Here is a 55,460-nt window from a genome sequence, read left to right as displayed (position 1 = left end):
GTTGAGCGGGAGATTGCTGGACTGAGCGAGCACCTTCTCGCGGATTTCCTGAGCCATCTTGGGGTCGCCCTTGAGGTACTCGGCGGCCTTTTCTTTGCCCTGCCCCAGACGAACTTCGCCATAGGACAACCAGGAACCCGACTTCTGAATCACCTCGGCAGCCACCGCCACCGTGACCAGATCGGCCAGGGGGTCAATCCCCTTACCATAGTAAAGCTCAATCTCGGCTTCACGGAAGGGCGGGGCTACTTTGTTCTTGGTTACCTTAACCCGCACCCGGTTGCCCACCGCGTCGTTGCCAACCTTGATGGGCTGGCCCTGGCGGCGCACGTCGAGGCGCACCGAGGCGTAGAACTTCAAGGCCCGGCCCCCCGGCGTGGTCTCGGGGTTGCCGTACATCACCCCCACCTTCTCGCGGATCTGGTTGATGAAGATAGCGGCGGTGTTGCTCTTGGAGAGGGCGGCGGTGAGCTTGCGCATGGCCTGGCTCATCATGCGCGCCTGCAGGCCCACGAAAGCATCGCCCATCTGGCCTTCGATCTCGGCCTGGGGGGTGAGGGCCGCCACCGAGTCGACCACGATCACGTCCACCGCGCCCGAACGGGTCAGGAGTTCGACGATCTCGAGGGCCTGCTCGCCGGTGTCGGGCTGAGACACCAGCAGGTTTTCCACGTCCACCCCCAGGCTGCGGGCGTAGTTCGGATCGAGGGCGTGCTCGGCGTCCACGAAGGCGGCTACCCCGCCAGCCCGCTGGGCCTGGGCCACGATGGAAAGCGAGAGCGTAGTCTTGCCGCCCGACTCAGGGCCGTAGATCTCGGTGATGCGCCCGCGGGGAATGCCTCCCACTCCCAGCGCCAGGTCGAGGGCCAGGCTGCCGGTGGAGATCACGTCGATGTGCTGGCGGCTGGTCTCGCCCAGGCGCATCACCGCACCCTTGCCAAACTGCTTCTCGATGGCCTTGAGCGCGTTGTCCAGCGCTTTTTGTTTCTCCTTGTCCATGGTCATGCCTCACGTCCTTTCAGTTCAAACTCGCGTAACACGTGGTAGAGTGAGCCCTTTGGGGAGAGTTCGGATCGCACCAGGCTGATCTTGCGCACCTCAAAGGCCTGGTCCAGCACCACCGGGCCGACCCTGGGAGCAGGGCCTTTGCGGCGGGCCAGGGTAATGTGGGCCTTGAAGGGCTTCGCGTCATCCAGGTCGGGCAGGGCTGCCCGCAATCTCACGGCCAGGGGCTCGAGGCCCGCCCCCTCGGCCTTGACGAACCACACTCGAGGGGTGCCATCGGGGGGAAAGTAGCCGGTCCCGCCGATGCGCAGGGTGAAGGGTGCCACCTGCCGGGCCACCGCTTCCCCCGCCTTCGTCACCTCGTCCAGGCGCTCTGTGGCCACCTCGCCCAAAAACATCAGGGTCAGGTGCAGTTGCTCGGGGGGGGTAGGCTTCCAGTTCCTGTAGCCCTTGAGCTTGCGCTGGGCCTCCTCGAGCAGGGGTCGCAGGTTCCGTGGGACGAAGATGGCGTAGAACAGCCGCAGGGTCTCGGGCCTGGGAGCTACGTCCTGGGATTGGTGGGAAGTCTTCACCGCTGCACCTCGCCCCCGATGGGCCGCTCGACGCTCGGCAGTTCCTGGGCCAGCATAAACAGCGCGGCATTGGCCGCCCGCTGGCGCACCACCTCGCGCGAAGGAGCAGGCAGGCGGTAGGAGCGGGCCGTGGAGCCCCCAGGTCCGGCCAGGCCCACGAAAACCGTTCCGGGGGGGTGACCCTCGAGCTCATCCGGGCCAGCCACCCCTGTAGTGGCCAGGGCATAGGTGGCTCCCAGGGTATTTCGGACTGCCTCTGCCATAGCGATGGCGCACTCCTGAGAAACCGTGCCCCGCTCGACTATTTCCCTGGGTACTCCGTAGCGCACCTTGGCCTCCGGGCTGTACGATACCACGCCGCCCAGGTAAACCCGCGAAGCGCCGGGAACCTCGGTCACCAGCGAGCCCAGCAGGCCCCCGGTGAGCGACTCGATGGTAACGAGGGTAGCGCCCCTTGCCTCGAGCGCCCTCAGCAGCACCTGGGCCAGGGTGTCGTCGTCCTCGCCCCACACCGCGCGGCCCAGCCTGGGGCGGATGGCCTGAGCCAGCCGCTCGACCTCGGCGGGTTCTCCCCGGATGACCACCTCGACCCCGTGGGACTTGGCGTAGGTGCCCACCTCGGCTCGGCCCTTTCGCGCGAACAGCTCGCCCAACCCCTCCGTGATGGCCGACTCTCCTAGGCCAAAGGTCTTGAAGATCTTCCGAGTGTAGGCCCGCGAGGGCAAGCCTAGCTGGGGCAGAACCTGCTGCCACATGGGCCGCCACTCGGCGGGTGGGCCCGGTAGGGCGATGAGGTCGAGTTCTCCCTTGCGCACCCACCAGCCCGGCGCGGTGCCGCGCGGGTTGGGTAACCAGGTGGCCGAGGGGATCTTCATGGCCTGCTTGCGGTTGGCCTCGGGCATCTTCCAGCCGCGCTGGGCGAAGAGGTCCTCGAGCCAGCGCAACACCTCGGGGTCGAGCTCCATTGGCTCGCCGAGGGCGGCGGCGATGGCCTCGCGGGTCACGTCGTCGGGGGTGGGGCCCAGCCCACCGGAAAGCACGATCAGGCGGGCGCGGGTCAGGGCCGAGCCGATTTCGGCGCTGAGGACTTCTGGGTCGTCGGCCACCCGCAGGGTGCGTCGCACTTCCACGGCGTAGGGTTGCAAGCTACGGGCGATCTCGGCGGTGTTGGTGTCCACCGTCTCGCCGTACAGAAGTTCGCTCCCCACCCCGATGATTTCTGTTAACAACATAATCAACTCCCGTCAGTATAACTAATACTTAACCGGCTGTCCAGAGCCCAGCCCGATCATACCGCGGTGGGTTCACGAACACGGTGGCTGCGCGCTTTGTCGCAGAAATCAGGCAGCGGGTGAAGCCGATGCGCCCACCTGGGCTCATCAGGTCACGGCCCGCTGGAGGGCCAGAGCGCCAGGACGCTCCATTCCTCGCGCGTGAGTTCAACGCCCTCGGGAAACATCTCGCTCATGTGACGGCGCAGCCGGGGAGCGTGCTCGGCGAGGTAGCGGTCGAGGGCGGCGCGGTCGTGGGCTTCATAGCGGACCCTGTAGCGTCCAGGGGCCGATCGGCTGAAGCTCGCCCCCGCGAAGGAGCCCGTCTTTAGCAAGTCGGGGATATGCCGCTCGCACATGTAGCGCTCGTAAGCCTCACACAAGTCCGCCCGCACCGTCGCCGTGATCTCGTAAGTCACCATCCCAATCCTCCGCTTCGCTCATCTCAGGGGCAGCTCGAGCGCCCGCACCGAAGCCTCGCCCACCCACAGCTCCTCCCCGGCCTGAACTTCCTTGCGCAACAGCGCCAGGGCCAGCGGCCCATCCTGGGGGGAAACGGCCACCGTGCCCACCTTGCCCACCACCTTCTCGCCACGCCGCACCTCGGCTCCCGCCTCGAGCCCCTCCCCTCGCAGGGCCATCAGGCGGTAACGGGTATTGCCCCGCGCCTCGAGGCGGGCCATGATCTCCTGGCCCAAGTAGCAGCCCTTCTTGTAGGAAACCCGCTCCTCCAGGCCCACCTCCTGCGGCAACTCGCCCAGGGCCTCGAGGTAGCCCGCTACCCCCCGCTCGATGCGCCAGAGGTCGTAGGCCCCAGAACCCACCTCGACCCCACCGGCGCTCAACACCCTCTCGCGCAGCGCCTGGAGGCCCTCCAGCGGCACGATGAGCTCGAGGCCGTGGGCGTGGCGGGCCAGCAGTGCCCCCTCCCGCTCGACAAAGCCCCCCATCTGGGGCGCTCCCAGGATTTCAGCAGCCCGCGGACCGATCAGCTCGAGCCACGCGTAACCCGATAGCTCGGCGACCTCGACCTGATCGAAGATGATGTAGCGCAAGAAACGCTGGCGCAGCTCAGCAGGCCGGTCGGTCGCCAGCCACAGGCTCTCGGGACGGTGAAAGACGCTGCCTGAGAACTCGATCTGGCCGCGACTGTTGAGGAAGAGGGTCTGAAGCCATCCGCCTTGGGCCAGGCCCTTGATGTGCGAGGTGCACTGGTTGTGGAGGAAGTCCGTGCGGTCGGCCCCGCGCAGCTCGAGCAGGCCCCCGTCGTGCCGGATTAGGCCCGCCCCCTGACGCAACGCCTCCAGCTCAGCCCAGGGGGGTGCCGTGACGACGCTTTTCATCCCCTCGAGTCTAGGGATGCGAAGCCGGCGGCGGCGTAAGCTTTCGCTCAATCCCGGCCTACAGCGCGGGCTCGAGCACCCGCACCCGGATGGTGCTCTCCTCAGCGGGCTCCTGCGGTTTTGCCGCCAGGGCGACACCCCCCGGACACAGCGCCAGTAGGGGCTTGGGGTCCAGGCCCAGCGCGAGGGCGTAGTTGCGCAGGTATCCTCGCGTCAGCGCCGGCTCAGGAAGCCGCTCCCAGGCTTCGGCCTCGAGCGCCTCTACCATGGCAGGGCGCAACTTCAGTCGACGTGCCACGTCCCCGATCTCCAGGCCCTTCGCGCTGCGGGCCTCCCGCAACTGCCGTCCAAACCCACCCATACCTACCTCCTCGAAGCTCGAGCTTAAGGCTCCTCGGTCATACCCTCGCCACCTGGCGTGCGTTGACCATCGTGACCCGCAGATGGCCCCGAGGCTGTGGGGAATAACCCGAAACCCCGAAGATTGAAGTCGGGTTAAGGGCCGTGAGCAAAAAGCGTAGGATAATTCCATGACCCCCATCTCGACTTTTTCCCTCGTAGCCCGCGACCCTCAGACCGGCGACCTCGCGGTGGCCGTGGCCAGCAAGTTCCTGGCGGTCGGAGCGGTGGTGCCCTGGCTCGAGGCGGGCGTGGGCGCGGTGGCTACCCAGTCCTACGCCAATCCCAAGTTCGGTCCCCAGGGGCTGGCACTGATGAAAGCCGGAGCCGGGATGGAGGAAATCCTGGCGACCTTCCGCAGGAGCGACCCCGGCTTGCATACGAGGCAGTTCGGGATAGTCAGCGCTCAGGGCGAGAGCCTCTCCTTCACGGGCAACGAGTGCCACGGCTGGGCCGGGGGCAAGTCGGGCGAGAACTTCGCGGCCCAGGGCAATATCCTCAGCGGTCCCGAGGTGATCGACGCGCTGGTGGATACTTTCTTGAGCTCCAGCCTGCCCTTTCCCGAGCGCCTGTGCGCCGCGCTGCTGGCCGCCGACCGAGCCGGGGGCGACCGGCGCGGGCGGCAGTCGGCCTCGCTGATGGTGGTGGGAGTCGGCAAGGGCTACGGCGGGATGGATCGCTGGATCGACCTGCGCGTAGACGACCACCCCGACCCCTGCCTCGAGCTCTCCCGCTTGCTGCAGATCCACCGGCTGCTCTTCGATAAGAGCGGGAAGGCCGAGCCCCTCAGCTCCCAGGACATCGCCTGGATTCAGCGAACCCTCACCCGGCTGGGCCACTACGCGGGCGAGGCGACGGGGAACTGGGACGAAGCCACGGAAAAAGCCTTCCGGGCGCTGGTGGGCATCGAGAACCTCGAGGAGCGCTATGGCGGCGGGCCCTACTTCGACCCGCTGGCGCTGCGCTACCTTAGGGGCAAGCTGGGAGAATAGGGCCTTTTAACGGAAGTAGATACCCAGTTGCAGCCCCAGGATGAGCCCTCCGCCCCCCGTACTGGGGAAATAGGCATAGCCTAGCTGGGGCTCGAGGTAGAGGGCGATCTGAGGTTGGGGCAGCAAAAACTCCACCCCTCCCAGCACCCTGGGGACTAGGCCCAACAGCGAGGCCACGTCGGTGAAATAGTAGGCTAAAAACATCCCCCCGCCGTAGTAGAAGAAGGAGGATTTGTCCTCACTGAGGGGGATGCGGCTGATGTAGTCGGCCCCCAGCCCCAGGCCATTGACGTTTACCGTGGTCACCCCGTCGCTCAGGGTAAGAGAGGCATAGTCCAGGCTGAAACGCCAGGGCTGGATGGCATACTCCAAGCCCAGTCCCAGAACGCCAACGCCGATATTGGGGTGAATTCCAAAGTAGCTTTTCTGAGCCCATCCGATCCCGTTGAGCAACAGCAATAGCACGAGAATGCCCTTCTTCATCCGTGAATCCTCCCCTCGAGCCTGCTCTGAACGGTATTGTGATGCCCAGGATAGCACAGCAATCGCCCGATAGCTCCTCGAACTCGCGTTGAGCGTTCAACGTTTGGCAAGCCACTTTTAAGTCTGCCGCAGCACGGCGACCCCCTGTTCCTTGGCCTTGTACATGCGGCTGTCGGCCAGTTGGAGCAAGGTATCGTGGTCGGTGGCCTCCTCAGGGAAGGTCGCCACGCCGATGTTGAGGCCCATGCGCAGCCCCTCCAAGCAGATGGTTTCCACCAGGCTGGCGTAGCGCTGGGCTGCCGTGACGCCTCCCAGCAAATCGGCGTGGGGTAGGATCGCGGCGAACTCATCGCCGCCCCAACGAAACAGGCTGTCGCCCTTGCGCTGCTCGAGCAGCAGGGCCTGGGCCACGCGCACGAGTGCCTCGTCGCCCCGGGCATGGCCCAGGCGGTCGTTGACCTGTTTGAAGCCGCGCAAGTCCATCACCAACAGCGACAGCGGGTAGCTATGGCGCCGGGCTCGCTCGAGCTCCTCGCCCAGGCGGCGATCGAAGGCCCGGCGGTTGGGCAGCCCGGTGAGGGCATCGGTGAGCGCGGCCTCCTCGAGCAGGTTGCGGTTTTTGACCTCGTGCAGAATGGCGGCCACGGGGGTGCTGAAGAAGCGGGCCACCTCCTTCGAATAGGTATCGAAGGCCGCCGGGTCGTGAAAGTTGTCGAGGTTGAGCAGAGCCAGCACCTCCCCCTGGTAGAGGATGGGCATAGCCAGGTTAGCCTGCAGACGGTCTATGGCCGCGACCCGCTCGAGGGTGTCGTCGGGAGCGGTCCTGCGGCTGACCTCAGCGATGGAGAGCTGAGCGGTGCTGAGGATGCGCGGCTCCCCCCGTTGCCAGCCCGAGCGGTCCCCGCCATACCAGACCAGGTGATCCGCCTCGGTGAAGTGCAGCCTGGCCAGGGCCGCCAGGTCGAAGCCCACCACGGCCTGAAAGTAGAAATTCTCCCCCTTGCGCACCAGAAGGCTGCCTTTTTCAGCACCCGGCACCAACCGTACCGCCGCCTCCAGCACCTGCTGGTAGACCTGAGCGGGCGGGGCTTCGACGGTATCGCGTGCCAGGCACAGCAGACCCTCCAGGCGCTCGCGGGTCAGCGCGGCCTCCAGAGCCAGGCCGATGGTGCGGCAGGCTGCCTGGAGCAGCTCACGCTCGGCCTTGCGCCAGGCTCGAGGCTGTGGATCGCCCAGGTAGAGCATCGCCCTCTGCCTTTCACCGCCCGGCAGCGGAATGGGGTGGACCACCAGACCCTCCAGGCCCTCCAGCAGCGCTTCCAGAGGTGCTCCCTGGTAGGTCGAAGTGCTCTCGATGAACACCGGCTGGCCATCGCGATAGACCTGCCAGACGAGGCCCCAGCCAAAAGGAATGCTGCTCTGGCTGTCGCTGCCATCTGAGCCCTGGCGGGCCATCAGCAGCATTTGTGCGCCTTGCTGCATCAGGATGCCGCCGTGGTGCAGGTTGAGGGTGGGGGCCAGGATCTCCAGCGCGCGCTCGAGGATGACCTGAGGGGAGCTGATGGTCGCCAGCGAGATGGCCAGGTGGTTGAGCAGCTCGGTTTCCAGGCGTTCAGCCAGCCGCGAGAGCTGGGTGCTGACCGCGCGGGCGAAGCGCTCGAAGCCCTGGCGCTCCTCCTCGAGGAAGGGCTGGGTGCGCTCGAGGTTGAGCACCGCCACCACCTGATCCCCCTCCCGCAGGGGCAGAGCCAGCTCGCTGCCCCTGGAGGTGGGGGTGGGTGGAATGTAGTCCGGATCCTTGCTCACATCCCTGACGTACTGGGTTTGGCCGGTAGCATAGGCTCGCCCAACCACCCCGGTGGCCGCGATGGCGTCGGGCAGGTGGGAAGCACCCGAGGAAGCCACCTTGCGAAAGCCCTCTCCACTGGGAACCCAGATCGAGGCATGACCCTCCCCCTGGCGATGTAACAGCTCGGGCAGGGCGGCAAGCACCGCTTCGCGGGTGGTGAGTCGGCCCAGGTCCTCCAGCGCCCCCACCAGCAGGGCGAGCTGGCGGTTGGTCTGGAGTTGTCGCCGCAGCACGCTGTCCAGCCGCAGCCTTGCACGATCGCTCAGAAAGACGCTGACCAACAAGACCATGGCCAGCCAGGGCAGGTAGGATGCCCCGACCACGATGGCCGCGAGCCCCAGGACAAGCCCACCGGCGAGCAGACCTCCCGGCAGGCCGTACAGCGAAGCCAGCGCCCCCACGCCTGCGATCAGCCAAGGTACCTCGTAGCGCTCACTCGGGCGCAGCCAGTGTGTCAGGAGCCAGGCCAGCGCCGACGCCAGCGCGATGACCCAGACCGTGAGCACCCTGCCCTGCATTGGAGCAAGTATACGGTCTTTAGGGCAGATTTTTCACGAAATATTAACTTTGCTTGGCAATATCGCACCTGCTCACCTATGCCGGAGGCCAATCTCGCGAACATATAGCACATAATGTTCTGTATCCAGAATACAGACAAGCCTCGATCAGGCCTGGCTCGGCAGGCCTCAGCACACCCCGTCGTAGCGGGTATTCGTGGGAGGCGCTCTAGTCGTAAGCCTGGGCCCAGAGGCTGAGCAACTCGACGACCTCGAGCGAATTGCCCAGCCGGTAGGGAGCTAGACTCTCCCCGCCGCCCACCTTGACCGCCGTGCCGCCCAGTCTCAGCACGGCGGCGAAAGCTTCCTCGTCGGTGCGGTCGTCGCCGATGAACACCGGGTGGTGGGAGGGGTGCTCGAGGGCCAGTTGCTCCACTGCCCAGCCCTTGCCGTAGCCGATGGGCCGGTATTCGCACACCTTCTTGCCCGGCATGGCCTCCCAGCCCGCGGGCAGCGGCACCGCGGCCAGCAGCTGGGCGGCTTTGAGCTGCTGGGATTCCGGGGTGTCGCGGTAGTGCACCGCCAGGGTCCAGCCCTTGTCCTCCAGCCACAGCCCCTCGACCTGGGGCAGCCTCGAGACGATGAGCCGAATGGCCTCGCGGTCGCGGGGCGGCTCAGGTCGCCCTGGCCACTCCAGCCCGTGCAGGCCGATCACCCGCAGTCTGGGGAGCTCGAGGAAGTCCACGACTTCCCGCGCCCGGCGTCCGGTGAGGACGACAATCTGGCGTTCCGGATGCTCCTGCAGCGCCCGGAGGGCCTCCCGTGCGCCGCGCTGGGGAAAGGCCTGGCTGGGGTGGATGGCCATTGGGGCCAGGGTGCCATCGTAGTCACAGATGACGAGCAGGGGCCTGTGGGCCAGCAGAGCCAGTTCCTCCGGGATCATCGATTCTCCTCCAGGGCGTGCAGGAAAGCTTTGGCCCACGTCGTCAGGTCGAAGCGGCGCAGCCGGGCCTTGAGGCACTCCAGGCGCTGCCGCCGCTCGGCCAGGGGCATAGACAGGGCCTGGCCGATGGCCCGCACCAGCCCGTCGTGGTCGTAGGGGTTGACCAGCAAGGCTTCGTGCATCTCGGCGGCGGCCCCGGCGAACTCGGAGAGGATAAGCACACCCTGCTCCGAGACGGCGGCGAACTCCTTGGCCACCAGGTTCAGGCCGTCGCGCAGGGGCGTCACCAGCATCACGTCGGCGGCCAGGTAGTAGGCCACGAGCTCGAGGCGATCGAGGCCACGGGTGATGTAGTGCACCGGGGTCCAGCCCGCCTGGCCGTAGGTGCCGTTGATGCGGCCCACCAAGCGCTCGATCTGCTCGCGCAACTGCCGGTAAGCGTCCACCTGCTCACGGCTGGGCACGGCGATCTGCACCAGGGTGACCCGACCCTGGGCCTCGGGGTAGCGGCCCAAATACTCCCCGAAGGCCTCCAGGCGCTCGAGGATGCCCTTGGTGTAGTCCAGTCGGTCCACGCCCAGCAAAAAGGGGGTGCCCACCTGCTGGCGCAATTCCCCGGCAGCCCGGCGCACCTCGGGCGTTTGGGAGAGCTCGACGAAGGTCTGAGCCTCGATCCCGATGGGGAGAGCCTCAACCTGGACTTCGCGCTGGGATATCCGTACCACGCGGCCATCGTTGTCGTAGCCCAGTACGATGCGGCAGCAGGAGCGGAAGTGGCGGGCGTACTCGAGGACGTGCACCCCCACTACGTTCGCGCCCAGGATGCCCTCGAGGATCTCCCGGTCCCAAGGCAGGGTGCGAAAGACTTCACTGGAAGGCCAGGGGATGTGCCAGAAGAAGCCGATCCTGGCCTCGGGCAGCGCCTCGCGCACCAGGGAGGGCACCAGGCAGAGCTGGTAGTCGTGAACCCAGATCAGGTCGCCAGGCCGGTAAGCCCGCACCACCGCCTCAGCGAAGCGCCTGTTGACCCGCTGGTAGGCCCTCCAGTAGCGCCCCAGGTAGCGCACGCGGTTGAGGAAGTAGTGGCTCAAAGGCCACAGCGCCCGGTTGGAGAAGCCGTAGTAGTAGTCCTGGAGTTCGCTCTCCCGCAGATGGAGGCGCTCGAGGCGGTAGCGCTCCTCCCCCGGCGGCAATTCCACGCTGCGGATCTCGCGCTCCCCGTCGCCCCAGGCGATCCAGGTACCCCCCCGCTCACGCAGCACCGGGTCGAGCGCCGCCGTGAGCCCACCCACCGCCGCCTTCCAGTGCAGCTCCCCGTCCCCCTCGCGCACCGGGCTGTAGGGTTCGCGGTTGGAGACCACGATCAGGCCCACGCGAGCTTCTCACCTTCCAGCACGCTCTGGTAGACCTCGAGGTAGCGCGGCAGGATGCGCTCGGGCCTGAAGTGCTGCACCGCCCGCTCGCGCGCCGCCCGGCCCATATCGGCCTTGTGCTGGGGGTCGGCGAGGAGGCCCAGCACCGCCTCGGCCATGGCCTCGGTGTGGCCCACCGGGAGGAGGTGGCCGCTCTCACCTTCCACCACCACCTCGGGCAGCCCACCAGCCTGGCTGGCCACTACCGGCACCCCGCAGCTCATGGCCTCCAGCGCCACCAACCCGAAGGACTCCTCCTCCGAGGGCAGCAAGAACACGTCGGCCACGGCCATGAATTTCTCGATGGATGGGGTGAATTCGATGAACTGCACCCGGCCCGCCAGCTCGAGCTCCAGCGCCAGTTCCTGGCATTCCTGCCGCAGGGGGCCGTTGCCGATCATCAGCAATCGGGCGGGGCGCCGGCTGGCGACGGTGGCGAAGATGCGAATAACGTCCTGGGGGCGCTTGACCGGGCGGAAGTTGGAGACGTGCAGTAGGATGGCCTCTTCGGGCTGAGCGTACTTGAGGCGGCTCGCCGGGTCGGGATCGGGCTTGAAGCGCTCGGTGTCCACCCAGTTGTAGATCACGTGGATGGGCCTCTCGATGCCCAGGTTGCGGCGGGTGTCCTGCTCCAGCGATCGCGAGACTGCTGTCACCGCGTCCGACTCCTGCACTGCGTGTTTGGTGGTGTAGGCGAAGGCGGGCTCGAGGCCCAGCAGCGTCACGTCTGTGCCGTGCAGGGTGGTCACCACCTTGATGGGCAGGCCCATCTCGCGGGCCATCAGGGCGCTGGTGGCGTGGGGGATGGCGTAGTGGGCGTGGACAATCTCGATGCCGTGGCGCTCGACCACCTGGGCTAGGGCGTTGGAGGCGGTGAGGATGGTCATGGACTCCTTGAACAGCGGGTAGTCGGCCCCGGTGATCTGGTGGAAGTGCAGGGTGCCCTGGCCCGACTTGCGGCCTGAGCGAGCCAGCCAGCCTAGCACGCTCTCGCGGCTCTTCTTAAGCCACTGGCCCCAGCCCTTGGGGTTCTCACCCAGGTCGCGTACCTGGGCAGGCGCGTGGTCTCCTGCGATGGCCAAGCGATCGTCGGTGAGGCGGAAGGGACGTTCGGTGGCGACGATGTGGACCTGGTGCCCCAGGCCTGCCAGCGCGATCGCCAGCTCGGTAGCCACTACACCCGAGCCTCCGGCACTGGTGTGACACAAAATGGCAATCTTGCGTCGGCTTTCCATAGCTCCCTCGCTCCGCCGCAATGATGCCAGATCCAAGGGTCATTGCCCTGAAACCAGCCTGAAGGATCCCTGAGCGCAGGCTGAGGGAAGGGCTGAGGATTTGGCTGCTGGCGGGAAGTCGTGGCAATAAGGGGGAGGTGATCTTTCTCAAGCCGCAAAACCAGAAGGTGCTGGCCTACGTGCTGAGCTACCGAGGACAGGAGGTGCTGGTGGTCAACAACCTCTCACGCTTCGCCCAGCCGGTGGAACTCAATCTGGCGCGCTGGGCGGGCAAGATCCCGGTGGAGATGATCGGCAACACCCCCTTTCCCCCCATCAGTGAACTCCCCTAACTTCATCACCCTCGGGCCACACTCCTTCTTCTGGTTCCGCCTGGATAGCCCGTCATAGTAGGTGCACTCCAGACGTAATAGCCAGCCAACCGTGGAATTTTCTTCCCTGGGATGCGGGGCTGTAGTTGGCTCGAGGGCCGGGCACAGCACGCTGCACCCCTGGCGTTTTGTATTTGGCTATGAGCTATTGACCATCGACTATCGATATCTCTCAGTGTTCAGTGTGAAGCTGATCGCTCGAGTCCCCCGCCACCGAAGGTTGCTTGCCAGTGGCCCAGGTCAGGGCACCCATACCGATTAGCGCGGCCACTACCGAGGCTGAGAGCACCCCGATCTTAGCCTGGTTCAGCAGCGACGCCGAGCCCTCGAAGGCCAGCGTCGCCACGAAGAGCGACATGGTGAAGCCGATGGCGCCCAGGAAGCCCGCACCCAGGATCATGGACCAGGTCACACCCTCGGGCAGGGCGGCGATTCCCAGGCGCACTGCTAACCAGGAGACCCCGAAAACCCCCAGCGGCTTGCCCAGCAACAGCCCCAGCGAAGCCCCCAAGGCCACCTCGCCGAAGCCGGCTCCGGTGAGGCTCACTCCTGCGTTGAAGAAGGCGAACACCGGCATGATGAAGTAGGCCGACCAGGGGTGCAGCGTGCGCTCGAGCCGGTGCAGCGGGCTCTGGGCGTTGCGCAGGGTGTCCTCGAGGTAGTCCATCTCGGCCTCGAGGTTCTCTGGGTCCTTGCGGGCAGCCTCGTCGAGGGTGCTCTGGAGGTCGGGCAACCCCACCGCCCGGCGCAGGGGAACCGCCATCGCCAGCAGTACCGCCGCCACCGTGGGGCTCACCCCCGACTCGAGCATGAAGTACCACATGAACGCCCCCACCAACAAATAGGCAAAGAGGTTGCTCACCCTGGCCCGTCCCATCAACAAAGCCACGCCGAAAAAGCCCAGCGAAACCAGTAGCGCAGCAAAGTCGAGGCCTTTTGTGTAGAAGAAGGCAATCACCAGCACTGCCCCCAGGTCGTCGACGATGGCGAAGGCGGTGAGGAAAACCTTGAGCCCCAGCGGCACCCGCTTGCCCAAGAGCGACAGTACACCGATGGCGAAGGCAATGTCGGTAGCCATGGGCACCCCCCAGCCCCTCAGGCCATCGCCCTCCGCATTGACGAAGACATAAATCGCCGCCGGCACCAGCATCCCGCCAATGGCTGCCAGGATGGTCAGTAACGAGCGACGGGGGTCGGAGAGCTCACCCTGCACGATCTCGCGCTTGATCTCAAGGCCCACCAGCAGGAAGAAGAAGGCCATCAGCAGGTCCTTGACCCAGCTCGAAAGAGGTTTTTCCAGCCCCCCCTCGCCAAAGTTGAGGCTGATGGGCAGCTCTTTGAGGCCGAAGTACCAACTCGAGGCCGCCGAGTTGGCGAGGGCGAACGCGGCCAGCGCAGCCGCGAACAGAATGAAGCCGCCGCGGGCCTCGCTGTTCCAGAACTCGATAAAGGGTCTGACAATCGCGCGCATAGTCCCTCCCATACCAAAAACGGAGACCATTTGACAGTCTCCACCCTTACGGCTGCCGGAGGCCGCACTCCTGCTGACGAGCAGCGAAATTTGCCTGGAGTATACCAGCCCCCGGCTCAAGTGGGTGGCCGAGCGGGCTGGGGTCGGGGTTGAAGCGGCAGACGCACCACGACGGTAGTTCCTTTGCCCACCAGGCTGTCCACCTCGACCTCGCCCCTGTGCCGCTCGACGATCCAGCGGGCAATCGATAGCCCTAGGCCGCTTCCCCCTTTGTTGCGGCTGCGGGCCGGGTCGGCACGGTAAAAGCGCTCGAAGATGTAAGGCAGGTCTTTGGCGGGAATGCCGATGCCGGTATCGCTCACCGTGAGGCGGGCCCGGTCCTGCTGCGCTTGCAGGGCCAGCCGCACCACTCCCCCTTCGGGGGTGTACTGAATGGCGTTGTCCAGCAGGATCAGCACCAGTTGCTTGAGGTGGTCCCTCTCGCCCAGCACCCACGCCTCCTCCAGGGCCTGGGCCTCGAGCCGCTGGCCTTTGAGCAGGTAGCAGGCTTCGGTCAGGGCCTCCTGCGCCACGGCCTTGAAGTCCACGAGCGCCTCCCGCAAGGGCAGACCCGCGTCACTGCGGGCCAGGGTCAGCAGGTCGTTGACCAGCCGCGACAGCCGCACCGCCTCGTGCTCAGCCATCTGCAGGGTTTTCTCCCGCTCAGCAGCGGGCATGTGGGGGTAGCGCCGCAGGAGCTCGAGGTTGCCCTGAATGGCCGCCAGCGGGGCCCGCAGCTCGTGCGAGGCATCGGCCACGAAGCGCTTTTGGGCACTGTCGGCCTCCTGGAGGCTACAGAGCATCTGGTTGAAGGTCTCGGCCAGGCGGGACAGCTCGTCGCCTCCAGCGCGGCTTTCGACCCGGCGCGAGAGGTCGCGCGAGCGGGCAATCTGCTGGGCGGCGCGGTTAAGTTGGTCGATGGGCCGCAGCCCGATGGCAGCCAGAGCCAGGCTCAGCCCCAGTACCCCCAACACCGATAACACGATCAGGGCCACCAGCAGCAGGCCCAGCCAGCGCACCGAGCGGTCCAGGCTGCCCAGGGGGGTCAGCGCCTCGAGGTAGCCCAGCACCTCCCCCTCACGCTCCAGGCTCTGCACCAGCGTGCGCCAGCGCATATCCTCCCCCTCGATCAGACCGAAGGCCGCACCCGCGGGTGTCACGCTGGGTTCTTCCCACCAAGGCAGCACGTCCCACAGGTGCCGTGGAGCTGGGGGTTGGGCCAGCGCGCGGATGGGATCGGTGAGCGGCAGGGGGGGCACCTGGCGTGAGGTTCGCTTGAGCTGGCCGTCGGGGCCGTAGAGCCGGAAGGCGACCTCGAGTTCGGAGAGGTCAGCCTCGAGCACGTAGGAGTTGCCCGCCACGCGCCAGCCCGCAGCCACGTGGTTGGCCGAAAGCAGCAGGACCTGGTCGAGCAGGCGGTACTGCCCGCGCACGTAGGCTACCCAGCCCAACAGCGCCACCAGCGCCACGATGAGGGCAGTGGTGCCGCCATACCACAGGGCCAGGCGCAGGCGGATGGACACGGCTCAACCTCCCCGCACCGCCCTACCCCTCGGCAGGCGGAGCGCGCAAGACATACCCGACTCCCCGAATGGTCTGTATCAGGCGCGGCTCACCACCAGCCTCGAGCTTCTGCCGGAGTTGCTTGATGTACACCTCGACCACGTTGGGATCGCCAAAGAAGTCCTCCCCCCAGATGCGGTCGAGGATGCTGCTTTTGGAGAACACCCGCTCGGGGTTCTCCGCCAAGAGTTGCAGCAAGCGGTACTCCAGCCCTGTGAGCTGGATCTCCCTGGATCCGCGGAAAGCGGTGTGGGCCAGGGGTTCCATTCTCAAATCGGCATAGGAGATCACTTCGGGCTGCCCCTCGTAGCCGCGCATCCGCGCGCGGATGCGCGCCAGCAGGATCTCGAAGCGCACCGGCTTGAGCACGTAATCGTCGGCTCCGGCCTCGAGGCTCGTGACCTGGTCGTCGGGGGCATCCTTTCCGGTGAGCATGATCACCGGGAGCTTTTCGTTGGCCGACTTCAGCCGCCGCAGGACCTCGAGGCCCGAGAGTTCGGGCAGCATCCAGTCCAGCACTACCAGATCGGGCATCCGCTCTCGCGCCATCCTCAGGCCCTCCTCCCCAGTAGTCGCAGTGTCCACAGCGTAGCCCTCGTAGGAGAGCCCGACCTTGAGGAAATGGGTGATGCCCTCATCGTCGTCGATGATGAGAATGCGTTTCAGGACGATCACCTCCCCACTTTCGATGATACACGCAGCCTCACTCAGCCCATCCTCAGCCTGGACTCAGCCGCCTTTTAGCCTCAGGACAGAGCCCATTCAGGAAAGCCGTCTAGACTGCCTGCGGGAAGGAGGTGGCCTGCCAATGGACTACAAACGCATCCTCATCCCCGTCTACATCGGAAAAAACAGCCAGGAAGTCGCGAGGAGGGGCCTGGAAATCGCACGGCACCTCCGGGTCAGAACCTGCTTCTTGTTCGTCAAGGACAGCACCCTGCAGCATTACCTCAGTCTCACGTCCTATCCTTCCGCCCGCCCAGCCCACCTGGAGGAAGAAGTCACCCGAGCTATGGACACTATCGGCCAGCGCACCCTCGAGAACGACCTTGCCCTAGCCCGTCAGATGGGGGTAGAAGCCAATGGCATCCTGTTGGAGGGCAAAGCCCTGCAAGCCATCCTGGCCGAGGTACGCCCCGGCGATCTGATCGTGGTGGGCCGCCGCGCTCGCGGCAGCCTGGATCACCCCAGCCTGGGCTCGCTCGCCCAGGGGCTGTTGGAGCAAGCCCCCGTTCCGGTGCTCACCGTGCGCCTGGGCAGGGCCATGGCGGAAGCCTAGCCTGAGCAGGCCGCAAGCCTGGTCAAGTAACCTCAATTTATCCTCCCCTGAGATACTTAGCTCGGCATTTGTCGGGTGGCAAACAGTAATCTCGCTACCCTCCAATAAGCAGGCATCCACACGTGGGCTTTGGGGCCTCAACCCAGCACGTCCAGTTGAGTCTGCCTGGCGGTGGTAATCTCGATGCCCCCGGTGGTGCTGTAGACGTTGATCTCGCTGCGCACGCCGTAATCGGCGAAGTAGACCCCCGGTTCGATGGTGAAGCCCAATCCGGGCAGCACCACCCGCTCATCGAGGGTCTCGAAGTCGTCGAAGTGGGCGGCCTCTCCGTGGACGGCCTGGATGCCCAGGCTGTGCCCAGTGCGGTGCTTGAGGTTGGCCTCGAAGCCCGCGTCGATGAGCACCTGGCGCACCACCTGGTCCACCTCGTTGCCCCGCACCATCTGTCCGGCCCCCAGGCGGCTCTGCAGCAACTCCACCCCGGCATCGCGCGCGGCCAACACCGCCTTGAAAGCCCGCAGGAAGTCTGGGCTTGGCGAACCGTAGAAGGCCATCCAGGTGATGTCGGCAAAGGGGTTATCCCCCGGCACCTTGCACCACAGGTCCATCAGGATGGCGTCGCCGGGCTCGAGGAGCTTGGAGCGGGTGGCCGAGGGCACGTAGTGGGGGTCTCCTGCGCCCGGCCCGAAGCCCACGATGGGCGGGTGATCGGGGTCCATGCCCTGTTCTTCGATGAAGCGCTGCATGTACTGCTGTAGCCGGTATTCGTCGAGGGGCTCCCGGCGGGCAATGTGCTGGCTTATCAAGGCCAGGGCCGCGTCCTTGCACCGGGTGAGCACCTCGGCGGCCTTGCGGTGGTTGGCCAGTTGCTCAGGGGTCCAGGTCAGGAAAAGCTGCAGCACGTCGCCTGAGCTCACCACCTCCACCCCCAGCGAGCGGATGAGCTCGAGGGTCCCGCCGTCCACCCTGGAGACATAGGGGATATTGCCGTTGGGGGAGTACTCCATGGCCACCCTCCGGGCTCCCGCGAGCAGCTTGCGCAGTTCCTGGGGCAGGGTCTGCCGGCTGTTGTATTTGTGCAGCGCGTAACCCACCCGCGGGAAGGAGCCGAACTCGATGTCGTGTACCAGCACCTGGGGCTCGCCTCGAGCCGGTATCCACAAGAACCAGCGCCGGGTGAGGAGGTTGCCCCCGTGGTCAAACACCCTGGCGGCGAAGGGGTTGGTGCCCCGGAAGTCGTACACCAGCCAGCCGTCAATCCCGGCCTCGCGCAGGAATTCCTGAACCTCGGGGAGTTTCTGTCGGATCATATGTTTCAATCCTCTACGAGGCTTTCAGTTCCTGCAACCTGGCGCTCCTAGAGGGGGCCCGGGTCGAGGGGGCAGTTTCAATCCTCTACGAGGCTTTCAGTTCCTGCAACCATAGGGAGTAAGCTCTATGAGGCGCGCAAGGTCATGTTTCAATCCTCTACGAGGCTTTCAGTTCCTGCAACCAGGCACTCGGTGCGCGTGGCGGGGGTCACGTTGCGTTTCAATCCTCTACGAGGCTTTCAGTTCCTGCAACCCGAGCCGGAGCAGGAGGGGCAGGGCCGGGGGGTGCTGTTTCAATCCTCTACGAGGCTTTCAGTTCCTGCAACCCGTCCCGACTCCAAGCCCCAGGCCCAGCCCACCCCGTTTCAATCCTCTACGAGGCTTTCAGTTCCTGCAACGCTGTCCATTAGCAGGGCGGTGAGGTTATCGAGAGGTTTCAATCCTCTACGAGGCTTTCAGTTCCTGCAACTCCCGTAAAAATGCCTTGTTGGAGTTGGACAGTTTGTTTCAATCCTCTACGAGGCTTTCAGTTCCTGCAACATCGCCCAGTTGGCGGGGGGGGTGCGCCCATGAGGGTTTCAATCCTCTACGAGGCTTTCAGTTCCTGCAACAGCCCTGATCATCATTGAGCCCTACAAGCCGTATGTCAACCCTATTTTCGCACGCGGCTCATTATTCATGGTGACCGAGGTTTCAGGTCAAACCAGGAGCGCAGTTTGTTTCGATCTACACGAGTTCGCATGCGATAGGCTGTTGTGTGCAGCTATGCACTGGTGTAAGCCCCTTCAGAACGGGTAGGGTCACAAATCGAATCAAGGGGGTGCATAAGTGGCCTTCGCGTGCGCAAGACCGACTTGGGGCAACTGAGTTCGGCCTAGCCCTGGGGGAAGGGTTGCACCCTGGCAACACCCATGCCATACGGGGTCTTAGCTCCTACGCCGCTGTAGAAAGCCAGAGTGGTGAGCTGACCAAAGGCCTCCTGGACCTCGAGGCTATCGCTGTGGAGCTTTAGGGTCACCTCCCCGGTGAACCCTGGGAAGAAGCCTTTCCCGGCCTGGATGCGATGGAAGCGCAGGTTCTTGAAAGCCGCGAGTTCCAGATCCAGCTCGAAGAGCTCCCTCAAGGCAGCTTCTTCCCTGGGGTTATAGGGGTAGGGGCTGTGGGCCTGCCACTTGTCCAGGAGGGAACTCATGATGAGCCGGGGATCAGGAAGGGAAGTATAGCGGGTACGCCCACCTGGCTTGGAAGTGGTGAAGATTGTAGGACTCTGGAAGAAGAAGCTGGCTTCTCGCTGTCTGGGAGCGCTCTTCAGTTCCTCCCAGGAGCAAGCCCCGGCCATAGAGTGCCCTTCGGGGGTGGCCAGGATTCGCGCAAGCCGGTAGGGGGTGTCCCCCAGGGGAAGGCCTTCCGGGGCCACCTCGAGCAAAACCCGCAGAAAGGGGCCAAAAAGCCCGTCGTCCAAAGTGGTGAACCGGAGGAGCAGGGCCCCGTTCCTCCCGGTCAGGGGAGCAAGGGTGAAGGGCTTGCGCGGAGCCTCGTGGAGCTTGGTCGAAAGCTGTGGGTCCACCCGGGAAAGCAGGACGAAGAAGAGGCCGTGGGCGTACTTGGCGGGGTAGAGGGGGGGCTTGTCACCGATGAGCTCGAGGACGACGGCGTGGGGCATCAGGCCTCCTCTTCCTCGGCCTCTGCGGGCTCTTCCACTTGGGGGAGTTCCTCAGGCAGACCTGCCCAGGCTGACTCCCCCAAATACCAGATAACCCTCCCTTTCCCTCCTGAAAATTGGTCGGAGTCCAAGACCCCTTCTTGTGATTCGGCGGGGGCACGCTCCGGCGTGTAGAGGAGCTGGACTCGTCCTGGGTCGGGGTGGCGGATTCGCTGAAAGACCTTGGGCAGTTCCACGAAGCCGAGCGCGGGGTCGTAGTCGTAGGGATAGCTCACCACGAGTTCCCGTCCATAAAGCTCTCCGGAACGAGGGGGATAGACTTTCATCCACCTCCGGCCTCCTTCTTCCCGGTTGGCCCAGACCCGCTCCACTACCCGGACCGGGGTGAGCTCCTCCTTCCGGCCGATAAGCCGGTCCACGGGGACCTCCACCTCGTCCTCCCCTGCCTGTGCCTGGAGGCGAACGCTTGGTGTCCAACCCCGGGTGGCCACGAAGCCTTTACGGTAAAGGGGTTCCTGGGTAAGGTCCAGGCGGTAGACGTACTCCTGGAGCATCTCGAAGAGCGTCTCTGCACGGGAATCGAGATAGCGGGGGTAGCGGATAGACTCCTTCAGGCGCAACTCCCCTCCTCCTGCCAAGTCTTTCCCAGAGAGTTCTCTCAGGAGTTCCAGGTAGCCCTCTGGAAGCCGACCCAAATACTCTGGGTAAACCTCGCCCACCACATAGGCCGCCCCCTGCCCCTTTCCCCGGCGGTTCACCCGCCCAAGGCGCTGGAGGAGGTTCTCCGGAGGGCAGAGGGAGGTGAGCAGAATCTCTGCGTCCAGATCCACCCCCACCTCGATGGCCGGAGTGGTGATGAGGAGGTAGGGCTTCCTCGCCTCGTCCCGATCCTTGACTTCTCGGAAACCCCCCTTCCGCACTCGGTCAGCGAGGCGACCGTGGTAGAGAAAAACCCCCTCCCCCCTGAGCGCCCGGTAAAGCTCGGCGGCCTGCCGTACCTCTTCCACCACCAGCAAGACTCGCCTTTCCTCCCGAAAGCTTTTTTGCGCCAGTTCCCCCAACTCACCTTGGGGTAGGTAGTACAGGAGGCGGCTCGGAGGCTCCGCCTGCTGGGCCTCAAGGTGACCCAGGAGGTAAGGGGCAAGCTCCTTCTGATAAGCCTCTGGCATGGTGGCGCTCATGACCAAGAAGCGCACACCTGCTTCCGATAAGGAAGCGATCAGGCGGCGGAAGTTCACCCAGGCAGTGGCTTCGTAGAGATGGACTTCGTCGAAAACGAAGAGGGTTTTCCGGTCATGGATCCGCCGGGGGAAGGTGTACGACTTGGCTCCTTCGGCATAGCCAAAGTAGCGGTAGAGGAGCTTGTCTAAGGTGGTGAGGATGACGTCCGCGTGGTACAGGTGTCGCTCTCTTTCCTGCACCCCCCTCCCATCCGGGTACAGAAGGCGGCGCACCTGGCGGTGGCCAGTGTCCACCACGAGACCCTTAGGCCGCCCCTCCCTACTGGCTAAGGTCTGCAAGTATGTCGAAAAACGGTTCTCCAGGTCGTCAATGAGGCTCCGCGTGGGCAGAACAAACACGAGCCGCTCCCCCCGCGCCAGAGCTGGGAAGGCCGCGGCCTCAGTCTTGCCGGCCCCCGTGGACGCGAGGAGGAGGTGCGCAAGGTCGTCCCCTGCAGTTCTGAAAACCTTCTCCTGGAGGGGCGTAGGATTCATGGGCGTACCCTGGCGCTTGAACTGAGCATAAAACTGATCCGCACTTCTCGCCATGAGCCTGCCGTCTTGCCACGGTTGGAGACGCACCCGCCGTTCCTCCCTGCGGAAACCCCAGGGCTTCACCCCCCTCCCTAACGCCCCCACCAGCTCGTGTCCCCAACACTCCACGACCTTGGGCTCTTCCTCCCGGTAGGGATGGAAGTAGACCTGGAAGACGAGCTCCACCCGGTCCTCCTGGAAAGGCCAGGGGTCCAAGAGGAAGCTCTCCTCACCCTCACCGCCAGGAAGAAGGTCAAACTCCACGAAGGGCCGGACCTCACCTGATTTACCCTCGAAAAGCCGCACCGCGAGCTCCGCTTCCAGTTGATCGGCCATCATGAGGAGGAAGAGGTCCTCCGGGAACCGACGGTGGAGTCCCTCCTCAGCAAAGTCGGAGGCCAGACTCACCACCTCCCGGGTGGAGTAGTCATGATGCCCGCGGATGAGGGCCTGAGCATAGGGGTCCGTTACTTCCGGGGCCACCCGGAACCGGTGGCCCCGGAAGCTGTAAGTGAGGTCCCCGCTCTCCTCATCCCTTTTGATCCGGAGGGTGAACCGCTTGCCGTCGTCGTGGTAGCGGGCCGCTTCAAGCACCCTTTCCCGTGTTCTGGTGGAGAGCTCTAGGGGACCTTCCCCCTCACTCTCGCGCCACTTCTCCAGGAGGTGTACCACCAGAGCTTGATGGTTGGAAAGGAGCTGGAAGCCTACCTCTCCTTCTCGGAAGAACACCCTGCCAATTCCCTCATTCATAGAAGTACTCCACCAAATTCCAGGCAAAAAACCGTTCCTCCAGGAAGAACCCCCAAGTTCGGCCCGATCCTTTAGGGAGGACGAAGTAGGTCCCCTCGTACCCCGCCACGGGACTTGGGTGTGGGCTTTCTGGCTCGGGGTCGGCCTCTTCCTTAAAGCGGAAGCGGTAGAGGGGGTAAGCCCCTTGAACAGGCCCGGTCCAACTCTCGGCCCGCATCGGGGTGAAGGGCGTGGACTCGGCCTCCTGCGGGTGTACCTCCATCGGCTCCCCAATGGCCTCGAGATAGGCGAAGCCCTCCTTGCCCAACTTTCCCCCATGGTTTGCGAGGGGCTTCAGGACCTCGAGGTCCTCCCTGCGCTTGGCCAGGAGCACCCCCAGGAACACCTCGGCAAAGAGGTACTCCCAGGTGTGGAGCTGCAGGTCACCCCCCTTAGGGGCCTTCCCCTCGCGGCGCAGGCGGGAGAACTCGCCGTGGCCGAAGGTCCGGGGGCCGTGCCGGTAGGTGCGATGAACCCGCCACTCCCCCACAGGATAGGCCCCTAGCGGAACGTAGCGGCGGGGGAGGACGTAAAAGCGGGGGGTGTTTCCCTCCTTGAGGTCAGGGGGAAGATGGCCCACCCGGGCCCAAAAGAGTCGCCGGAGCCAGCCCGAAAGGGCCGTAGGAGGGATAAAAGGGTAGGTGGCGATGTCTAGGATGGACCCAGGGAGCACCCGGAAGGTGAGGGCCGAGGTAGGCCGGATCCAGAGGGCCGAGGCGTACATCGTCACCCCTGGGCTAAGGCCGGAAGGTCTTCCTCCACAAACGCCCGTGCCAGGCGCCGGAGCTCCTCGAGAGCGGCCTTCCCCTTACGGCGCTCAAACAAAGGGCCCTCTCCGGATTCATTTGGCGTGTCCCCAGCCCGTCGCCTAAACTCCTCGAGAGCCTGCTGGGGCTCCTTTAACGTAGGCGGCAGGATCACCCGTCGGCCCAGAGGGGCCCGGTACCGGTCTAGGACCAGGTAGGGGCCGAAGTCCTCGTCCTCGAAGAGATCCAGCCCCTTGGGGTTCCCCGCCCCAAGCCTGTGGAGGCTTTCCAAGAAGGCGTAGGCCGCCGCCCGGAACTCTGCCTCCGTGGCCGAAAGCACGTGGTTATACACGGGGAAAAGCAAGCCTGGGGCCCCATACTGGCGCTTGAAGGGCTGGGGCTCCTCACCCGCCTCCCGCCTTAGGTCCGAAGGATGCATGGCCCGTTGCTTCTCCAGAGGCTCCAGGGGCGGTACCGCCACCCCACCCCCATGGGTTAGGCGGCCGATGAAGGTGGTACGCTCAATATCCCCACGCTTCTCAGTGACCAAGGCCCCGTAGACCCGGCAGATAGGGCAGACCTCGCGGCCGCAGGTATTGGGAATCCCGCAGTCCAGGAGGTCGGTGAGGAAAAGGCTTTGCCCGTTCTTCTGCGCGGAGGCGTAGAGGAGCGCCCGCCGCTCCACCCCCCGGCGCTTGGTGGGGGAGAGGTAGACCCGCTCGGTCCCGTCGGGCAGGTTCACGGTCTCGATGAGGTTCAGGTTCACCTGGGTCTCGTGCCCGAAGTAGACCTCCTGAGGTGCATAGAAAAGGGCGTAGATGTCCCAGTGGTAAAGGGTCCCGTTCTGCGGTTTGAGTCCGCTCGCCATGCTAACCCTCCTTTTGCATACGGATGTACTGTGGGAACCTCGAGGCCAAGCTCAGGCGCACCTCGTAGACGAAGCCCTCCCACCGCTTGTCCTGGTAGCGCTCTGCCAGGTGGGTGTAGACCCGGTGGAGGTCGTCTTGAGCAACCGGGAGGTAGCGCCCGGAGTTGTCCTCCGTCTCCTTCACCTCCGCTCTGGCCTCCTGAAGGAGCCGCTTGGCCTCTTGGTAAAAGAAGGACCCGCCGCCCTCGTAGAGCCGAGCCTGGGTGCTGTCCAGGTCGTAGGCGGCCACGTAGAGGAAGCCCCCAGGGCTTTCCAGGTTGTCCAAGAGCTTGACCACCGCCCGCTTGGCCTCCTGCGTACCCCGGCCCACTTGGGTCTCTACGTAACTCACCCAGGCGTAGAGGAGCCCAGTAAGGCCGGCCACGTCCCTGAAGCGCTGAGGCAAATCCGCGTTCTCGTTCATCCTCACCTCTTTCGTGTTTTGCTCCAAAAGGGTTGTGTATCGCCTTAATCCCTCTTCTAGGGCAAACCGGTCGGCCACCCGGCCATAGCGCCGGGCCAGGGTGTAAATGGCGTGCCAGGGAAGATCGGCGAGGGCGTAACGTAGGGCCTCTCCCAGCTCGCGGTTTACCTCACCCCTCTCATCGGGTCGTGAGCCAAAAGCTTTTTGTAGCACGTGGGAGAGCCAAAGCGCCCTCTTGGGAAGGGAAATCTCCTGCATGCCCTCCAGGAGGTAGAAGGAAAAGCGCTCGAGGACCCGTGGGTTCACCTCCTGGCCTAAGGCCTGGAGGGCGTAGACTACGCGACCAAAGGCTTGTGTAAGAGGTTTACCCCCTACGGAGGGGCTATTGAGCTGGAGGTACCGCCCTGCAGCCACGTGGAGCGTTCCCGTGGTGAGCAGTCGGGCGAAGTGCTTGGCCGACTCCGGGGCCCCATAGGTGCCCACGCGCACCAACACGCTCCCCTCTCCGGGCTTGATGGGCGAGAGGAGGGCAAGCGCGGCGCAAGTGGGGCAAACCCAAGGTTCCTCCTGGCCGGTACCACTTTGCAGGCGCTGGCTGGGGGAGGAAAAGACCAGCTTGCTCGCCTTGAGTTTTCCTCCGCTTAAGGGCTTTCCGCAACTGTAGCAAGCCTCAGCCTTGTCACCGGCTCCTCTTTGCCCAAAGGCGAAGGGACTTTCCGCCATCAAAGGCGGCACCTTCACCTCGGGGGTCTTAAGGCTCAGGAGGCGCAGGAGTTCCTCGAGGATCTTGGTGAATTTGTTGCCGACCGCGGTGTTGAGCTGCTGCCTAGCGTTGAGGCCAAAGCGCGGAAGGTGGGTTGCAAGCTGGCGGATAGCGGGGGGAGCTTTTGGGCTTGCCGGATCCAGCCACCTCCAGAACTCCTGCAAGCTATCTGCCCCGAGCTTCAGGCCCTCCAGGGCCCAACCGGCGAGCGGGGCCTCTTTCGGGCCTGCCGATGGGGCCCGCTGCTTAGCGACCTTCTTCCGCTCCTGTTCCAGCTCGTCCCACTTCTTCTTCAGTTCCCCCGCGTATTTGCCGCGTTCCTTCTCCTGGTCCTGCTTCCGCTTCTCCAAATCCCTGGCCTTTTTGGCCTTCTCCCGGCTTTCAGCGGTACCCTCCACCTCCGCTTCCAGACGGGCAATCTCCCGGGCCCGCCACTCCAAGCGATCCCTGACCGAAAGGAGGTTGGCCAGGTACCAAGCGGCGAGGAAGTCCCGGGCCTCAAGGGTGGCTACGGGAACTTTCGGTGCACTGATTCCCCGCCCAGCTAGCCGCACGGAGTTCAGCAGGGGCAGGAGGCGGTGTGAGAGCCCCTCGAAGCCAAAAGCTTCCTCCATATACCTATGCCAGGTTGTCTCCAGATTCAGAAGGGCCTTGGAGCTTCGATAAACCCGCACCCAGCCTGCTCCCCGCTCCACCACCGAATAGCCTTGGGCCTCGAGGTATTCCAGAAAGCCCTCTGTGGCTACCTCGTAGGCCGCCCGCATTTGAGCCTCTCCGGGGAATGGGTGGGGGTAAAGGACGCAATCCTGCCCTTTAGGGCTGTGGTCTTGGGGAGGATCTTGGCTCATGCGCAGGTACCGAAGGAGCTTTGGAGCAAAACGCCCCAGAAAGCCTAGGAAGTCCGAGTCGTAAAGAAGGCCCCTAAGAGGAAGTAAGGCCGCTCTAGGGGCATCCTTAAAGCGCACGTCGGCCGCGATCCGCTTGGCTTGAGCCAAGGTCAGGGTATGATCCATTGCCTGCTCCACCCTGTCCTCCTTAGAATGGACACTTCCTCAAGTACCTCTCTACCGCCCTGCTCGCGGTCAGCCAATAGTCCTCCACCCAAACCCGGTAGGTCACCTCCTGCGTCAGGTTAATCACCTCCCTGAACCCGTAAGTCTCAAACTCCCCCACGACTTCATCCCCGGTTTTCGGCTTGTAGACGGTAAGGGACCAAAGTTGGAGGAGGGCGTACCCAGAGGGAGTGCTGACGATGAAGTAATCACAGCCCAGCCGGGTTGGGTAGACCACTATCCCCCGACTTATCCTAGCCTCAGCCCAAGGGAATAGAAAGAAAGCCAGGATCAGGAGAGCGAGGGAAATTTTGTGAACCATATCCATCACAAGTCCAAAGCTATCCCTAGCTTGTCACCCCCTTCAGCGACAAATTGGCCTCCACCGCTCCCCGCGCCCACTCCACCACCTTCAACTTCAACTCCTCCGGCTCCAGCACAGCGGCATGGGGCCCGTAGCCCACGATGAAATGCACCAGGTCCTCTGAGAGCGGCACCTCTACCTGCCAGATCACGCTGCCGTCCTCGAGACCTTCCACCACCTGGGTGGGGTGGCGGCGGGTGCGGCGGATAAAGCCGGCCTTCTCGGGAGAGAAGCGCACCCGGACACACACCGGCTTACCCTCGCCACCGAAAGCTCGGAAGCGGCCCTGAACGTAAGCCCGCACGTCGAAGGCAGGCTTGGGGAAGCGCTCGCGGGTAAGCTTGAGGTCCTGCACCTGGTCCAATCTAAGGTCCTTGATGGGGTCGTGGCCAGCCTTGCGGCTGTTGTGGTTAGCGCCCACCAGGTAGAGGTGGGGGTCGCGGGCGATGAGGGCGTAGGGATCAAAGCGGTAGGTCCTGACCTGGCCTCTGGCGTTCTTGTAGGTCACCTCGCACACCCGCCGTTCCCTTATGGCCCGCGTCACCCGCTCGAAAAGCCCCTCGGGGTACTCGTCGGCCAGCGGGGTGTAAAACACGGGCTCCTCCTTCTGGACACGGGAGAACTCTCCCCGACCCAAGCGCTGTAGGGCCTGCCGGGCCAGGGGGGTGAGGCTCTCCACCCGCGCCACTGCGGCCTTTAGGGCTTCCGCCTCCTCCTGGGTGAGGCGGAAGGTCATCTCCACCCTCTTGGGGTCCTCGAGGCGCATCCAACCTGTCGGGACCTCCGGGTCATCCTCATGGGTGCGAGCCCAGACACCCAAGGCCTGGGCCTTTTCCCGCAGACGGTAGACGCTTTGCCGGGCTACCCCGAGCCGGGTGGCAATCTGTTGAACTGAAAGCCCCCTGGGGTGCCCCAGCAAAAGTTGGATGAAATCGGCTACCCGGCTTTCCATGATTCAGAATCAGCTTACTCACTAGCGAGGCTCTCTACTGCCACCTCTGTCACCTCGCCAGTGCGAGTGTCCAGCAGGTAACGCCTGGGAGCTGCTGAGGCAGGGCAGGCATGGGCATAGGGGCAGTAGCGGCAGACCGGGCCTGGGTTGAGCGCCCTGGGGTTGGTCAGGGCGGCGCTCAGGCTCTTCCGCATCCGCTGCAGCCAGGCGTAGCCCCAGGGGATGACCTCTTCTGACCAGACCTCCACCACCTCCTCCCCGCTCTCCAGGCCCACGGCACGGGCCAGCCGGGGAGGGTTCCCGGTGGCTCCGTAGACCAGAAACAGGTAGAGGCGCAGCTGCTCCCGGCTGTTTTTGGGGTTTCCCGTCTTCCAGTCCCAGACCTCCTGGTCTTCCCCTTGGCTCAGGAGCAGGTCCAGCTTGCCCATGAAGCGCACCAGCTCCCCCTCGAGCTCCAGGTTCCAGGCCAGGAACTCCTCCACCCGGTGCGCCTCACCCTGGAGGCCGGGCCGGTAATCGGCCTCGAAGCGGGCGAGGCCCTTCTGAGCCCGGTCCAGGAGGCTATCTAGCTTCTCGCCTTCGCTGAGCATCACCCTCCGGGGTAACTGGAAGGTTTTTCGGTGTACGGGCCTTCCGCCGCCCCCGGTGACATCTCGAAGGGGATCGTCCGCCTGGCTCACCACAACCCCCTGGCGCAGGCTCGAGGCAATGCGCTCGTGGACCTCCTTGCCCAGCACCGTGCTGGCGAAGGGCGCGAGGGTGGGTTCTTTGCGCAACCTGGCGCGCACGTAGCGGCTGGGGCAGGTGAGGTCGGCCTCGAGGGTGGGGTAAAGGATCACTGCAACCCCTCCAAGAGGCGAGCCAGGGCTCCGGCCTCAAGCGGCTGGGTCAGGCTCTGGGCGCCGCCGCGGGTCAGACTCAGGCTGGCGGTGAGGCTGCCCGAACCGTAGACGGTGATGCGGTAGGTGCCATTGAAATGATCGCCGCTGAAGGTGCCGCTGACCTCGATATAGCCCCCGGAAGCGTCCAATCGCCAAGCAGCCAACTGCCCCGAGCGAGAGCCCCGAATCGCTCCGATGTACCTCCACGAGCCGTCGAGGTAAGCGTAATGGGACCCGCTCAGGCTACCGTTCTGGTCGCTCAGATAAAACCGCACGGCCAGACTGTCGTAGGGGTAGCTCTGATTGGTGGCGATGCCCTGCCAGGTACCACTGGCGTTATAGCCTCCCCCACCGCAAGCAGCGAGGATGATGATCAGAATCCAGATCCAGGATCGGTGCATGGTCAACCTCCCACCTCGAGCTTGGAGGAGCCCTGTCGCCACAGCAGGCGACAAACCCCGGCAGCGCTCACCTGCACTGCGTCACCAAATGGGGTGACACTCCCCCGGTAGACCGGGGACTATGGATTACCTGCCCCTCTCCAAGGTCAACACCGTCGCCTACTGCGGGAGGCGTTTCTACCTCGAGTACATCCTGGGTGAACTCCACGCCAATCACCACGTCATCGAGGGTCACTACTTGCACGAAAAGGCCTATACCGAGGGCGACGAACTCTCCGGGCTGTGGGTCTGGTCAGACCGGTTGGGGCTGGTGGGGGTGGTAGATCGTTTGGAGTGGAGAAAGGGCGAGGCCTGCGTTGTGGAGTACAAGGTAGGCCGGGCCAGCGAGGAGGCCCACCCCTCGGATGCTATTCAGCTCGTGGCCCAGGCCCTGTGCCTGCTGGAGTCGCGGGGGATAGAGGCCAGGCGAGGCTTCGTCTACTACCACAAGAGCCACGCCCGTCGCGAGGTGGCCTTCACCCCGGAGCTCTTCGCCGCTGTGGAGGAGGCCGTGGCCCGGATGCGTACCCTCCTGGGAAGCCCCAGGCCCCCAGGGGTGGAGGTGCCCAGGAGCAAGTGTGAAGGGTGCAGCGTACGGGGGGCCTGCCAGCCCGAGCTGTGGCGCAAGGGGGTGGCTCGGTGGGCGTAGTCTACGTACTCGAGCCCGACGCCTACCTCTCCAAAGATGGGGGGAGCCTCAAGGTGGCCCGCCGTGCCGGGCGAGAAGTCCTGCTACAAAAGCCGCTCATCAGCGTGGAGGAGATCGTGGTGCTGGGGAATGCCGTGGTGACCCCGGCCCTCCTCAAGCATTGCGCCCTCGAGGGCATCGGCCTGCACTACATGTCCCCTGCAGGCACCTACTATGCGGGCCTCACCCGCACCCCGGCCAAGAACGCCCCGGCGCGGGTAGCCCAGTTCAAGGCTCACCTGGATCCGGCCCATAAGCTCTCCCTGGCCAGGCGCTTCGTGCTGGGCAAGGTCAAAAACGGTCTGGTACTCCTCCGGCGCAACGGAGCCGAGGGCTGGGAGGCTCTCCGGGGAGCCCTCGCCGACGCCGAGCAAGCCCCGGACGAGGATACCTTGCGTGGGGTGGAGGGGATGGCTGCCGATGCCTACTTCCGGGCCTTCTCCAGCCTGCTTCCCGAAGGCTTCCAATTCGCCGAGCGCAGCCGCCGCCCACCTCGCGACCCAGCCAACAGCCTGCTCTCGCTTGCCTATACCCTGCTGGCCAAGGAGTGCGAGAGCGCCCTACAGATTGCCGGGCTGGACCCCTATGTGGGTTATCTGCACGAAATCCGCTATGGCCGGGCCTCGCTGGCACTGGATCTGATGGAGGAGTTTCGCAGCATCCTGGCCGACTCGGTAGCGCTCTCCCTCTGCAACAACCGCCGCCTTAGCCTCGAGGACTTCGATGACACCGAGGGCTATCCCCAGCTACACAAGGAAGCCTGGCCCAAGTTCCTGCGCGCCTGGGAAGAACGCCTCAGCGAGCGGGTACGTCATCCCCTCCTGGGCAAGAGTCTCTCCTACCGCCAGATCCTGCTAGCCCAGGCCCGCATCCTCGTCAAGCACCTCGTGGGTGAGCTACCCCAGTACGAGGCCTTCACCGTACGATGAAGGAACTCTATCTGGTCATCGCCTACGACACCCCCTCGGACTCGAGGCGGGCCAAGCTCGCCAAGCTCCTCAAGGGCTTTGGTGAGCGGCGGCAGTACTCGGTCTTCGAGGCTCGCCTCACCCGCGAACAGTGGGCCCATCTCAAGGGGCGGCTGGAGCAGTTCGTAGACCAAAAGGAGGACGTTCTGGCGGTCTACTTCCTGCCTCCCGAGACAGTAGGCCGCACCTACCGCATCGGTCACGAGGCCCTGAAGCGCCTCGAGGACCCCGACTTTGTCTAGCCAGCGAGCACGAAGGCCACCTTATACAGGCCCCCGGTGCCCTACCGGGGTTTTTCCCACACAGGCAGGGCAAAAGAACCTCCTGTATATGTCTCCCCAAGTCTCATCGCATGCGTACGGCTCCAGAAAGGCAGAATTCCCTCCTTCTATCCCACGCCTTTCCTATCTGTGGCTGAATAGAGCCCCCGCGTGCGTAAATGACCTTAACAGGCCCGGCCTCGCCGTGCTATGTTGAGGGTGGCGTTGCAAAGCCGATAAGCCTCGTAGAGGATTGAAACGTGTCAATACCACCGGTAGTTATTTCTTTGCTACCCGTTGCAAAGCCGATAAGCCTCGTAGAGGATTGAAACATCCCAAATGGGCCCGCATAGATGCGGGCTTTTTAGTTGCAAAGCCGATAAGCCTCGTAGAGGATTGAAACGTCTCGAATGACCTTCCACGCCTGGTAGGCGGCCTCGTTGCAAAGCCGATAAGCCTCGTAGAGGATTGAAACAAAAACGCCGAAGCCGAAGCCGAGCTAGCCAGTGTCGTTGCAAAGCCGATAAGCCTCGTAGAGGATTGAAACCAGCAACTCGAGGCGCACCGCCTCGTTCAGGGCCGTTGCAAAGCCGATAAGCCTCGTAGAGGATTGAAACGGATCAGAGGGGCAATGAACTGGTCGTAGCGCAATGGTTGCAAAGCCGATAAGCCTCGTAGAGGATTGAAACGCCATCCAGGTAGCAAAGGCGGAACTGGCTGATCAGTTGCAAAGCCGATAAGCCTCGTAGAGGATTGAAACCTTACTGATCCCACCAACCCCGATAGTCAGCAGGCAGTTGCAAAGCCGATAAGCCTCGTAGAGGATTGAAACGCGGAAAGACCCGCTATCGTCAGCGCCGTTCTCAACGCGTTGCAAAGCCGATAAGCCTCGTAGAGGATTGAAACTGGCTAGTTTCTGGGCGGCGGCCAGCACCACGGCGGCGTTGCAAAGCCGATAAGCCTCGTAGAGGATTGAAACTCAGTATCCCCCCTGGAACCCCAACCCCTACGTGAGTTGCAAAGCCGATAAGCCTCGTAGAGGATTGAAACGTCATACCTCCCCCCTCCCCTCGCAGCGCCCACAGGGTTGCAAAGCCGATAAGCCTCGTAGAGGATTGAAACTACGTTTAACCACCTGGCCTGCACTATCTGCATCAAGTTGCAAAGCCGATAAGCCTCGTAGAGGATTGAAACCTGTTACGAAACCAGAGGATCACAGTCATGATCTCGTTGCAAAGCCGATAAGCCTCGTAGAGGATTGAAACCTATCGGGGGTCAACACCGCGATAGCACCCGATCCGTTGCAAAGCCGATAAGCCTCGTAGAGGATTGAAACGTACAGCGCGGAGCGCCAGTAAAATTTGGTGTGGTCGTTGCAAAGCCGATAAGCCTCGTAGAGGATTGAAACCTGGGGTTGGGGCAAATAGAAAAAGACGCGGTCAGAAAACCGCGTCCTAGACTGGAGCCGGTGGTCGGATTTGAACCGACGACCGCTCGATTACGAATCGAGTGCTCTACCGCTGAGCTACACCGGCCCGCAGACAGCTATGTTAGTCGGTTTTGCTCCGTGGGGCAAGTGTGGTGGCTTGACGCGCGCTGCCCTGAAGGGGGATGCTGTGGGCTGCCGTGAATCCTCCTCCTGATACCAAGAGCAGCCGCAAAGACGGTCGCGACGCCTTGCAGATGCGCCCGCTCAAGCTCGAGCTGGGCTACAGCGCCTATGCCGAAGGCTCAGCCCTGGTCGAGCTGGGCCTGACCCGCGTGCTGGTGACGGTCTCGCTCACCGATGGCGTTCCGCGCCACGTCTCGGCCAAGGAAGGTTGGCTGATGGCCGAGTACAACCTGCTGCCCCGCTCGACCAAGGAACGCAAGGAGCGCGAGCGCCAGAAGCTCTCCGGGCGCACCGCGGAGATCCAGCGCTTCATGGGGCGGGCTTTCCGGGCTGCCCTGGACCTCTCGCTGCTGCCCAACAAGACCGTGATCATCGATGCCGACGTGCTCCAGGCCGATGGGGGAACCCGCGTAGCCTCGCTGTTGGGCGGGTATGCCGCGCTGTACGCGGCTCTGGACCGGCTGGTGATGATGGGCAAGATCGACGAGTGGCCGCTGAGCGAGTTTGCCGCGATCAGCCTGGGCTGGTTCGGGGAGGAGCGCATCCTGCTCGACCTCACCCACCAAGAAGACGAGAGCGCCTGGGCCGACCTCACGGTAGTGGCGACGAAGGAAGGCGACGTCATCGAGGTGCACGGCGGCGGGGAGGGCCGCCCGGTTCCCCAGGCGATTTACCGGAGGATGCTCGAGACCGGCCTGAGCCAGGTGCCAGAATTGATCAAAAACGTACACGCGCAACTGCGAAAACCCCTATCCTGAGTAAACGGCCATGCGTGTACTGGTTGCCACACACAAAGAGCCTAAACTCGCCAAGCTGCGCGAGTTGCTCGCCCCATTGGGCTGGCAGCTCGAGCCCATCGGCAACTACGCCGGGCTGCTGCCCAATCCTGACGCCCCCGGCGAAGACCTTACCGAGCGTGTGCCCGTCGTGGCCACGCACCTCGCCAAACTCAGCGGCCTGCCCACCTTGCTCGACGAGAGCTGTTTCGAGTACACCCGCGCGGGGCAGCGGGTATTTTTCTCCTTGCAGTTTGGCCCCGGCGACAGCGAGGAAGAGCGCCGCGCCAAGCTCCTGCAGAAGCTGCGTGGGCTCCCGCCGCAGGAGCGCATGACCCGCTTCATGACCGTGCTCACCCTGGCCTATCCCCAGGGGAAGACCGAAACTTACGTGGGCGAAACCCAGGGGGTGCTGCTGCACAAACCCAAGGGTGAGGGTGGGGTCGGCTACGACACGCTGTTCTTCGTGCTCGAGGCGGGCAAGACCCTGGCCGAGATGTCGCCTGCCGAGCGCGAGCGCTTCTCCCCCTGGGAGCGGGCGGTGCGCCGCTTACTGGGGCATCACATCATCGACCACCTGCACCCCACGGTCGAACTGCCACCGCAAGGATCATCGGCTACACTCGAGCTGGCCCCAGGAGCGGCCAGGCCCTCCTCGCGCCCTTCCCCTATGCGCCTACTGGTTGCGACCAATAACCCTGGCAAGTACCGCGAGCTACGCGAAGGGCTCGCTCCGCTGGGCTGGGAGCTGGCCTCCCTGCTCGACTACACTTTCAAGATGCCCCCTGAAGAAGGGGCCACCTTCGAGGACAACGCCATGCTCAAGGCGGCCTTTGCCTGCCGCCAGACCGGCCTGCTGACCCTGGCCGACGACTCGGGCCTCGAGGTCGATGCCCTCGAGGGCGAACCCGGCGTGTACTCGGCCCGCTTCGGCGGGCGCAAGAGTGACCTCGAGCGCAACATCTACCTGCTCGAGCGCCTCAAGGGCGTTCCCGCCGACAAGCGCACCGCCCGCTTCGTGGCGGTGCTGGCGGTGGCCCACCCCCAGGGCTTCATGCAGCTCTTCCGGGGCGTCACCGAGGGCCTGATCCTCGAGGCGCCGCGGGGAGAAAACGGCTTCGGCTACGACCCGCTGTTCTTCGTGCCCGAAGCGGGCAAGACCTTCGCCGAGATGAGCATGGAGGAGAAGGCGCGGCACTCGCACCGGGGCAAGGCCCTGGCCGAGCTGATTGAGGCCTACAAAGACGGATTCAGAATCCCCGAGGCCAGTTCCTCGGAGTAACCCTTCGCTCCAGGCACCAGCGGCGTGAAAGCCGCTGGTTTTTTTCCTGGCTGAATCCAGTGTGTTCACAGCTGCGTATTTGGTCATGGAGGTGTTTATGAAGGTTAAACCCTGGACGTGGGTAGCCTTGTTGGGGGTAGCTGCGGTAGCTGCCCTGGCCCAGATGCAGAGCAAAGGGCCCGAGATCCGCTACGCCGAGCTTTCGGGAACGGCAGGCCTAAAGGGCACGGCGGTGATCCTCACCTCGCCCGGCGGGGAACACGAGGTCTTCCTGCGCCTCGAGGGGCTCAGACCCGGCTCGGGGGTCTACGCCAACCACATCCACTACAACGCCGCCGGCAACGCCAGTTGCCAGGCCCAAAACGGCGATAAGATCATCGGGCTGGCCAACTTGCAACCCGACGACAAGGGGGTGGCTCTGGCCTACACCCGCCTGCCTGCCAGCGTGAAGTACCCCGAGGGAGAGACTTACGTCAACGTCCACGCCAACACCCCAAACCCAGTGGGGGCCAGCATCGCCTGTGGCCAGGTGGAGAAGGCAGGGGAATACAAATAACCCAGGCCGATCCAGGCTTTCGACCAGCCTGCGCAGGCTAAAGGGGGATGCCCATGCGGTTGGCTTTGTTCTTGGCCTTGAGTTTAGCCCTCACAGGATGCCCCATAGGTGGAGGGGGTGGCGGAGGCGGTGGGGACGGAGGACCCACGGCCTGCCCTTCCACCATCGAGATCCAGAACTTCGCCTTCAAGCCCAGCACCTGTTCGGTAAAAGCCGGGACCAGCCTGACTTTTAAGAACCTCGACAGCATCCCGCATACCGCCACTTCCGACTCGGGAGTCTTCGACACCGGGAGCCTCGACCAGGGCCAGACCTCGGCGTCCATCCTCTTCGACACCCAGGGCACCTTCCCCTACCACTGCACGATCCATCCCAGCATGAAGGGCACCATCGTGGTCAATCCTTGAGAGGTGAGCTATGAAGCGAACGGTAATCTGGCTTTGCGCGACCGGCCTGGCCCTCTCCCTCCCCATCGCTCTGGGCCGTCCTCCCTACCGCCTGGCGGCCATCGCCCAACTCCACCTGACCCCCGACCAGGGGAATACCCGCACCGTCACCTGCCAGTTCTGCCACGTCAACCCCGGTGGCGGCCCCCCCTGGAATCCCTTCGGCGAGCTGGTGCGCTCGAACTTCAGGGGCAACATCAATCAGGCCCTCTACGACGCGCTCAGGGCCATGAAGGACTCCGACGCAGATGGCTACCTCGACGTCCTCGAGGTCTTCGCGGGCACCTGGCCGGGCAACCCCGACAGCAAACCCCTCGTAGACCCCGCCTTCCTCAAGGCCAACTTCGAGAAAGCGGGCGGGGTGGATCTCTACAAGCCCGCGCAGTAAGAAGTCGCCGACGGTTGGCTCAGGCACGCCAACCCAAGTCAACCCAGCAAACCCTCCCAACCGGGAGGGTTTCCCTGCACTGAGAGCTGTCGCCTACTTCAGGCTGGGGCCGTAGGCTTAGGATTCGCGCATGAACGACAAGGTCGCGCTCGTCACCGGAGCTTCCGAAGGTATCGGCAGGGAAATCGCCCGCCTGCTCGTGAGTGAGGGGGTGAAGGTGGGGCTGCTGGCCCGCAACCGGGTCCGGCTCGAGGCCCTGGCCACCGAACTTGGCGAGAGGGCTGTGGCTTTGTCGGGGGACGTGACCCAGTTTGCCGACCTCGAGCAGGCTGTGGCGCGGCTCGAGGAGCGCTTTGGCGGGCTGGACTACCTGATCAACAACGCCGGGATCGGAGTCTTCAAGCCCGTGCAGGACATGGGTATCGAGGAGTGGCGAGCGGTGCTCGAGACCAACCTCACCGGCCTCTTCCTGGCGACCAAGGCCGCCGTGCCCGCCATGCAGCGCCGCGGTGGGGGTCACATCGTCAACATCGGCTCGCTGGCCGGGAAAAACGCCTTCGCGGGTGGCAGCGCCTACAACGCGAGCAAGTTCGGCCTCATTGGTTTTTCCGAGGCCATCATGCAGGATCTGCGCTACCTGGGTATCCGCGTCAGCACGGTGCTGCCGGGCTCGGTCAACACCGCCTTCGGCGGTAACAGCACCGATGCCGCTTGGAAAATCCAGCCCGAGGACGTGGCCCAAGCCGTTCTGTACGTGCTTCGGAGCAATCCGCGGGTGATGCCGGGGCAACTCGAGCTGCGCCCGGCGCAGCCCCCACGCAAATAGGGTGGGAGAGGCCAATCGCCGTCGATGTCTTTTGTTTGAAGAACGAACAAAAGGGCGCACGAATCGGCCCGAGATGGGGCTTTTGTACCCCTTTACGTCTCATGGTGGGGCGTGTAAGATTTGCGGTGACGCGTTAAGGAAATTTTGGAAACGCCATGGAAGCGTTCCCATGCTCCGCGTCTGGACCTAGGAGGAAGTATGAGGAAAGGCTGGCTTGTCGCGCTGGGCGTCGTCATGGGCCTGGCAATGGCTCAGGGGAAGCTGACGGTGTGGACGCACTACGGCGGCCCCGAGCTCGAGTGGTTGAAGAAGACGGCTGCGAGCTTTGAAAAATCCAGCGGCACCAAGGTCGAAGTGGTCGAGGTGCCCTTCGGGGATATCCAAAACAAGTTCATCCTGGGTGCCCCTCAGGGCCAGGCGGCTGACCTGATCGTGAGCATTCCGCACGACTGGGTGGGGGCCATGGCGGCAGCGGGCGTGCTCGAGCCCATGGGCAAGTACACCACCGCCAGCTACGTGCAGGGCCTCGATGACGTAGCGGTGGAGGCCCTGACCTACCGCAACCAGCTCTTCGCGCTGCCCATGTTCGCCGAGTCGGTGGCGCTGATCTACAACAAGAAGTACGTCAAGAGCGCCCCCAAGACCTGGGACGAGTTCCTCAAGATCGCCCAGGAGAACACCAAGGGCAACACCTTCGGCTTCCTCTACAACATCGGTGACCCCTACTTCAACTACGGCTTCTTCACCGCCTATGGCGCCAGCGTGTTCGCCAAGAGCGGGGGCAGCCTCAACGCGGGCGACCTGCGTTTGGGCGGTGAGGCCGGGCAGAAGGCCCTGAGCTTCATCAAGGACCTGCGCTATAAGTACAAGCTGGTCCCCGAGGGTGTGGACTACGGCGTGGCCGACGGGGCCTTCAAGGATGGCTCACTGGCTATGATCATCAACGGCCCCTGGGCCATCGGCGACTACAAGAAGGCCAAGATCGACTTCGGCATCGCCTCCTTCCCCGCTCCTCCCGGCGGCTCGGCCTGGAAGCCCTTCGTGGGCGTGCAGGGTGTGGCTATGAACGCCTATTCCCGCAACAAAACCGCCGCCGCCAACTTCGCCAAGCTGCTGGTGAGCGAGAACAGCCAGATCGCCTTCAACCAAGCCGGCGGGCGCATCCCCGTCTCCAAGGCCGCGGTGGCCAAGCTGAAGAACGATCCCGTGGTGGCCGGCTTCTCGCCCGTCATCGCCAGCGGCACGCCCATGCCCAACATTCCCGAGATGGGCAAGGTGTGGGGCCCGTGGGGTAACGCCATCAGCCAAGCCATTCAGAAGCCCGACACCAACGTGGCCAAGATCATAGAGGACATGGTGGCCGAAATCCGCAAGGGAATTGGCTCGAAGTAGCTTTTAACCAGCCCCCGCCCCGCCTCGGCGGGGGCTTTTTTTCAGGAGCGGGGCCCTTCGCTGTGCAGTACGATCTGGGCGGAGGGTCGTTTTTAGGAGGGAAGCATGTACCGATCTCCGCAGGGTGCGCGCGGTTTTCTCCTGTCCATCGGGCTTTTGGGAGGGGCGCTGGGGGGCTCCTTCCTCATAGGGCTGCTGGTTTTCTGGGGCCTGCAAGCCGCTTTCCCCCGCCCCATCGACAACCCCTACCCCGGCTATGTGGTGCTGATCTTCACCGTCGTCGTGCTCATCCCCCTGCTCATCCTCATCGCCCGGCGTTTTGCCTTCATCACCGACTGGTATTACCTGCTGCCCGCCATCAGCTTCCTGCTGGCCTTCACCTTTTATCCCATCATCCTGACGGTTTATTTCGGCTTCACCAACTACAACGGCATCCGCAACAACGGCAAGGCCGACCGCTCGAGCGAAACCCAGATCGTCCGGGTCGAAGGAAGGAGGCTGGTGCTGGCCCAGCCCGCCGCAGATGCGCTTCGCTGTGACGAGCCCGATTGTGCGGGGGTGCAGCTCGAGCTCACCAGCGACACCCAGCGGGCCAGGGTCGGCGTGGTCCAGGCCGACGGAACCATCGTCGAGCTGGCTCGAGCAGTCGGCTTTACGCCCACGCTGGCCTACCGGGTCAACAATTATTCCTTCGTCGGCTTCGAAAACTACGTGCGCATCTTCAGCCAGGCCGGCACCATCTTGTTGCCGGTCTTCATCTGGAACGTGGCCTTCGCCTCGTTCACCGTCTTCATCAGCGCGCTGCTGGGCCTGGTGATCGGCCTGATGCTCAACAACAAGAACCTCAAGCTACGGGGCTTCTACCGCACGGCGCTCATCATCTCCTGGGCCATGCCCGTGGTGATCAGCGTGCAGGTCTTCTCGGCCATGCTCAACGTGCAGTTTGGCCCCATCAACCGCCTCCTGGGCCTGCTGGGCTCCTATCCCATCCCCTGGCTCACCGACCCCGAGTGGTTCAAGGTATCGGCCCTGCTCATCAGCTTGTGGCTGGGCTTTCCCTACTGGATGACTGCCACGCTGGGCGCGCTGTCGACCATCTCCGAGGACGTCTACGAGGCGGCCAGGATCGACGGGGCCACGGGCTGGCAGACGCTCACGAGCATCACCCTGCCCCTGCTGCGCCAGCCCTTCATCCCACTCTTGCTGGGCTCCTTCGCCTACAACTTCAACAACTTCGGCCTGATCTACCTCATGGGGACCCAGCCGGGCGTCGAGGGCCGGCCCTCGACGGCGCAGGCCGGGGACATCCTCATCACCTGGGCCTATAAAACCGCCTTCCAGGCCGACGGGGGGCAGGCTTACGGGCTGGGCGGGGCCATCTCGGTGATTATCTTCTTCATCACCGTGGCCATCAGCCTGGTCAACTTCCGGGTCACCGGGGCGCTGCGGGAGGTGCGCTGATGATCGGCAGCGTGCTGACCTGGCTGGTCACGGCGGGCCTCGCGGCGTGGGTGGTGTTCGGCTACATCCTAGGCATGGACCTGCCTGGGGTTCCGGGGGGGCTGGGGCTGTTGGAACGCATCCAGCCCAACACGCCTTTTGGCTTCGTGCGCGTGGAGAACGGCTGGGTCTATGCGGTAGGGGGTTTGCTGGTCGTCGCAGCCCTGATCCTGCTCTATAGCCTGGCGATCACGGCCTTCGCCAACCGGCGTTCGGGTCGTAAGAAGAGCCCCTGGCCGCTCTTCGGGCAGGGGCTGGTCCACCTGTTCATGTGGCTGATGCTCTTCTTCGCCTATTACCCCATCCTCCAGATCGTGGCGGCTTCCTTCGACCCCACCAACAGCCTGTATCGCTTCAGCGCCCCGCAAAGCGACAACCTGCTGATCCGAGCCCGCGTCATCCCCGACTTCGCCAAGGCCAACTTCGACAACTATGCCAGGCTCTTCGACGGGGTGGTGGTCCACGGCTACCAGTGGGTGCTGATGCTGCTCTCGGCGGCGGCCCTGCTGGGAGCGCTGGGGATCGCCGCCTACCGCCGCCTGATCGGCGACACGAGGGAAAGCGGGTCGCTGGCCTCGAGGCAAAATCGCCTCCTCGTCACTTTCGCCGTGGCCTTCTTCATCCTCGTCGTCTTCCTCTCGCCCACGCAGTTCACCAGCCCCAACACCGAGGCCAAGTTCTTGCTGTGGATCCGCAACACCCTCTTCGTCTCGGGGCTCACCGGGCTGCTGGCGGTGCTGCTGACGGCCACGGCGGGCTATGCCTTCGCCCGCTTCAACTTCCCCGGACGCTATCCCATGCTGCTGGTGTTCATCTTCGTGCAGATGTTCCCCGGCTTCTTGGGCCTCATCGCCATCTACACCCTGATGTCCAACCTGGGCTTCCTGGACCCGCGCTACCCCATCCTCAACTTCGCCGGGCTGGTGCTGGCCTACTCGGGGGGCATCGTGAGCTTCGGCACCTGGGTCTACAAGGGTTTCCTCGAGTCCATCTCCAAGAGCCTCGAGGAGGCCGCCCTCATCGACGGGGCCACCCGGTGGCAGGCCTTCACCCAGGTGCTCGTGCCCCTGTCGGCGCCGATGTTCGTTTTCATCTTCCTCTTGCAGTTCGTGGGCACCTACTCCGAGTTCATCCTGGCCAACCTGCTGCTCACCGGCTCGGATAGCTGGACGGTGGGCATGGGCTTGCGTAACTTCACGACGGGCCAGTTCCAGACCAAGTGGGGCCTCTTCGCCGCTGCCGCGGTGCTGGGCAGCATCCCCATCCTGCTGACGTTCTACGGTTTCCAGCGCTACTTCGTCTCAGGTTATACAGCGGGTTCGGTGAAGGAATAGGTCGAATAGTCGAACAGTCGATGGCTATGAGCTATCGGCCATTCGCCATAGGCGAGGTGCAGATGCACTATCACGATTGGGAACCCTTTTGCGTCGATCCGCTGACCCCAGAGCTGGGCGAGGAAGTCACCCTGCGCCTGCGCACGCGGGCTAAAGAAGGCTACTTGATCCTCGAGCGCTACGGTGAGGTCGAGCGCAGGCCTTTGAAAGCGGTGAAGGGGGGGCTCGAGATCACCGTGCCCATGTACAGCTCACCGCTGCGCTACTGCTTTTTTCTGAGCCGGGAAAGGTGCTACGTCAGCAGCGGTGGAAGCCAGGGGACTATGCCCCGCTACGACCGCTTCTTTCACCTGCTCTCGGCTCCCAGCGTGCCGGAGTGGGCGGTGGGGGCGGTGTTTTACCAGATCTTCCCCGACCGTTTCAAAAATGGCGACCCCTCCAACGAGGCCAAGGCGGCGCAGTGGGTCTACGAGGGGCGACCCATCGTCAAGAAGGGCTGGGACGAGCCGGTGGAGCCGAAGTTTGGGGCGCACCAGCACTACGGGGGCGACCTCGAGGGCATCCGCCAGGAGCTGGGCTACCTCCAGGACCTGGGCGTCGAAGCCCTCTACCTCACCCCCATCCTCCCCTCCCCTTCCTCGCACCGCTACGATGCGCTGGACTACCTCAACACCGACGTGCGCCTGGGGGGCAACGAGGCTTTCGAGCGCCTGGTCGCCGACCTGCACGCGCGCGGCATGAAAATCGTCCTGGACGGGGTGTTCAACCACATCGGCAGCGCCCACCCCGACTTCCAGAAAGCCCTCAAAGACCCCGACAGCCCCGAGGCGGGCCAGTTCACCTTCCACGCCGATGGGACGTATGCCGCTTTCTTCGGGGTCAAGACCCTGCCTAAGCTCGACTACGCCAACCCCCTCACCGTCGAGCGCTGGCTGGACGGCTACCACGCCCCGGTGCGGCACTGGATTCGCAAGGGCGCCGACGGCTGGCGGCTGGACGTAGCCCACCAGATTGGCGAAGGCGGCACCGACCGGGGCAACACCGAGTTGCTGCGGCTGATCCACCGCAACTCCCGCGAGGAGAACCCCGAGGCCTTCGTCTTCGGCGAGCTGTTCTTCGATACTACCGAGAAGCTGCGCCAGCACACCCTCGACGGCTCCATGCACTACGCCGGCTTCGCCAACCCCGTCATGGAATGGCTCAGTGGGCGCAACGTCTATGGCTGGCCGGTTCAGGTGAGCACCCAGGAGGTCTGGGCAACCCTGTGGGACCACTACACCGCGCTGCCGCTGCAAGTGCGCCAGTGCATGTACACCCTGCTGGGCTCGCACGACATCCCTCGGCCCCTGTGGCGGCTGCGGGGCGATGTGGGGAAGTTCAAGCTGGCCCTGGGGCTGCTGCTGAGCTTCCCCGGCGCTCCCGGCATCTACTATGGCGACGAGATCGGCCTCGAGCAGGCCAACGACTATGACGACTTCGTGGGCGACCCCATGTGCCGGGGCACCTTTCCCTGGGATGAGCGCAGGTGGAACCAGGAGGTGCGGAGCTGGGTCAGGCAGCTCATCGCCCTGCGCAAGGCGGTCCCCGCCCTGCGGCGCGGCGGGCTGCAACCGCTGGCGGTCAGCAACACGCTGCTCTCCTTCCGGCGCATCTACGCGGGTGAGGAGGTGTGGGTATACGCGGCGCTCGAGCCCACCGTGCTCGAGTTGCCCATGGCCACCGACCTGCTCGCGGGCAGGGAGGTCTCCGGGCGGCTGGAGTTGCAAGGGTTGGGCCTTTATCGGCTGAAGCGCTAGGCAGAAAGGGGGTGTCGGGTGAGGGGTACGATTCCCTCCGAGCACCTTACGCTACGCAGGGTGGCCAGCAGGGGCGCTACCCTATCCTCTGTAGGCGCTTCTGATAGAGTCAAGGGGTGAGCAAGACGCCCAGACGGGTGGTGGTGGGGCTCTCCGGGGCCTCGGGGATGGCGTATGGGATCGACCTGCTCCAGACCCTGCGGCGCATCGAGGGCCTCGAGATTCACTTGGTCATGACCCAAGGGGCTAAACGGGTGCTGGTCGAGGAGATGGGCAAGCACCCCGAGGAGGTGGAGTTGCTGGCCGACGCGGTACACCGCGCGCAGGACATCGGGGCTTCCATCGCCTCGGGCTCCTTCCGCACCCTGGGCATGGTGATCGTGCCCTGTAGCGCCACTTCGGTTTCCAAGATCGCCTATGGCATCGCCGATAACCTGCTCACCCGCGCCGCTTACGTCCACCTCAAGGAACGCCGCCCGCTGATCTTAGTGCCGCGCGAGGCTCCGCTGCCCATACCGACGCTCGAGGCCCTGCTCAAGGCCGCCCAGGCCGGAGCCACCATCCTGCCCGCGGCCCCCGGTTTCTACACCAGGCCTCAGTCCATCGAGGACCTGTTAGCCTTCATGACCCAGCGCGTGCTGGACCTGCTGGGCCTGGAATACCCCAGGGCCCCGCGCTGGAAGGAGCCCGAGGTGGTCGAGGAATAGAGTTCTGCGGAAAGCGGATGTCGGGGAAGGCCAGTTAGGCGGTGGGCGTGCCTTAGCGCAGGAAGAAGGCCGCGTAGACCAGCCCCAGCGCGATGCGGTAGATGGCGAAGGGCACAAAGGTGTTACGGCTGACGAAACCCAGCAGCCAGCGCACGGTCAGCAGGGCGGTGATGAAGGCCGCCACGAAGCCGGTGGCCATGATTCCGAAGCCCTCCTTTGGGAAGGTGCTGGCGCTTTGCAGTAGGTCGTAGCCGGAAGCCGCCAGCATGGTGGGCACGGCCAGGATGAAGGAGAACTCGGCGGCGGCCCGGCGCGAGAGCCCGCTGAGCATTCCGCCTACGATGGTGGCCCCGCTGCGCGAGGTGCCGGGGAAGATGGCCGCCAGGCCCTGAAATACCCCGATCAGCATGGCCTGGGCTAAGGGCATCTGATCGACGTCGTCGTATCTCTTGTGGTTCTGAAGCCAGCGATCGACGAAGAGCAAAAGCACCCCCACCCCGATCAGGGCGCACACCACGATCAGGTCGTTGCCCAGGATGCGGTCCTTGATGAGGCGGTACAGCCCGAAACCGATGACCCCGGTGGGGATGAAGGCCAAGGCGATGCGCTTCCAGACCTCGAGGTCCCGCAGGAAGCGCGGGAGGTAGAGCGCCAGCACCGCCAGGATGGCCCCGAGTTGGATCACGATCAGGAAACTTTTGGCAAAGTTGTCGCTCTCGATGGGGATGCCCAGCAGATGCGAGGCCAGGGTGAGGTGACCGGTAGAAGAGATGGGCAGGAATTCGGTGAGGCCCTCGAGCACGCCCAGCAGGATGGCTTCCCAAAACGTCACGCCCAAGAGCTTAACACGAAGCCTCTATGAGAATGTCCAGTCTTTTCTGGTAGCCTTTGGGCTGATGTCGCTCTCGGTACTCCTTCCCGCCGCCGGTTTGGGCGAGCGCCTGGGGCGCGGCCCTAAGGCCTTCCTCGAGGTTGGGGGCAAGACCTTGCTCGAGCACGCGCTCTCGGCCTTCGCCTGGGCCGGGGAAGTCCTGGTGGCCCTGCCGCCCGGCTACCCCCAGCCCCCGCGCTCCGGCGTGCGCTTCGTGGCTGGGGGCCCAACCCGCCAGCAAAGCGTGTGGAACATGCTGCGCGAAGCCACAGGCGACGTAGTGCTGGTGCACGACGTGGCCCGGCCCTTCGTGGTACGGGAGGCCGTCGAGCGGCTGCTGAAGGCGGTGAGCGAAACAGGGGCCGCCACCCTGGCGATCCCGGTACCCGACACCCTGGTGGAGGAGCAGTCCGGCTCGTACGGCGCGGTGATCCCGCGCGAGCGCTACCGGCTGGTGCAGACCCCCCAGGGCTTCCGGCGCGAGTTGCTGCTCGAGGCCCACCGCGAGGCCATTCGCCTGGGGCAGGACTACAGCGACGATGCCCAAGCCGTGCTGGCCCTGGGCTACCCGGTGGCGCTGGTCGAGGGCGACCGCAGGATGTTCAAGCTGACCTACCCCGAAGACCTCGACCTCGCCGAAGGGCTGGCCCGCACGTGGAACTGCTAGCACCCGCCAAGGTCAACCTGGGCCTTTCCGTCGTGGGGAGGCTCGAAAACGGCTACCACGAGTTGCACACCCTCTTCGCCGCGCTGGACCTGGGAGACCGGCTCATCGTCGAAGCGCGCCCGGCAGGGATCGGGCTGGAGGTGAGCGGCGCGGAACTCTCCTCGGGGCCGGACAACCTCGTCTACAAGGCGGCGCAGGCCTACCTCGAGGCCGCCGGATGGCCCGGTGGGGTGTGGGTGCGACTGGAGAAAAGGCTCCCGCTGGCCGCCGGGCTGGGCGGGGGCTCCTCCGACGCGGCGGCGGTGCTGCGGGCGCTCTCGAGCCTCTACCCCGCCCCCCTCGACCTCCCTGCCATTGCCCGGAAGCTGGGGGCCGACGTGCCCTTCTTCCTGCTGGGCGGCATGGCCGAAGGGCGGGGTGCGGGGGAGCGCTTAAGGCCCGTAGAGGTCGTGGAAGCCCACCTGGTGTTGGTCAATCCGGGCATCGCGGTTTCGGCGGCGGCGGCCTACGGGGCCCTCCGGCCCGAGGAGTGGGGGGGAGAACTCGACGTCAGGGGCATCCTCGAGGCCCTCCGTTCGGGCCACGACCCGCCCTACTGGAATAGCCTCGAGGCCCCCGTCTTCCGCCTCGAGCCCGCCGTCGCCGAGCTCAAGCTCCACCTGAAGTCCGCAGGGCTGCGCGGGGTGCTGATGTCGGGCTCGGGATCGAGCGTCTTCGGCCTGGCCCCTGATGCCGACGCGGCCCTTTTTCTCGCCCGCCAGCTTCAAGCCCGCTTTCCCTGCTTCTGGGTGCGCGCGGCGCGGACGGTGGGGAGTCAATTGTAGAAGCACCCTCGCCGGGGGCTCGAGACGGGGTGTATATTCAGGGGGTCATCGGGGGTGCTTGGCTCAAAGCCAGGCTGAGAGATACCCTTGGAACCTGACCCGGTTAGGACCGGCGTAGGGAGCGTGACGGGAACAAAGCAAGGCGAACGTGCCTTCGGCCCCCTCCGGTGACAAGGGGGATTTTCTATGTTCAAAAAGCTTCTTCTGGCGACGCTGACCCTGCTGGGGTTGGCCCAGGCACAGCAGCTGACCATCCTCAGCCACGAGAGCTTCAACCTCGACAAGAAGCTGGTGGCCGAGTTCGAGCAGAAAAACGGCATCAAGCTCCGCTTCCTCAAGGCTGGCGATGCTGGGGAGATGCTCAACAAGGCCATCTTGAGCAAGGCCGCGCCCGTAGCCGACGTGATCTACGGCTTCGACAACTCCCAGCTCTCGCTGGCCCTCGAGGCCGACATCCTCCAGCCTTACGCCTCGCCTGCCCTGGCAGTGCTGCGCCCTGAGTTCGTGCTCGATAGGACCTACCGCGCCCTGCCGGTGGACTATGGCTACGTGGCCCTGAACTACGACAAGGCCTACTTCAAGGACAAAGCCCTGCCCCAGAGCTTCGCCGACCTGGCCAGGCCTGAGTTCGCCAAGCTGCTGGTGGTGACCAACCCGGCTACTTCCTCGCCGGGGCTGGCTTTCCTGCTGGCTACGGTCAAGACCTTCGGCGAGGACGGCTACCTCGACTTCTGGGCCAAGCTGCGCGACGGGGGGGTGCGGGTCGAGAAGGGCTGGAGCGAGGCCTACTACACCGCCTTCTCCAAGTCCGGCGGTGACCGCCCGCTGGTGGTGAGCTACGCGACCAGTCCCGCCGCCGAGCTGTTCTACTCGGAGAAAAAGCTCGACGAACCCCCCACGGGCAACCTGCTCCTGCCCGGCAGTTCCTTCTTGCAGGTGGAGTTCGTGGGCATCCTCAAGGGCACCAAGCAACTCGCCGCCGCCCGCAAGTTCGTGGACTGGCTGCTCTCCAAACCCGTGCAGGAGAGCATCCCCACCGAGATGTGGATCTACCCCACCCGCAAGGACGCCACGCTGCCCGAGGTGTTCAAGTGGGCCGAGGTGCCCAGGGCTCCAGCCACCCTCGAGCCCCGTAGCATCGCCCAAAACCGCGAGCGCTGGGTGAGCGAGTGGACCAAAGTGGTGCTGCAGGGGCAGTCGCCTGAGGCGGTGAAGAAGGGGCGAAAATAGCCGCATGCGCCTGAGCCCTCTGCTGGCCCTGCCCGTGCTGGTCTTCCTGGCGCTGGCGCTGGGCTACCCGCTGGTGCGGGTGCTGCTGCTGGGCTTGGGAGAGGGGCTGGGGGAAACCCTGCGGAACCCCTACTACTGGGGGCGGCTGGGGTGGAGCCTGGAGTATGGGCTGGCCTCGAGCCTCCTCACTACCCTGCTGGCCCTGCCCCTGGCCTATGCCTTCCGCTACCGCTTTCCGGGGCGGGAGGCTTTGCTTTCGCTCTCGACGGTGCCCTTCGTGCTGCCTACCCTCGTGGTGGCGCTGGGCTTCCTGGCCCTGGCGGGCCCCAGGGGCCTGCTGGGGCTCAACTTGCAGGGAACGCCCTGGATTTTGCTGTGGGCTGCGGTGTTCTACAACCTAGGTCTGGTGCTGCGCCTGCTGGTGGTGCTGCTGCCCAGCCTCGAGACCCCCCTGGCCGCCGCCCGCACCCTGGGCGCTTCGCCCTGGCGGGCCTACCTGCGGGTGGGCATTCCCCTGCTGGCTCCAGGGTTGCTGGCCGGGGGTGGCCTGACCTTTCTCTATACCTTCAGCAGTTTCGGACTGCCGCTGGTGCTGGGGGGGCAGCGCTATGCGACGCTCGAGGTCGAGATCTACAGCCTGCTCAGCTACCGCCTGGCCTTCCCCGAGGCCACCGCGCTGGCCCTGGCCCAGCTCATGGTGAGCGCCGGGGTCACGCTGCTGTACCTGTGGGTCCAGGCCCGGCTGGCCCTGTCGCTGGGCACGGGAACCGGCCCCAAAGCCCTCCCCCACCTCCGCGCCTGGGGCCTCTCGCTCATCCTGGGGCTGTGGTTCGCCTTGCTCTACGCCCCCTTGCTGGCCCTGCTGGTCAAGGCGCTGCAGAACCCCTCGGCCTTCATCGCCGTCTGGAGCAGCGACGATTTCACCCCGGCAGGCGAGGCCTTGTGGAACACCCTGCGTTTTGCCGGGCTGACCCTGCTGCTGGCCTTCCCCATCGGTTTTCTCTACGCCTACGCGGTCTGGCGCGGCGAGGGGCTGCACCCGCGCCGCGCAGGGCCCCGCTGGCTCGACCTGACCGGGATGCTTCCCCTGCTGGTCTCCCCGGTGCTGGTGGGGCTGGGCTACCTGCTGACTTACCCGCAATTGAGCGGTTCGCTGCTGCTGCTGATCGCGGCCTACGCGCTGCTGAGCTACCCGCTGTTGAGCCGTGCGCTGCTCCCGGCACTGCGGGCCATGCCGAAGAGCGTGCTCGAGGCCGCCCGCACCCTGGGCGCTGGCCCCTGGCGCAGGTTGTGGCGGGTAGAGTGGCCCCTGCTGCAACCCGCCCTGCGCTCAGGAGCGGCCCTGAGCCTGGCCGCCGTGATCGGGGAGTTCGGAGCCACGCTCATCCTGCGCCGCCCGGAGTGGACCACCCTCTCCCTCGCCATCTACGAGCGCCTGGGGCGACCGGGTGCCACCCCCTTCGCCGAGGCGCTGGCCCTGTCAGTTTTGCTGGGGCTCCTGGCAGGCGGGGTGTTCTACCTGCTCGACCGGGGGCGGGGGGCGGTGGGCTAGGGAAGCGGTTTTCGGGTGGCTACGACCGGTGCCCAGCTATCGACATCGACCCTTCAGGCCTTCCCCGCCGAGCCGAAGAGCTCCATGCGGGCTTTGACGATCTTTTTCATCTCCTCGCGGGCCGGGCCCAGGATCTTGCGCGGGTCGAACTCCTTAGCACTACCGCCCAGCACCTCGCGCATGACCGCTACGAAGCCCAGGCGCAGGTCGGTGTCGGTGTTGATCTTGGCGATGCCGGCCTTGATGCCCTTCTGGATGTCCTCGGGGTGAATCCCAGCGGCCTCGCCGATCTCGCCGCCCGCGGAGCGGAAGCGTTCGACGAGTTGCTGGGGCACACTGCTGGCCCCGTGCATCACCAGCGGGTTCGGGACGGCAGCAGCGATGGCCCTGATGCGCTCGTGGTCGATGAAGGGGCGCCCCTTGCCCTTGTAGGCCCCGTGCGAAGTCCCGATGGCCACCGCCAGGTAGTCGGCTCCGGTGGCCTCCATGAACATCCTGGCCTCCTCGGGGTTGGTCAGGAAGGCATCCTCGGCGCTCACCACCACGTGCTCCTCCACCCCACCCAGGCGGCCAATCTCGGCCTCAACACTCACGCCCAGGGCATGGGCGGCCTCCACCACACGCTTGGTCTCGCGGATGTTGGTTTCGGTGTCCTCGTGGGACTTGTCGATCATCACGCTGGTGAAGCCCATCTGGATGGCCTTGAGGCAGGACTCGTAAGAGGAGCCGTGGTCGAGGTGGATGCACACGGGTACCCTGGCATCGCGGCCCATCTCCTTCACCAGGGTCGTCAGGGCCTTGCCGCCGTACTTCATGGCCCCTTCGGAGAGGGCCAGCAGCACCGGGCTTCTGGCCTCCTCGGCGGCCTCGAGCACCGCCTGCACGAACTCCATGTTGTTGACGTTGAAGGCCCCCACTCCGTAGCCCTCTTTGCGAGCCTTGCTCAGAATTTCCATTCCGGTTACGAGCATCGTATCCTCCGGGGCACAGTCTAACGTACGCCCTGCGGTCTATGCCCGACACCCTTTCCCTTTCTCTGCCCCCTTGACAAGGGGGCAAGGGGGATATCCGTGGGCCCCCAGCCCTCAATCCTCGACGCTCTTAACCCCCTTGCTCCCCGCTGCACTCTTCAGTAGGCCCTTCCCGTCGCCTTGGTGAGCAGCAGCTTGAGCTCGTGGGGGCTGGTGGCGGTGAGTTCGGCGTCCTCGAGGCTGATCAGACCCTCCTGGTAGAGCCTGGAGAGGTGCTGCTCGAAAGTCTGCATGCCGCGCAGGTTGTCCTGCGACATGAACTCGCGGATCTGCGGGGTCTTGTGCTCGTCCTTGATCAGCTCGCGGATCAGAGGGGTAGCCAGGAGTACCTCCAGCGCCAGTACCCGCCCCCCTCCATCGGCGCGGGGCACCAGGCGCTGGGAGAGGACGCCCAGCAGCGACTCGGCCAACAGGATACGGATTTGCGTGTGGTCCTGGGGGGGGAAGAAGTCGATGATGCGGTTGATGGTGCGAATGGCGTCGAGGGTGTGCAGGGAGGAAAAGACCAGGTGGCCAGTCTGGGCAGCCATGATCGCGGCTTCCACCGTCTCGCGGTCGCGCATCTCCCCAATGAGGATGACGTCGGGGTCCTGGCGCATGGCGTACTTCAAGCCGGTGAGGAAGGAGTCGGTATCCACGCCAACCTCGCGCTGCACGACCAGGCTCTTCTTGTGCTTGTGTAAGTACTCGATGGGGTCTTCGATGGTGATGATGTTCTTGGCCGAGTGGAGATTGATGTAGTCGACCATCGCGGCCAGGGTGGTGGTCTTGCCCGAGCCGGTGGGGCCGGTCACCAGCACCAGGCCCCGCTCCTGGTTGGCCAGGCTCTCCATCACCTCTTTGGGCAGGCCCAGCGCCTCGAAGCCGGGAATGGCCTCGGAGACTACCCGGATCACCATGCCCATGCTGCCACGCTGGTGCAGCAGATTGCAGCGGAAGCGGGCCAGCCCCGGAAGGGTGAAGGCGAAGTCGAGTTCCTTGCGGTACTCCAGCTCTTCCTGCTGCTCGGGGGTCATCAGGGCTTTGGCGAAGGTCTCGATGTCGCCCTGGCTCATCACCTTGTTGCTAAAAGGCTTGAGCTTGCCGTAGACCCGCATGGTGGGCGGGGCTCCGGCCTGCAAGTGGATGTCCGAGGCCTGAGCCTGCACCATGGCCTTGAGCATTTCGAGGATTGAAGTGGATTTCGAGCTCATCGGGGCTACCTCGGCCATAAGCTAATGCTAGTCCAAGCTACCTTTCGCCTTTGCTCTTCTTCACCAGCAGCGCATGAGAGCTTAACTCTGCATTAAGGTTGGGGCTTCAGTTGACGTTCTCACCGCGTATGTCCAGGTTTCCAGTGTATTTCATGCGGTACATTGCGGCGTCGGATTTGACCAATAAGGCCTCGAGGCTCTCCCCCCTCCGCGGCTGCACACAGCCCACGTCTCCCTGAACCTCGACCGGTCCCACCGAGGTTTGGAAGGGATCATCGAAGGCTTCCATCAGCCGCTCGAGCAGATCCGGCGAGGCGCTGGCTACCACGAACTCGTCCCCCCCGTAGCGCAGCACCAGGTCCTCGCGGCGCACGGCGGCCTTGAGGCGATCGGCCACACCCTTGAGCACCTCGTCTCCCACAGTATGGCCGTAGGTGTCGTTGATGGTTTTGAAGTTCTTGAGGTCTACGAAAGCCAGCACGAAGGGCTTGTTGCCCCTGATCCACTCATCCAGCCGGGTCAGCCCCGACCTGCGGTTGAGCGCCCCGGTCAGGGGATCGCGCTCGCCAATATAGCGCTCGGCGTGCAGCCCACGCGTGTTGAGGGCGAACATCGTCAGGCCAACGGCGTGGGCCAGCAGATAGGGGAAATAGCCCGGATGGCCATAGCCCACCACCCCCAGCACCGCCATGGCCCCCAGGTAAGGCACCACCTCCCAGCGGCGCACTCCGCGGTCATTGCCCGCCAGGATGGCACTGTACAGCCAGATATAGACGATGAAGACCAGCGGGCTCTCACTCCCCCCAGCCAGGCGCAGCACCCAGGCCAGCAACACCAAGTCCACGAAGAACACGAAGTCATCCAGGAAAACCCCGTTGCGCCGGTAATACAGGTAGTTAATCCACTGCTGGGCGAAGGCGATCGGCAGCATTACCAGCAGCTCCCCCAGGCTGATGCGAGCCCCCCCGATGGCCGCCAAGCACAGCAGCCCCACCGCGAGCACCACCCGTGCCCACACCCCGTTCAGCCAGCCCTGGAATGCCTGGGATCGCATTTCGTACCATTCTAGAGGGTCTCGGGGATTTCATCGTGTTCATGGAGCAGACCATTGATCAGGTTCAGCGCGTAGTCTCGAGTCTGCTCCACGTCCTCCCAGCGCACCTGCGCGGCGGTGTCGCTGGGCCAGTGCCAGTTGGGGATGACCCCGTTCTCCAGCCGGATCAGGCTCAAGCAGGCGTGCTCGGGGAAAGCGCGGGTGTCGAAGTAGGCCAGGCGGTACTCCAGGGGCTGGGCTCCCGGCAGCGAACGGGCGGCCTCGAGCAGCTTCCCCGAGTAGGGCCGGTAGCCCAGCATCCCCTCCCCTACCGCGTAAAACAGCGCTCCCCGGCCCACGTTGTCGATGTTGAGGATCAGCGCGTCGCGGGGGACCTGGCCGCTGCGGGCCAGGGCCAGCGCCCCTTTGGTACCCACCTCCTCACAGCCGGTGAGGGCCAGCATCACCCGCCATCCTGGAGGCACCTGCCGGGCCAATTGCTCGAAGAGGCCCGCCGCCACCGCCACCCCCGAGGCGTTGTCGTTGGCCCCACCCACGTAGGGAGCGGTGAGTTCACGCCACAGGAGCAGCCCCGCCTGAACCAGGAAATACAGCCCGATCAACCGCCCCGACCAAGGCAGCAGCGCGGCCAGGGGCGAAGCGAAGGCCAACGTGGCATTGAGCAGAAAGTTGGCCCGAAAGCCCCGCACCCGTCTGGGGTCATAGATGAACCAGGTCTTCGCGCTGTCGTAGTGGGCCATCAGCACCAGGGTTTTGTCGCCGGTCCCGGCCTGAGAGATGAGGTTCTGGGAGGGGTGGCGGTCGAAGAGGGAAGCCCAAGGAGCCCACCCGCCCCCAAAGTGCGCCCAAAAAGCATAGGCTCCCAGCAGGGCGAGCCACCACAGCTCGAGCAGGCCGCCCAGGGCCAGCAACAAGCTCACCAGCATGAGTTCCCAGCCATAGCTGCGCGGCGCTTTGAAGGGTTGGCTCTGAACCGTGTGGCCGCGGGCCTCGAGCCACCCTCGCAGCACGTCTGCGGCCTTGGCTTCCATCGCGGTAGCGCTACCGCGATGGGGCAGAGCGCACAGTGCCTCCCAGAGTTCGCGCACCCCACCAGTTTACGCAGCAGTCGGCTGAGGTGGAGTAAACTGCCGCCATGGGCAAGAAGCGCCGCGAAGAAAAGCTACGCCGCAAGGCCACTCAGCGCCCCCCTCTAACCCTCAAGGAAGCCGTCCGGTTTTTCCCCGGACTCTTCCTGCGCACCTTCCTGGTGCTGACCCCAGTCACCTTGCTCATGCTCGTGCTGGCGGGCATAGGGCTGAGCTTCTTCAACAACTTCTTCGTGCAGCTGGCGGTCTACCTGGCAGCTTACTTCGCCTTCCAGAAGTTCATCATGGGCCCGCTGCACCGCCCCCCGACCCCGAGGTCGAAGTGAGGGAAAAGAGCCCTGCACCCGGCCAGCGTTACGGGAACGTGTAACGCAATTACATCACCCGCCCATAAAAACGCAGTAGACTGGGGGCATGGGTTCTCAAATTTCATGGGAAAGCCGCTTTGCGCGGCGCGCTGCACGCATCACCAGCTCGACCATCCGCGAACTCCTCAAAATGGCCCAGCAACCGGGGATGATCACCTTCTCGGGCGGCCTCCCAGCCCCGGAGCTTTTCCCCGCCGAGGCCATGGCCCAAGCCAGCGCCAGGCTGCTGCGGGAGAAGGCCAACCAGGCCCTCCAGTACAGCACCACCGAGGGCTACCCGGCCCTGCGCGAGTGGGTGGCGGCCCGGCTTCCGGGCACCCAGCCCGACCAGGTGCTCATGGTCTCGGGTTCGCAACAAGCCCTCGACCTGCTGGGCAAGATCTTCATCGACGTCGGCTCGCCGGTCGCGGTGGAATCGCCGACTTACATGGGCGCGCTCTCGGCCTTCAACCCCTACGAGCCCGAGTACCTGAGCATAGCCATGGACGAAGAGGGGATGATCCCCGAGGCGCTCGAGGCCGTGTTGCAGCGGGGGCCGCGCTTCGTCTACGCCCTGCCCACCTTCCAGAACCCTTCAGGCCGCTTGATGAGCCTCGAGCGGCGCAGGAAACTCGTCGAGCTGGCCGATAAGTACAGCGTGCCCATCGTGGAGGACGACGCTTACGCCGAGCTGTACTACAGCGATCAGAAGCTCCCTACCCTCTACAGCCTCGACCAGCAGATGCGCGGGGGTGGCGAGGGCAACGTGATCTACCTCAGCACCTTCTCCAAGACCCTCGCTCCCGGCCTGCGCGTGGCCTATGCCGCAGGCCCGCGCGCGGTGATTCACAAGCTCGTGCAGGCCAAGCAGGGGGCCGACCTGCACACCGGATCGCTCAACCAGATGCTGGTCTACGAGATGGTCAAGTACGGCCTCGAGGAGCAGCTTTCCAAGATCCGCCAGACCTACACTGCCCGACGCGACGTAATGCTCGAGGCCCTGGCCCAGCATCTGCCCAAGGGCATCGTGTGGAACCAGCCCAAAGGCGGTATGTTCATCTGGGTGCAGTTGCCCCAGGGCATGGACGCGGTGAGCCTGTTCAAGAAGGCGCTCGAGCAAAAAGTGACCTTCGTGCCCGGCCAGCCCTTCCACGCCGACGGCAGCGGCCACAACACCCTGCGCCTGTCCTTCTCCAACGCCGAGCCCGAACTCATCCGCGAGGGAATCCGGCGGCTGGGCCGGGCGGCTGAGGAGGAGATGGAGCTGGTGAGGTAGACCAGCAGCCGAAGCAAGACGCAAAATGCTCGTGGCCTGTGGTTGTTGGCGTTCAGCGTTGGCATCTATGGATTCGCTCGAGCAACTCAACCAGCGCCTGCGGGAGAGCGTGCGGTGCGAGGGGGGTTACGCACCGGTTCCGGGAGAGGGCAACCCCCACAGCCCTGTGGTGCTCATCGGGCACAGCCCTTCCGGCAGCGACGTCCAGACCGGGCGGCCCTACAGCGGCCCCGCAGGGGAATTGCTCGAGGAGTTGCTGGCAGAAGCCGGGATCGAGCGCTCGGAGCTTTACATCACCAATCTGGTCAAGTGCTGGACCTGGAAGGAGGAAAACGGGCTCAGGGTCAACCGCATCCCCAGCGCCAAGGAGATCAAGGATTGGGTTCCGGCCTGGCTCAGGCCCGAGCTCGAGCTCATCAAGCCCAGGGCCATCGTCTGCCTGGGAGGGCCTACCGCCCAGCACTTCCTGGGCAAGGGCTTCAAGATCACCCTGCAAGGGGGGCAGTGGCTCGAGCTGCCCGAGGACTCCCCTTACCTCAAGCTCACCGGCCACCATTTCGACCCCAGACCCTTCGTGATGGGGATAGCCCAGCCCAACTACCTCACCCACCTGCAGGAGCACGCCCCCGAAAGCTACCCTGCCGCCCGCTCCAACCTGGTCGCCGACCTGCTCAAGGTCAGGCGGGCGCTCGAGGGCAAGCTGCCCGAAGCCCAGCCGCCAGAGCAGGGGGAGCTGGACATTCCGTTCTGACGAGGGGTTCGGGGTTTAAGGTAAGGGGGGACGGGTGGAGGACTTTATGGCTGACCCTGCCCAACTGCTGCGTCAAGCCGGTCTGAACGCCCAGGCTCTCGAGCCCCTCGCCGGAGGCGGCATGGGAGAGGTCTGGCGGGCGGGGCGTTATACCAACCTTAGATAGATAGTCATCCATTGGGGATCCACCTGAACCCCGCCACCCCCCGGATGACCTCGGGGTGCTCCTGGAGATAGACACAGCGCTCTACCAGACGCTCTTGCAAAGCCTCCAAG

The 55,460-nt window shown here is 64.6% G+C and carries 53 protein-coding genes, 1 tRNA gene, 1 pseudogene, 2 CRISPR repeat arrays and 1 riboswitch (1 of these 58 running past the window's edge); of the genes and pseudogenes, 25 read left to right on the top strand and 30 right to left on the bottom strand.

The features are described 5' to 3' along the window. The 6 genes from recA to Mrose_RS02965 all read right to left on the bottom strand — a co-directional run. Positions 1-999, bottom strand: the 5' portion of a protein-coding gene (recA, locus tag Mrose_RS02990; RefSeq protein ID WP_119275948.1) for a recombinase RecA. 63 nt of this gene lie to the left of the window's left edge; only the first 999 of its 1,062 coding nucleotides appear in the window; it begins with the start codon at positions 997-999; its stop codon lies off the left edge, out of view. A 2-nt stretch (positions 1,000-1,001) separates the two neighbouring features. Next, the gene (gene thpR / locus Mrose_RS02985) at positions 1,002-1,577 is read right to left on the bottom strand and encodes an RNA 2',3'-cyclic phosphodiesterase (RefSeq protein WP_338025231.1); all 576 of its coding nucleotides are present in this window, start codon (positions 1,575-1,577) and stop codon (positions 1,002-1,004) included. Further along, on the bottom strand, positions 1,574-2,809 hold the full coding sequence (locus Mrose_RS02980; RefSeq protein WP_119275947.1) for a CinA family nicotinamide mononucleotide deamidase-related protein: 1,236 nt from the start codon (positions 2,807-2,809) through the stop codon (positions 1,574-1,576). The genes thpR and Mrose_RS02980 overlap by 4 nt, the downstream gene beginning before the upstream one ends. Positions 2,810-2,961: 152 nt before the next feature. Further along, positions 2,962-3,270 (bottom strand): DUF4286 family protein, encoded by a 309-nt coding sequence (locus Mrose_RS02975; protein ID WP_119275946.1) that lies wholly within the window; start codon positions 3,268-3,270, stop codon positions 2,962-2,964. 18 nt (positions 3,271-3,288) lie between these two features. Beyond that, entirely contained in the window at positions 3,289-4,191 is a 903-nt protein-coding gene (gene ygfZ / locus Mrose_RS02970) for a CAF17-like 4Fe-4S cluster assembly/insertion protein YgfZ (protein WP_119275945.1), read from the bottom strand. Between the two features lie 58 nt (positions 4,192-4,249). Further along, positions 4,250-4,552 (bottom strand): helix-turn-helix domain-containing protein, encoded by a 303-nt coding sequence (locus Mrose_RS02965; protein WP_119275944.1) that lies wholly within the window; start codon positions 4,550-4,552, stop codon positions 4,250-4,252. A gap of 169 nt (positions 4,553-4,721) precedes the next feature. Between Mrose_RS02965 and Mrose_RS02960 the strand changes: the two genes are divergently transcribed. Continuing rightward, complete coding sequence (locus tag Mrose_RS02960) at positions 4,722-5,582, top strand: DUF1028 domain-containing protein (RefSeq protein WP_119275943.1); 861 nt, start codon at positions 4,722-4,724, stop codon at positions 5,580-5,582. 6 nt (positions 5,583-5,588) lie between these two features. Here the strand turns inward: Mrose_RS02960 and Mrose_RS02955 are convergent, their stop codons facing one another. The 5 genes from Mrose_RS02955 to bshA all read right to left on the bottom strand — a co-directional run bounded on the left by Mrose_RS02955 (position 5,589) and on the right by bshA (position 12,001). After that, positions 5,589-6,065 (bottom strand): hypothetical protein, encoded by a 477-nt coding sequence (locus tag Mrose_RS02955; RefSeq protein WP_119275942.1) that lies wholly within the window; start codon positions 6,063-6,065, stop codon positions 5,589-5,591. A gap of 117 nt (positions 6,066-6,182) precedes the next feature. Then, complete coding sequence (locus Mrose_RS02950; protein WP_119275941.1) at positions 6,183-8,432, bottom strand: sensor domain-containing diguanylate cyclase; 2,250 nt, start codon at positions 8,430-8,432, stop codon at positions 6,183-6,185. Between the two features lie 208 nt (positions 8,433-8,640). Further along, positions 8,641-9,354, bottom strand: coding sequence for a trehalose-phosphatase (gene otsB / locus Mrose_RS02945; RefSeq protein WP_119275940.1), 714 nt, complete (start codon positions 9,352-9,354; stop codon positions 8,641-8,643). Continuing rightward, complete coding sequence (locus Mrose_RS02940) at positions 9,351-10,727, bottom strand: alpha,alpha-trehalose-phosphate synthase (UDP-forming) (RefSeq protein ID WP_119275939.1); 1,377 nt, start codon at positions 10,725-10,727, stop codon at positions 9,351-9,353. Before Mrose_RS02940 ends, otsB begins: the two co-directional genes overlap by 4 nt. Next, positions 10,718-12,001, bottom strand: coding sequence for an N-acetyl-alpha-D-glucosaminyl L-malate synthase BshA (gene bshA / locus Mrose_RS02935; protein ID WP_119275938.1), 1,284 nt, complete (start codon positions 11,999-12,001; stop codon positions 10,718-10,720). The genes Mrose_RS02940 and bshA overlap by 10 nt, the downstream gene beginning before the upstream one ends. A 137-nt stretch (positions 12,002-12,138) precedes the next feature. Here bshA and Mrose_RS02930 point away from each other — a divergent pair, with 137 nt between their 5' ends. Further along, positions 12,139-12,333 (top strand): alpha-glucosidase C-terminal domain-containing protein, encoded by a 195-nt coding sequence (locus Mrose_RS02930; protein ID WP_245969490.1) that lies wholly within the window; start codon positions 12,139-12,141, stop codon positions 12,331-12,333. Between the two features lie 211 nt (positions 12,334-12,544). On the opposite strand, the gene nhaA is transcribed toward Mrose_RS02930, so the two are convergent. From nhaA to Mrose_RS02915, 3 genes are all read right to left on the bottom strand, one after another. Next, positions 12,545-13,843: a Na+/H+ antiporter NhaA gene (gene nhaA, locus Mrose_RS02925; RefSeq protein ID WP_245969489.1), complete on the bottom strand. Its 1,299-nt coding sequence runs from the start codon at positions 13,841-13,843 to the stop codon at positions 12,545-12,547. Positions 13,844-13,959: 116 nt separating this feature from the next. Then, entirely contained in the window at positions 13,960-15,405 is a 1,446-nt protein-coding gene (locus Mrose_RS02920) for a sensor histidine kinase (RefSeq protein ID WP_119275936.1), read from the bottom strand. A gap of 22 nt (positions 15,406-15,427) precedes the next feature. Next, positions 15,428-16,120, bottom strand: a complete 693-nt coding sequence (locus Mrose_RS02915) for a response regulator transcription factor (protein WP_119275935.1) — start codon at positions 16,118-16,120, stop codon at positions 15,428-15,430. A gap of 133 nt (positions 16,121-16,253) precedes the next feature. Here Mrose_RS02915 and Mrose_RS02910 point away from each other — a divergent pair, with 133 nt between their 5' ends. Next, entirely contained in the window at positions 16,254-16,724 is a 471-nt protein-coding gene (locus Mrose_RS02910) for a universal stress protein (RefSeq protein ID WP_182482649.1), read from the top strand. Between the two features lie 137 nt (positions 16,725-16,861). On the opposite strand, the gene Mrose_RS02905 is transcribed toward Mrose_RS02910, so the two are convergent. The 10 genes from Mrose_RS02905 to Mrose_RS02860 form a co-directional block, all read right to left on the bottom strand. Further along, positions 16,862-18,034, bottom strand: a complete 1,173-nt coding sequence (locus Mrose_RS02905) for a M24 family metallopeptidase (protein WP_119275933.1) — start codon at positions 18,032-18,034, stop codon at positions 16,862-16,864. Between the two features lie 2 nt (positions 18,035-18,036). Then, a CRISPR array of direct repeats spans positions 18,037-18,645; the repeat unit is 36 nt; unit sequence GTTTCAATCCTCTACGAGGCTTTCAGTTCCTGCAAC. A 263-nt stretch (positions 18,646-18,908) separates the two neighbouring features. Continuing rightward, a complete protein-coding gene (gene cas6, locus Mrose_RS02900; RefSeq protein WP_119275932.1) occupies positions 18,909-19,697 on the bottom strand; it encodes a CRISPR-associated endoribonuclease Cas6 in 789 nt (262 codons plus the stop codon). Then, on the bottom strand, positions 19,697-22,201 hold the full coding sequence (gene cas3 / locus Mrose_RS02895) for a CRISPR-associated helicase Cas3' (RefSeq protein WP_119275931.1): 2,505 nt from the start codon (positions 22,199-22,201) through the stop codon (positions 19,697-19,699). The genes cas6 and cas3 overlap by 1 nt, the downstream gene beginning before the upstream one ends. Then, entirely contained in the window at positions 22,194-22,964 is a 771-nt protein-coding gene (locus Mrose_RS02890) for a hypothetical protein (protein WP_119275930.1), read from the bottom strand. The genes cas3 and Mrose_RS02890 overlap by 8 nt, the downstream gene beginning before the upstream one ends. A 2-nt stretch (positions 22,965-22,966) precedes the next feature. After that, positions 22,967-23,854, bottom strand: coding sequence for a hypothetical protein (locus Mrose_RS02885; RefSeq protein ID WP_119275929.1), 888 nt, complete (start codon positions 23,852-23,854; stop codon positions 22,967-22,969). 1 nt (position 23,855) lies between these two features. Next, positions 23,856-25,844: a hypothetical protein gene (locus Mrose_RS02880; protein ID WP_245969486.1), complete on the bottom strand. Its 1,989-nt coding sequence runs from the start codon at positions 25,842-25,844 to the stop codon at positions 23,856-23,858. Positions 25,845-26,115: 271 nt separating this feature from the next. Then, entirely contained in the window at positions 26,116-26,460 is a 345-nt protein-coding gene (locus Mrose_RS02875; RefSeq protein ID WP_119275927.1) for a hypothetical protein, read from the bottom strand. 19 nt (positions 26,461-26,479) lie between these two features. Then, positions 26,480-27,448 carry a helix-turn-helix transcriptional regulator gene (locus tag Mrose_RS02870; protein WP_119275926.1) on the bottom strand — a complete coding sequence of 323 codons (969 nt, stop codon included), beginning with the start codon at positions 27,446-27,448 and terminating at the stop codon, positions 26,480-26,482. A 14-nt stretch (positions 27,449-27,462) separates the two neighbouring features. After that, entirely contained in the window at positions 27,463-28,287 is an 825-nt protein-coding gene (locus Mrose_RS02865; RefSeq protein WP_119275925.1) for a PD-(D/E)XK nuclease family protein, read from the bottom strand. Then, entirely contained in the window at positions 28,284-28,730 is a 447-nt protein-coding gene (locus Mrose_RS02860; RefSeq protein ID WP_119275924.1) for a hypothetical protein, read from the bottom strand. The genes Mrose_RS02865 and Mrose_RS02860 overlap by 4 nt, the downstream gene beginning before the upstream one ends. 121 nt (positions 28,731-28,851) lie before the next feature. Here Mrose_RS02860 and cas4 point away from each other — a divergent pair, with 121 nt between their 5' ends. From cas4 to cas2, 3 genes are read left to right on the top strand one after another with little or no spacing between them, the layout of a single operon-like run. Beyond that, the gene (cas4, locus tag Mrose_RS02855; protein WP_119275923.1) at positions 28,852-29,418 is read left to right on the top strand and encodes a CRISPR-associated protein Cas4; all 567 of its coding nucleotides are present in this window, start codon (positions 28,852-28,854) and stop codon (positions 29,416-29,418) included. Further along, entirely contained in the window at positions 29,409-30,386 is a 978-nt protein-coding gene (gene cas1, locus Mrose_RS02850; RefSeq protein ID WP_182482648.1) for a CRISPR-associated endonuclease Cas1, read from the top strand. The genes cas4 and cas1 overlap by 10 nt, the downstream gene beginning before the upstream one ends. Then, positions 30,383-30,667, top strand: coding sequence for a CRISPR-associated endonuclease Cas2 (gene cas2 / locus Mrose_RS02845; RefSeq protein WP_119275921.1), 285 nt, complete (start codon positions 30,383-30,385; stop codon positions 30,665-30,667). The genes cas1 and cas2 overlap by 4 nt, the downstream gene beginning before the upstream one ends. A 242-nt stretch (positions 30,668-30,909) precedes the next feature. Beyond that, positions 30,910-32,093: a CRISPR direct-repeat array (repeat unit 36 nt; unit sequence GTTGCAAAGCCGATAAGCCTCGTAGAGGATTGAAAC). Between the two features lie 52 nt (positions 32,094-32,145). On the opposite strand, the gene Mrose_RS02840 is transcribed toward cas2, so the two are convergent. Beyond that, positions 32,146-32,220 (bottom strand) — tRNA-Thr (locus tag Mrose_RS02840). 91 nt (positions 32,221-32,311) lie between these two features. Here Mrose_RS02840 and rph point away from each other — a divergent pair. The 12 genes and pseudogenes from rph (at position 32,312) to Mrose_RS02785 (ending at position 43,300) form a co-directional block, all read left to right on the top strand. After that, on the top strand, positions 32,312-33,055 hold the full coding sequence (rph, locus tag Mrose_RS02835; protein ID WP_245969485.1) for a ribonuclease PH: 744 nt from the start codon (positions 32,312-32,314) through the stop codon (positions 33,053-33,055). A 10-nt stretch (positions 33,056-33,065) separates the two neighbouring features. Then, a pseudogene (locus tag Mrose_RS19320) lies at positions 33,066-33,617 on the top strand (non-canonical purine NTP pyrophosphatase); the annotation flags it as partial. A 126-nt stretch (positions 33,618-33,743) separates the two neighbouring features. After that, positions 33,744-34,355, top strand: a complete 612-nt coding sequence (locus Mrose_RS19315; RefSeq protein WP_245969492.1) for an XTP/dITP diphosphatase — start codon at positions 33,744-33,746, stop codon at positions 34,353-34,355. Between the two features lie 97 nt (positions 34,356-34,452). Then, complete coding sequence (locus tag Mrose_RS02825) at positions 34,453-34,911, top strand: hypothetical protein (RefSeq protein ID WP_182482647.1); 459 nt, start codon at positions 34,453-34,455, stop codon at positions 34,909-34,911. Between the two features lie 53 nt (positions 34,912-34,964). Continuing rightward, entirely contained in the window at positions 34,965-35,318 is a 354-nt protein-coding gene (locus Mrose_RS02820) for a cupredoxin domain-containing protein (protein WP_182482646.1), read from the top strand. A gap of 10 nt (positions 35,319-35,328) precedes the next feature. Beyond that, positions 35,329-35,745 carry a hypothetical protein gene (locus Mrose_RS02815; protein ID WP_119275916.1) on the top strand — a complete coding sequence of 139 codons (417 nt, stop codon included), beginning with the start codon at positions 35,329-35,331 and terminating at the stop codon, positions 35,743-35,745. Between the two features lie 130 nt (positions 35,746-35,875). Beyond that, the gene (locus Mrose_RS02810; protein ID WP_119275915.1) at positions 35,876-36,571 is read left to right on the top strand and encodes an SDR family oxidoreductase; all 696 of its coding nucleotides are present in this window, start codon (positions 35,876-35,878) and stop codon (positions 36,569-36,571) included. 198 nt (positions 36,572-36,769) lie between these two features. Next, positions 36,770-37,963 carry a sugar ABC transporter substrate-binding protein gene (locus Mrose_RS02805; RefSeq protein WP_119275914.1) on the top strand — a complete coding sequence of 398 codons (1,194 nt, stop codon included), beginning with the start codon at positions 36,770-36,772 and terminating at the stop codon, positions 37,961-37,963. Positions 37,964-38,068: 105 nt separating this feature from the next. Next, entirely contained in the window at positions 38,069-39,424 is a 1,356-nt protein-coding gene (locus Mrose_RS02800) for an ABC transporter permease subunit (RefSeq protein WP_119275913.1), read from the top strand. Next, positions 39,424-40,797, top strand: a complete 1,374-nt coding sequence (locus Mrose_RS02795) for a sugar ABC transporter permease (RefSeq protein WP_119275912.1) — start codon at positions 39,424-39,426, stop codon at positions 40,795-40,797. The genes Mrose_RS02800 and Mrose_RS02795 overlap by 1 nt, the downstream gene beginning before the upstream one ends. Positions 40,798-40,859: 62 nt before the next feature. Further along, positions 40,860-42,593: a glycoside hydrolase family 13 protein gene (locus Mrose_RS02790; RefSeq protein ID WP_119275911.1), complete on the top strand. Its 1,734-nt coding sequence runs from the start codon at positions 40,860-40,862 to the stop codon at positions 42,591-42,593. Positions 42,594-42,709: 116 nt separating this feature from the next. Then, positions 42,710-43,300 carry a UbiX family flavin prenyltransferase gene (locus Mrose_RS02785; protein ID WP_119275910.1) on the top strand — a complete coding sequence of 197 codons (591 nt, stop codon included), beginning with the start codon at positions 42,710-42,712 and terminating at the stop codon, positions 43,298-43,300. 52 nt (positions 43,301-43,352) lie between these two features. Here Mrose_RS02785 and Mrose_RS02780 read toward each other — a convergent pair whose 3' ends face one another. Further along, on the bottom strand, positions 43,353-44,132 hold the full coding sequence (locus Mrose_RS02780) for an undecaprenyl-diphosphate phosphatase (protein WP_119275909.1): 780 nt from the start codon (positions 44,130-44,132) through the stop codon (positions 43,353-43,355). 64 nt (positions 44,133-44,196) lie between these two features. Between Mrose_RS02780 and ispD the strand changes: the two genes are divergently transcribed. The 4 genes from ispD to Mrose_RS02760 all read left to right on the top strand — a co-directional run bounded on the left by ispD (position 44,197) and on the right by Mrose_RS02760 (position 48,444). Next, entirely contained in the window at positions 44,197-44,838 is a 642-nt protein-coding gene (gene ispD / locus Mrose_RS02775; RefSeq protein ID WP_119275908.1) for a 2-C-methyl-D-erythritol 4-phosphate cytidylyltransferase, read from the top strand. Continuing rightward, entirely contained in the window at positions 44,826-45,662 is an 837-nt protein-coding gene (gene ispE / locus Mrose_RS02770; RefSeq protein WP_119275907.1) for a 4-(cytidine 5'-diphospho)-2-C-methyl-D-erythritol kinase, read from the top strand. Before ispD ends, ispE begins: the two co-directional genes overlap by 13 nt. Positions 45,663-45,702: 40 nt before the next feature. Further along, positions 45,703-45,801: riboswitch (TPP riboswitch) on the top strand. A 47-nt stretch (positions 45,802-45,848) separates the two neighbouring features. Continuing rightward, a complete protein-coding gene (locus Mrose_RS02765) occupies positions 45,849-46,892 on the top strand; it encodes a thiamine ABC transporter substrate-binding protein (protein WP_119275906.1) in 1,044 nt (347 codons plus the stop codon). A 4-nt stretch (positions 46,893-46,896) separates the two neighbouring features. Beyond that, a complete protein-coding gene (locus Mrose_RS02760; RefSeq protein ID WP_119275905.1) occupies positions 46,897-48,444 on the top strand; it encodes an ABC transporter permease in 1,548 nt (515 codons plus the stop codon). Between the two features lie 53 nt (positions 48,445-48,497). On the opposite strand, the gene fba is transcribed toward Mrose_RS02760, so the two are convergent. The 4 genes from fba to Mrose_RS02740 form a co-directional block, all read right to left on the bottom strand. After that, positions 48,498-49,415, bottom strand: a complete 918-nt coding sequence (gene fba, locus Mrose_RS02755) for a class II fructose-1,6-bisphosphate aldolase (RefSeq protein WP_119275904.1) — start codon at positions 49,413-49,415, stop codon at positions 48,498-48,500. A gap of 158 nt (positions 49,416-49,573) precedes the next feature. After that, positions 49,574-50,686, bottom strand: a complete 1,113-nt coding sequence (locus Mrose_RS02750; RefSeq protein WP_182482644.1) for a type IV pilus twitching motility protein PilT — start codon at positions 50,684-50,686, stop codon at positions 49,574-49,576. An 88-nt stretch (positions 50,687-50,774) separates the two neighbouring features. Further along, positions 50,775-51,722: a GGDEF domain-containing protein gene (locus Mrose_RS02745; RefSeq protein ID WP_119275903.1), complete on the bottom strand. Its 948-nt coding sequence runs from the start codon at positions 51,720-51,722 to the stop codon at positions 50,775-50,777. 11 nt (positions 51,723-51,733) lie between these two features. After that, the gene (locus tag Mrose_RS02740; protein WP_245969483.1) at positions 51,734-52,810 is read right to left on the bottom strand and encodes a M28 family peptidase; all 1,077 of its coding nucleotides are present in this window, start codon (positions 52,808-52,810) and stop codon (positions 51,734-51,736) included. Positions 52,811-52,857: 47 nt separating this feature from the next. On the opposite strand from Mrose_RS02740, the gene Mrose_RS02735 reads away from it, so the two are divergent. The 3 genes from Mrose_RS02735 to Mrose_RS02725 all read left to right on the top strand — a co-directional run bounded on the left by Mrose_RS02735 (position 52,858) and on the right by Mrose_RS02725 (position 55,184). Next, complete coding sequence (locus tag Mrose_RS02735; protein ID WP_119275902.1) at positions 52,858-53,136, top strand: hypothetical protein; 279 nt, start codon at positions 52,858-52,860, stop codon at positions 53,134-53,136. 88 nt (positions 53,137-53,224) lie between these two features. Continuing rightward, a complete protein-coding gene (locus Mrose_RS02730; RefSeq protein ID WP_119275901.1) occupies positions 53,225-54,433 on the top strand; it encodes an aminotransferase-like domain-containing protein in 1,209 nt (402 codons plus the stop codon). Positions 54,434-54,500: 67 nt separating this feature from the next. Next, positions 54,501-55,184, top strand: a complete 684-nt coding sequence (locus tag Mrose_RS02725) for a uracil-DNA glycosylase (RefSeq protein ID WP_182482643.1) — start codon at positions 54,501-54,503, stop codon at positions 55,182-55,184. The last annotated feature ends 276 nt before the right edge of the window (positions 55,185-55,460 follow it).

It is taken from the genome of Calidithermus roseus (assembly GCF_003574095.1).
GTDB lineage: Bacteria > Deinococcota > Deinococci > Deinococcales > Thermaceae > Calidithermus > Calidithermus roseus.
Note: the sequence above shows the minus strand (reverse complement) of the source record. Positions and strands in the feature narration are given on the sequence as shown.

What these genes read in the sequence shown, in the direction of transcription:
- Mrose_RS02980 (WP_119275947.1), bottom strand. Translation starts at nt 2,809, where the DNA reads ATGTTGTTAACAGAAATCATCGGGGTGGGGAGCGAACTTCTGTACGGC.
- Mrose_RS02975 (WP_119275946.1), bottom strand. Translation starts at nt 3,270, where the DNA reads ATGGTGACTTACGAGATCACGGCGACGGTGCGGGCGGACTTGTGTGAG.
- ygfZ (WP_119275945.1), bottom strand. Translation starts at nt 4,191, where the DNA reads ATGAAAAGCGTCGTCACGGCACCCCCCTGGGCTGAGCTGGAGGCGTTG.
- Mrose_RS02965 (WP_119275944.1), bottom strand. Translation starts at nt 4,552, where the DNA reads ATGGGTGGGTTTGGACGGCAGTTGCGGGAGGCCCGCAGCGCGAAGGGC.
- Mrose_RS02960 (WP_119275943.1), top strand. Translation starts at nt 4,722, where the DNA reads ATGACCCCCATCTCGACTTTTTCCCTCGTAGCCCGCGACCCTCAGACC.
- Mrose_RS02955 (WP_119275942.1), bottom strand. Translation starts at nt 6,065, where the DNA reads ATGAAGAAGGGCATTCTCGTGCTATTGCTGTTGCTCAACGGGATCGGA.
- Mrose_RS02950 (WP_119275941.1), bottom strand. Translation starts at nt 8,432, where the DNA reads ATGCAGGGCAGGGTGCTCACGGTCTGGGTCATCGCGCTGGCGTCGGCG.
- otsB (WP_119275940.1), bottom strand. Translation starts at nt 9,354, where the DNA reads ATGATCCCGGAGGAACTGGCTCTGCTGGCCCACAGGCCCCTGCTCGTC.
- bshA (WP_119275938.1), bottom strand. Translation starts at nt 12,001, where the DNA reads ATGGAAAGCCGACGCAAGATTGCCATTTTGTGTCACACCAGTGCCGGA.
- nhaA (WP_245969489.1), bottom strand. Translation starts at nt 13,843, where the DNA reads ATGCGCGCGATTGTCAGACCCTTTATCGAGTTCTGGAACAGCGAGGCC.
- Mrose_RS02910 (WP_182482649.1), top strand. Translation starts at nt 16,254, where the DNA reads ATGGACTACAAACGCATCCTCATCCCCGTCTACATCGGAAAAAACAGC.
- Mrose_RS02905 (WP_119275933.1), bottom strand. Translation starts at nt 18,034, where the DNA reads ATGATCCGACAGAAACTCCCCGAGGTTCAGGAATTCCTGCGCGAGGCC.
- cas6 (WP_119275932.1), bottom strand. Translation starts at nt 19,697, where the DNA reads ATGCCCCACGCCGTCGTCCTCGAGCTCATCGGTGACAAGCCCCCCCTC.
- cas3 (WP_119275931.1), bottom strand. Translation starts at nt 22,201, where the DNA reads ATGAATGAGGGAATTGGCAGGGTGTTCTTCCGAGAAGGAGAGGTAGGC.
- Mrose_RS02890 (WP_119275930.1), bottom strand. Translation starts at nt 22,964, where the DNA reads ATGTACGCCTCGGCCCTCTGGATCCGGCCTACCTCGGCCCTCACCTTC.
- Mrose_RS02885 (WP_119275929.1), bottom strand. Translation starts at nt 23,854, where the DNA reads ATGGCGAGCGGACTCAAACCGCAGAACGGGACCCTTTACCACTGGGAC.
- Mrose_RS02880 (WP_245969486.1), bottom strand. Translation starts at nt 25,844, where the DNA reads ATGCGGGCGGCCTACGAGGTAGCCACAGAGGGCTTTCTGGAATACCTC.
- Mrose_RS02875 (WP_119275927.1), bottom strand. Translation starts at nt 26,460, where the DNA reads ATGGATATGGTTCACAAAATTTCCCTCGCTCTCCTGATCCTGGCTTTC.
- Mrose_RS02870 (WP_119275926.1), bottom strand. Translation starts at nt 27,448, where the DNA reads ATGGAAAGCCGGGTAGCCGATTTCATCCAACTTTTGCTGGGGCACCCC.
- Mrose_RS02860 (WP_119275924.1), bottom strand. Translation starts at nt 28,730, where the DNA reads ATGCACCGATCCTGGATCTGGATTCTGATCATCATCCTCGCTGCTTGC.
- cas4 (WP_119275923.1), top strand. Translation starts at nt 28,852, where the DNA reads ATGGATTACCTGCCCCTCTCCAAGGTCAACACCGTCGCCTACTGCGGG.
- cas2 (WP_119275921.1), top strand. Translation starts at nt 30,383, where the DNA reads ATGAAGGAACTCTATCTGGTCATCGCCTACGACACCCCCTCGGACTCG.
- Mrose_RS19315 (WP_245969492.1), top strand. Translation starts at nt 33,744, where the DNA reads ATGCGCCTACTGGTTGCGACCAATAACCCTGGCAAGTACCGCGAGCTA.
- Mrose_RS02825 (WP_182482647.1), top strand. Translation starts at nt 34,453, where the DNA reads ATGAAGGTTAAACCCTGGACGTGGGTAGCCTTGTTGGGGGTAGCTGCG.
- Mrose_RS02820 (WP_182482646.1), top strand. Translation starts at nt 34,965, where the DNA reads ATGCGGTTGGCTTTGTTCTTGGCCTTGAGTTTAGCCCTCACAGGATGC.
- Mrose_RS02815 (WP_119275916.1), top strand. Translation starts at nt 35,329, where the DNA reads ATGAAGCGAACGGTAATCTGGCTTTGCGCGACCGGCCTGGCCCTCTCC.
- Mrose_RS02810 (WP_119275915.1), top strand. Translation starts at nt 35,876, where the DNA reads ATGAACGACAAGGTCGCGCTCGTCACCGGAGCTTCCGAAGGTATCGGC.
- Mrose_RS02805 (WP_119275914.1), top strand. Translation starts at nt 36,770, where the DNA reads ATGAGGAAAGGCTGGCTTGTCGCGCTGGGCGTCGTCATGGGCCTGGCA.
- Mrose_RS02800 (WP_119275913.1), top strand. Translation starts at nt 38,069, where the DNA reads ATGTACCGATCTCCGCAGGGTGCGCGCGGTTTTCTCCTGTCCATCGGG.
- Mrose_RS02795 (WP_119275912.1), top strand. Translation starts at nt 39,424, where the DNA reads ATGATCGGCAGCGTGCTGACCTGGCTGGTCACGGCGGGCCTCGCGGCG.
- Mrose_RS02790 (WP_119275911.1), top strand. Translation starts at nt 40,860, where the DNA reads ATGCACTATCACGATTGGGAACCCTTTTGCGTCGATCCGCTGACCCCA.
- ispD (WP_119275908.1), top strand. Translation starts at nt 44,197, where the DNA reads ATGTCGCTCTCGGTACTCCTTCCCGCCGCCGGTTTGGGCGAGCGCCTG.
- Mrose_RS02765 (WP_119275906.1), top strand. Translation starts at nt 45,849, where the DNA reads ATGTTCAAAAAGCTTCTTCTGGCGACGCTGACCCTGCTGGGGTTGGCC.
- Mrose_RS02760 (WP_119275905.1), top strand. Translation starts at nt 46,897, where the DNA reads ATGCGCCTGAGCCCTCTGCTGGCCCTGCCCGTGCTGGTCTTCCTGGCG.
- fba (WP_119275904.1), bottom strand. Translation starts at nt 49,415, where the DNA reads ATGCTCGTAACCGGAATGGAAATTCTGAGCAAGGCTCGCAAAGAGGGC.
- Mrose_RS02750 (WP_182482644.1), bottom strand. Translation starts at nt 50,686, where the DNA reads ATGGCCGAGGTAGCCCCGATGAGCTCGAAATCCACTTCAATCCTCGAA.
- Mrose_RS02745 (WP_119275903.1), bottom strand. Translation starts at nt 51,722, where the DNA reads ATGCGATCCCAGGCATTCCAGGGCTGGCTGAACGGGGTGTGGGCACGG.
- Mrose_RS02735 (WP_119275902.1), top strand. Translation starts at nt 52,858, where the DNA reads ATGGGCAAGAAGCGCCGCGAAGAAAAGCTACGCCGCAAGGCCACTCAG.
- Mrose_RS02730 (WP_119275901.1), top strand. Translation starts at nt 53,225, where the DNA reads ATGGGTTCTCAAATTTCATGGGAAAGCCGCTTTGCGCGGCGCGCTGCA.
- Mrose_RS02725 (WP_182482643.1), top strand. Translation starts at nt 54,501, where the DNA reads ATGGATTCGCTCGAGCAACTCAACCAGCGCCTGCGGGAGAGCGTGCGG.